Here is a 57,671-nt window from a genome sequence, read left to right as displayed (position 1 = left end):
GTCGGTTAAATTGGCTGAATAGATGGACAAAACGACTGTAATTTCAGGGTGTGATAGCGCTCTACATATTTCCCTTTACTTGCGGGTAAAACTAGCGCACTACCGCCACTGTTAAGTTGTCAGTGCTCAGGTAAGGTCTTGTTTAAATGCTTTAAATTTTTTCAATAACCGATTGTTACCGTTTACACAATCCCGCCCTGAGCGGGCACTGAGCCGGAGAGCCTCATGCACAAATTCACTAAAGCGCTGGCCGCGATTGGCCTCGCAGCCGTTATGTCACAATCCGCTATGGCGGAAACCATGAAGCTGGGTTTCCTGGTGAAACAACCGGAAGAACCCTGGTTCCAGACTGAATGGAAATTTGCCGATAAGGCCGGTAAAGATCTCGGCTTCGAGGTGATCAAAATCGCTGTGCCGGATGGTGAAAAAACCCTGAATGCTATCGACAGTCTGGCGGCCAGCGGCGCGAAAGGGTTTGTTATCTGTACACCGGATCCTAAACTCGGCTCTGCCATTGTGGCCAAAGCACGCAGTTATGGCCTGAAAGTGATCGCGGTGGATGACCAGTTTGTGACCGCGAAAGGCAAACCGATGGACACCGTACCGCTGGTGATGATGGCTGCCACCAAAATTGGCGAACGTCAGGGTCAGGAACTGTACAAAGAGATGCAGAAACGCGGCTGGGATGTGAAAGACACCGCGGTGATGGCGATCACCGCCAATGAGCTGGACACCGCCCGCCGCCGTACCGGTGGCTCTATTGATGCCCTGAAAACAGCCGGATTCCCGGAAAAACAGATTTACCAGATCCCCACCAAATCTAACGATATTCCCGGCGCCTTTGATGCCGGTAACTCCCTGCTGGTTCAGCATCCTGAAGTGAAGAACTGGCTGATTGTTGGCATGAACGATAACACCGTACTGGGTGGCGTCCGTGCGACCGAAGGTCAGGGCTTTAAAGCGCCGAATGTGATTGGGATTGGCATTAACGGTGTGGATGCAGTGAGTGAACTGTCGAAAGGCCAGGCGACCGGATTCTATGGTTCGCTGCTGCCAAGCCCGGATGTCCACGGTTATCGCAGTATCCAGATGCTGCATGACTGGGTGACGAAAGATATCGAGCCTGCCAAATTTACCGAAGTGACCGATGTGGTGCTGATCACCCGCGACAACTTCAAAGCAGAACTGGCGAAAAAAGGCCTGATGTAATCCGTGGCAGCGGGTCGGGCATGCCCGACCCCTACATAACACATGACCGCTGGGGTAAGGGATGCCCGCCCCTGCAAAACACATGACCGCAGGGGTGAGGGATGCCCGCCCCTGCATAACACACGACCGCAGGGGTGAGGGATGCCCGCCCCTGCATAACACACGACCGCAGGGGTGAGGGATGCCTCGCCCGGATGCCTCCACCCAAAAATGCAGGAGACACCATGACTTCGCAACCACCGTACCTCAGCTTTCACGGCATCAGCAAAACCTTCCCGGGCGTGAAGGCGCTACAGGACATCAGTTTTGACTGTTATGCAGGACAAGTGCATGCCCTGATGGGGGAAAACGGCGCCGGGAAATCAACGCTGCTCAAAATTCTCAGCGGAAGCTATCAGGCCAGCGGCGGTGAGATTCGCCTGCAGGGCCAGCCAGTTAATTTTCAAAACACCACCGATGCGCTCAATGCCGGGGTGGCGATTATTTATCAGGAACTCCATCTGGTGCCGGAAATGTCGGTGGCAGAAAATATCTTTTTAGGCCAGTTGCCACAACGTGCCGGGCTGGTCAATCGCTCCCGCCTGCGCTCAGAAGCCGCGCGTCAACTCAAAATCCTCGGTATGGATATTGACCCGGATATGCCGCTGAAATACCTCTCTCTCGGGCAGTGGCAGATGGTGGAAATTGCCAAAGCGTTAACGCGTAATGCGCAGGTTATCGCCTTTGATGAGCCGACCAGCTCGCTCTCGGCGCGTGAAATTGATCAGCTGTTCCGCGTGATCCGCCAGCTGCGTGCCGACGGCCGCGTGGTGCTGTATGTCTCCCATCGCATGGAGGAGATTTTTGCCCTCAGCGATGCCATCACGGTGTTTAAAGATGGCCGCTACGTACGTACCTTTACCGATATGGCCACCACCGGAAACGACGAACTGGTGCAGGCGATGGTGGGGCGTGAAATTGGTGATATCTACGGTTACCGACCACGCGCGCAGGGCGATGTGAGACTGAAGCTGGACAATGTGCATGCCAAAGGCGTGCGCAGTCCGGTATCGTTCAGCGTGCGTGCAGGGGAAATTGTCGGGCTGTTTGGCCTGGTGGGGGCCGGGCGCAGTGAGTTGATGAAAGGGCTGTTTGGTGCCACGCGTCTGACCAGCGGTGAACTGTGGCTGGATGGTAAAAAACTCCAGATTAATGAGCCGATTGAAGCCATTCGCGCCGGTATTATGCTCTGCCCGGAGGACCGCAAGGCCGATGGCATCATCCCGGTACATTCCGTGCGCGACAACATCAATATCAGCGCCAGGCGTAATAACCTCAAGGCAGGTTGTCTGATCAACAACAGCTGGGAAGCCAGTAATGCCGGAGTGCATATCCGCTCGCTCAATATCAAAACCCCGTCGGCAGACCAGCTGATTATGAATCTGTCCGGGGGCAATCAACAGAAGGCGATCCTCGGTCGCTGGCTGTCCGAAGAGATGAAAGTCATCCTGCTGGATGAACCCACGCGCGGCATTGACGTCGGCGCGAAAAACGAAATTTATCAGCTGATTTACGCCCTGGCCGACCAGGGTATTGCGGTGCTGTTTGCCTCCAGTGACCTGCCCGAAGTGATGGGGCTGGCTGACCGTATTCTGGTGATGCGCGAAGGCGAAATCGCCGGAGAGCTGGACCATAACGACGCCACTGAAGCCCTGACGCTGAGTCTGGCGATGCCAAAAACCGCCAAACCTGCCACACACGTGGCCTGAATATGCAGGAGAAACCTATGTCAACGACCTCATCTGTTACACCCGCTGCCCCATCGCGCTTCAGTCTGAGCCGTGTGTGGGACAACTTCGGCATGCTGGTGGTGTTTGCCGCGCTGTTTATTGCCTGCATGGTGTTTGTGCCGAATTTTGGTTCCCTTATCAATATGAAAGGCTTAGGGCTGGCGATGTCGATGTCCGGCATGGTGGCCTGCGGTATGCTGTTCTGCCTGGCGTCCGGCGACTTTGACCTGTCGGTGGCCTCGGTGATTGCCTGTGCCGGTGTCGTCTGCGCGGTGGTCATCAACATGACCGAAAGCCTGTGGATCGGCGTGATTGCCGGGCTGTTACTCGGCGTGGCCTGCGGCTTTGTGAACGGTTTCGTGATTGCCAAACTGAAAATCAACGCCTTGATCACCACGCTTGCCACGATGCAGATCGTGCGCGGGCTGGCGTATATCTTCTCCGACGGTAAAGCCGTGGGTATCGAAGACGAGCGCTTCTTCGCCCTGGGTTATGCCAGCTGGCTGGGCGTGCCGGCCCCGGTATGGTTGACCATTATTACCCTGGTATTGTTTGCTTTCCTGCTGAACAAAACCACCTTTGGGCGCAACACGCTGGCGATTGGTGGCAATGAAGAAGCCGCCCGTCTGGCCGGTGTGCCGGTGGTACGCACCCGTATCATCATCTTTATTCTTTCCGGCCTGGTGTCGGCAGCGGCGGGAATTATTCTGGCATCGCGTATGACCAGCGGCCAGCCGATGACCTCGCTGGGTTATGAACTGATTGTTATCTCAGCCTGTGTGCTCGGCGGCGTCTCCCTGAAGGGCGGTATTGGGAAAATTTCTTATGTGGTGGCCGGGGTTTTGATCCTCGGAACGGTGGAAAATGCGATGAATTTACTCAATATATCGCCTTTCTCACAGTACGTGGTACGTGGTCTGATATTGTTAGCAGCGGTTATTTTCGACCGTTACAAACAAAAAGCGAAAGCGGTCTGACAGGAGGCGTTATGTATCATCGTCTGGCGCCCGTGGCGCAATCCAACCCGTTACTGCCCGGCTATCCGTTTAGCGCCTGGCTGGTGGCGGGGCTGACGCCCATTAATGCGATGGGGCCGCTCGATTTCTTTATCGACCGTCCCCACGGCATGAAAGGCTACATTCTCAACCTGACGATCAAAGGGCGCGGGCGGGTGTTTGACGGTGAAGCGGCCTTCGATTGTGAACCCGGTGACCTGCTGCTGTTTCAGCCTAAAACACCGCATTATTACGGGCGTCTGCCGGACAGCGATTGCTGGTATCACCGCTGGGTTTATTTTCGTCCGCGCGCCTACTGGAGCGACTGGCTGGAGTGGCAGGATGAGGCGCAGGGCGTGGGGCGACTGCGGCTGCCGGAGTCATTACGCGGTGAGTTTGACCGTCTGTTTGCCAATATCGAACATACCCATAACTCCGGGCGTCCGTTTGCAGAAGAGCTGGCAATGAACCTGCTGGAGCGTTTGCTGTTGCGGGCGGTACAGGAAGATCCGCGCAGCCAGCAGCAGGTGCGCGATGCGCGTGTGGTAGAAGCCTGCCAGTATGTGACCAACAACCTGGCCGCAGAGGTGAAAATCGAAGAGGTGGCCAAACATGTCTGTCTGTCACCGTCACGGCTGGCGCATCTGTTCCGTGAGCAAATGGGCGTGAATCTGCTGCGCTGGCGTGAAGACCAGCGGGTGATCCGGGCCAAACTGCTGTTGCAGACCACTCAGGAGCCGATAGCCAGCATTGGCCGTGAAGTGGGCTATGACGATCAGCTCTACTTCTCGCGCGTGTTCCGCAAGCGGGCGGGCGTCAGCCCCAGCGACTTCCGTCGCCGCAGCCTGGATGCCCATGATGCGCTGGTTGCTCAGGAAACCTGGCATTTACCCCGACGTGCCCAGGAGGCGTAATTCAGCCAAATCCTTCTTGTGGTTAGTGAGTTGATCGTCTTAAATCAACGGGTAACCACGAGAGGGATTAATATGAGTGACAAGATTCGAGTTGGCCTGGTCGGCTACGGCTTTGCCAGTAAAACCTTCCATGCACCGCTGATTGCCGGCACATCAGAAATGGAACTGGCCGCCATTTCCAGCAGCGATGCGACCAAAGTCCATACTGACTGGCCGTCGGTGCAGGTTGTGTCCGATCCCCAGACGCTGTTTGACGATCCCACCCTAGACCTGATCGTTATTCCTACCCCCAATGAAACCCACTTTCCGTTAGCCAAAGCCGCGCTCACCGCGGGTAAGCATGTGGTGGTGGATAAGCCGTTTACCGTGACGTTGTCACAGGCGCGGGAGCTGGATGCGCTGGCGAAGGCTAAAGGCCTGTTGCTGTCGGTGTTCCATAACCGCCGCTGGGACAGTGATTTCCTGACGGTTAAAGCGCTGCTGGCTGAAGGGACGCTGGGGGATGTACGTTATTTCGAATCACACTTTGACCGTTTCCGTCCTCAGGTGCAGCAGCGCTGGCGCGAGCAGCAGGTGCCGGGCAGCGGCATCTGGTACGATTTGGGTCCACATCTTATCGACCAGGCATTACAGCTGTTCGGTTCTCCGGTGGCGATTAATGTTGATACCGCCGAGTTGCGTGCGGGTTCAGTGACGACCGACTATTTCCACGCCACGCTGATTTACCCACAGCGCCGGGTGGTGCTACACGGTAGTTTACTGGTGGCCGCCGAATCTGCGCGTTATCTGGTGCATGGCACCAAAGGCAGCTATGTCAAATTTGGCCTCGATCCGCAGGAAGACAGCCTGAAGTCCGGTGCACGTCCGCCGCAGGAAGACTGGGGCTACGATATGCGTGACGGCGTACTGACTCTGGCGGATGGGGATGTGATGATAGAGAAAGCGCTGCTGACCATTCCCGGTAACTATCCGGCGTACTATGCCGCGATCCGTGATGCGGTGAACGGCACAGGCGAAAATCCGGTGAAAGCGGAAGAGGCGATTCAGGTGATGGAACTGATCGAGCTTGGCCTGCAATCGGCTGAGAAACGCCAGACGATGTCACTCAAATAGCAGACGGGCTGATGCCCCGGTAGGGGCGGGTCATGACCCGCCCTTGTTAGCGTTACGCCGCAACGCGAGCGCGAACCGCTGCTTTCTCAGCATCGCTGAGGAATGCAATCTTCAATCCGTTCTCCTGCGCCGTACGCATTTGTGCCTGGCTCAAACCGGCTGCCGGGGCTGCCACATGGTACTCGTGACCAATCTCAATCCCCTGGACTGCCGGGTCATCCGTGTTGATCGTGGCCAGGATACCGTGCTCCAGGAACGCTTTCAGCGGATGACGGTCCAGTGAAGCTACGGTGCTGGTCTGAATATTGGAGGTCAGGCAGGATTCCACACCAATGCTGTGTTTCACCATAAAGTCCATCAGTGCCGGGTCTTCCACCGCTTTCACGCCGTGACCAATACGTTCTGCCCCCAACTCACGAATCGCTTGCCAGATGCTTTCCGGCCCTGCGGCTTCTCCGGCGTGGACGGTAATGCGCAGTCCGGCATCACGGGCGCGCGTAAAATGGCTGAGGAACTGGCTGCCAGGGAAGCCAAGCTCATCTCCGGCAAGATCCAGTGCGGTAATGCTGTCACGATGAGCCAGCAGGCCGTTCAGCTCATCCAGACAGGCTTCTTCACCAAAGGTACGGCTCATAATGCCAATCAGACGCACATCAATATTATTTGCGCTGCAACCCGCTTTAATCCCGTCGATAACGGCTTCAACCACACCCGCAATCGGCAGGTTGTGGGTCATTGCCATATAGCCCGGGGAGAAACGCAGTTCAGCATAATGAATACCGGCACGTGCCGCATCCTGCACGTTTTCCAGCGCCACACGGCGGCAGGCATCCAGAGAGCCCAGCACTTTTACGCCCCAGTCCAGCTTATTGAGGAAACTCACCAGGTCAGGCTCGGTTTCAATCACCTGCACATGCGGGCGCAGGGTTTCCAGCGTGCTGGCAGGCAGCGTCAGATTAAACTCACGGCCTAAATCGAGGATGGTTTGTGCGCGAATATTGCCGTCAAGGTGGCGGTGAATGTCGGTGAGGGGAAGCTGGGAATCGATCATATCGGCACTCTCTGTTTTTTTAATAAAGTGCGGAGCATTATAAAAACTTATTGCGCAACAGCGCCAGTTAATTGCGCATCAGGTTAAAGGTTTTAGTTTTTTTGCCGAAAATAGCATCAGAAGTACCACATTTACTGTGACGCTACGGCGTAAGACCAAGGGACTGAACGCAATGACTGTTATTTCTTCTGTTGGAAACCTGTCAGTGAACACGTTGCCGGGCGCAACGAAACTGGCCACTACCGCTGCGGCGGTAGACACGTTACAAACGCCGCCCCTCTCCTCAACCACGGTGTCTCTCGGCCAGTCTGCGGGCGCGCCCCCCGTTTATTCTCTGCCACGTGTTTCAACAGCTGCGACGCAAACCGACAATCAGGGGACTCTGAGCGTAAAAACCGCCAGTGGCGCAGAGGTTGAACTGACCCAGGCCAGTGACGGGTCGGGTGTTCAGATCAAAGTGAACAAGGGAACCTTGAGTGAAGCTGAACGCAGCGCGCTTGAGAAGCTGTCGGACGGTTTTAAGAAGGCGATGGAAGGGCTGACAGGTCAGCCACCGCGTCTTGACCTGAGCGGCTTGACCAGATTTAACAGTGCAGTACTGACGTCAGTCGATCTGCAGGCGAAAGTGACAGGCGAAAATAAGCTGACGCTGGCTTTTCATGCTGACACTAACACGCGTTCGGTAAAATCCACCGGCACCCTCGGCACCGTAGATATCAGCGTGGATATGAGTAAGCGGGCGATCCTGGGTAATGAGAGTCAGCAGCAGCGGGCGCTGAGCCAGTATCTGAAGCAGTTCGACCGGGCGCAAAGCCGGGGTGAGGGTAACAGTACGCTGATGACCATGTTCAAGGATGCCTTTACGGCGCTAAACAGTCACTACGACAGCAGTACGCCCGCCCAAAGTCGTCCGCAAACCCTTTATCTCTCCCTGACGCGGACGGACAAAAACATGCTGACCGGACTGGCCGATTTTACGGCTTCTGTCACGCAAACCCCGCAGTCGCCAAATCCGATACGTCTAAGTGAGGGTGATACCTTCTCGTATCAGGTATCGCAAACCAGCACGCTTTCCGGCACCAGCGACCAGAATCGTCATATCACCCAGAAGCAGCAGTCGCATCTGACCGCCAGCTACCATAAAGCGCTGACCTCCGGGCTGCAACTCGCGCTGACCGCGGACAGAAACGCGCAGAATTATTTCTACACGCAGATTGATGATAAGGCGGAAAGCACCACAGAAGTGCAGTATCGCAAAGGGGCGCTGGTGTCGGCGACGTTTGACCAGTCGGCGAGTACCTCAACGCGAGTGCAAAAGTATGTGAAAGGGGAGCTGATGTCTGATGTGACAACCCCTGAGCAGAAATCAACGTCAACCGACCTGCTCGGAAAGTTGCAGTCAGCCTGGAAAGCGGAGAATCCACGGGCATCCTTTGCGGATTATCTGCGCCAGCATACACTGCCAGATTTCGGGGAAGAGGTGCTGTTAAATTCAGATCCTTCCAGTCTATAAAGCCAACGGGCCGCTGTCGCGGCCCGTTGGTTAACACATCTTACTGTGGCATACCTTCCGGTATGGCATAACTACCCAGCATATTTTGTTGCGAAACGCCGAGTCGGGGCAACAGTTTTCGGACTTTCTGATATACCGTGCCCGCTGGACTCACGCTGAGTCCGTCCGTAAGTGGATCGTCCAGCGGACAGTAAAGACGGATTTATTGTATTCCAGGAAAATCACTACTGACGCAGTCTCATACGACTGGTACAGTATCAACCTTTATTACCGAACCCTAATCGGACACGTAATAAAATAGGAGAGTGATGGTTTATAATATGAAAAGGACTGCTGCAATTTAACATCATGTAAAGGAATACACTATGTACGTAGATGAAGACGGTTATATTTTTGACGTCCGAATTGAAAGGAAAATATTTAAAGGGATAGAACGGGGTAACCTGGATAACGTTAATGGCATTGTAGTCCATCAAACTGACAGCACGTCGGCTCAGAGTACATTTAATAGCTATCATAATACGTCCGCGAATGGGGCGCATTTTTTAATTGATAAAGATGGAGCGGTCTATCAAACAGCCTCTCTATTAAAAATGACATGGCATGTTGGATTGATGCAATCCCGATGTATTTTAAAGAAAGCATGTAACCCTACTGAAACCACATTAATAACGTTGCATAATGGCCACTGGAACTCTACAAAACCTAAAAAGATATCAGATTTAGAAAAGGAGAAATGTTTCCCCGATCGCTTTCCGAACAACACTGACAGTATCGGCATTGAAATAGTGGGTAAAGCTCTTGGTCCCAAAGATAAAGCAGTTTATGAGACCGTTACAGATAAACAGAATGAGTCTCTTAAATGGCTGATCGCCGAGCTTACATCTAAATTCAATGTCCCTATGACTGAGATTTACAGGCATCCTGATGTAGGTAGAAAAAACGAAACTGAGGCCAGTACAGCGATATGGGAATAAAAAATCTCTTACTAAGCGCTATGCTCTTATTATCTTTGTATGCACAGGCCGGTAGGGAAGTAGTGCAACTTGAAATATTACAAAGCGGTCATTATGGGGGGGCTTCTAAGGAAGATCCCTACAACTACACTGCGGAATGTAAAGGCTGGAATCCCACCAAAGAACAATTGATGGACTACTTTGTCAATGCTAAAGAAGCGGATTCTAGCGAGGGTTGGCTACACGAATACTACTCTCCCTGCATTGCGACTGGGAAAGTAACCTTTAAAGATGAATCCTTTGGGGAGTGGGGGATTTACGATACCGGTTATGGGGTGGTGGATTTTAAGGACAAGGCGAATAAAACCGTAAAGCAAAAATATTTCCTTAACTTAAAGAATGGATGGGATAGCGAATAAGTAAACGTCTTACTGGATTATCTGCGCCAGCATACACTGCCAGATTTCGGGGAAGAGGTGCTGTTAAATTCAGATCCTTACAGTCTATAAATTAAACGGGCCGCTGTTGCGGCCCGTTGGTTAACACATCTTACTGCGGCATACCTTCCGGTACCGCTCCGCCACCCAGCATATAGCGGGAGAGGAACTGTTCCAGCGGCATCTTCTCACCGTTCATGGTGATCTGACCGGCGCCATATTGCAGGCTGATGGTGATGTTATTATCCTGCTGCGTGGTCAGTTTGAACATCTGGCCCATCGCCGCCAGGCCTTTCACCTGCTGGTCAGCCAGTTTCACCGCATCTTCCTGCTTGTAGCCTTCACCCATGGCGACGTGAGTCATCATTTCGGTCGCCATTGGCATCGAAACAGCCAGTTTGGTATCCAGCGTTTTCAACACACTGTCCACTTGCTGACCCAGATTCTGCACAGGGGCAGTGGCAGTAGACGGATCTTTGAACTGTGCATTCAGGGTATAGGTGCTTTCCCCTTTGTCATTTTTCCAGCTAAATGGCGCAATGCTGATGGACGGATCGCCCTTCAACAGCAACGACAGGTTAGCCGTCAGCAGTTCACTGGCGCGCTGCTGATAAAGCTCAGGGTTTTCCTGCATCGCTGGATCGTTGGTCAGCGCCTGCACCTGGCGATTATAGTTTTCAGAGAAGGTCTTGACGGCTTTGCCATCGAAGCCATCCAGTTTAATCGTCAGCTTGCCCTGGCCAAAAGGCTGACCCTGCAATTTCAGGCTGTCTAAACTGTAGTCAATCAGGCCGGAAACGCGGTTGTTGGTGGAGTCAAAACTGGACTTACCGTTCAGTCCTTCAGCCACCATCGCTTCTTTACCTTCCACCGCCGCGCTCAGTTTTTTCAGATTGATGGTCTGATCGCCAATGCGCAGTCCTTCCGGGCTGAGATGGGTATTGGCATCAATTTTCAGGCCGTTGACGGTAAACAGCACCGGCATATCCAGCTCATTTTTGGTGGTCATCACCAGGCTGTCGATATCACCGCTAAAGTCGACCTTATCGCCTTTGTCATCGGCGCTCACCTTCAGGGTGCCGCCATTGAAGGCAAAGCGCTCACCGGTTTGCGCATTGCTGTAATCGGCCGGCAACAGGCGAATGTCTGAATCGGTGCTGCCGCCGTAGCCGATACGGGTTTCTGCCTGCACGATGGACTGACCTTTGGTGATTTCAAACAGCTTTTTCACCACATCGGTATTCTCCAGTTCACTATGAACGGAGGCCATGCTCGGCATCAGGTTGAATTTTTTCAGCTGGGCCAGCGGGAAAGGGCCATGATCGATATTTTCACTGAAAATGATGCTCTGGCCTGGCTTCAGAATAGAGTTATCTTCGGTTTGTGAACTCGACTGTAAGACAAAGCGCGCATGGCTGCTGAATACGCCACGCTGGAAATCCTGGTAGCTCAACTTCAGCCGGCTTTCCGGTGCCGTGTTCTGGATTTGCGCGTTAGCCTGCTGAACCATCTGGTCCATGTTTTTTTCCAACTGCTTGCCAGTAAACCAGGCTCCCGCAGTCCAGGCCACGCCAAGAGCAATCACTACACCCACGGCAATCTTTGTTTTTTTCATCTGTAATATCGTCCTTTTCTGTTCACGAAGACGGGCGTACCCGTTCAGGTCCTGCAGGTAACCCTTTGGCGATAAAAAACGCCATAACGGCGTTTTTGATAATTCCTGGATAATCTTAGCAATTCTGGCCGCTGACGTCAGCCGCAATTCGGCAGATCGTTATAGACTCGCGCCACGCGGCCGGTACCGCTAAGCGTCAGAGGAGACTCGCTGGCGGTAATCCATGCTGACTCGCCTGCTGTTAACGACAACATCTGTTCATCCCATTTCAGCAGCGCGTCACCTTCAATACAAAAGAGGATCGCCGCGCTTTGCTGGCTAACGGTTACCGGATCGGTGGTCAGCGAGTGGATCGCAAAGGCGAAATCGTCCACCGGAATCGGGAAGTTGAGCGTTTTTCCCTGCTCCACGGGTGTGGTCAGCAGACTCTCTGCGGGACGGGAATCAAAGCGCAGATTGGCCAGCAACTCCGGGACATCGATGTATTTCGGCGTCAACCCGGCACGCAGCACATTATCTGAATTTGCCATCACCTCCAGCGCCACACCGTGCAGGTAGGCATGCGGTGTTTCGGCGAACAGAAACATCGCATCAGACGGCTGTAAGGTGATGACGTTCAGCAATAGCGGGGCAAACAGGCCGCTGTCATCAGGATAAACGTCAGCGATCTCAGCGATGGTCTGCCAGGGTTCAACAGACTGACTGGCAACGGTGGTGCGCAGGATATCCAGCGCGAGGGATTTCTCTTCATCCTGCATAGAGAGCAGGCTGGCAAACAGCGAAGCGAGAGACGTGGTATCTGGCGTATTTAGAAAATGGGCAATGGCCGGATGAGCGCCTGCGACCGGCTGTAGCAGCGAGACGATTTCAGACAGCGGACGGAAGCCGTTAATTGCTTTAAACGGCGTCAGCGCGTACACCAGCTCCGGTTTATGATTGGCATCTTTATAGTTTCGCGTGGCCGCATCCAGCGGAACGCCGCTGGCGTTTTCGCGTGCATAGCCAACTTCGGCCGCCGCTTTACTCGGATGCACCTGAATCGACAGCGGCTGTGCAGCGCACAGCACTTTAAATAAAAACGGCAACTCGCCAAAACGCTGCGCCACACCGGCACCTAACTGCGCAGGCGGGTCAGCATCGATCACATCGCGTAGCGAGCGAGATTTGCCATCGACGACGATGTGCGATGGGCTTTTCGGGTGGGCCCCCATCCATAATTCGGCCATCGGCTGCTGCGACGGATTAGCGATCCCATACAGTTCAGTGAGCGCGGTTTTACTGCCCCATGCGTAATTTTGCAGCGAATTGATTAATTTTTGCATCATATCTCCCTGGTCATTCACTGGTTACTGGATGTATTAAAGCAGAAAAGCACCGCTGAAAGACAATCGGGATGCAATAAACGCGAATGAGTCGCATAATCGTAACCTGGTGTATGTCAGACTACCGCCGCGCTTTTTAACCGCAAAACGGCTAATCAGCGTCAATAATATTCATATGTTTGTGCTCAAGGAGACAGAAATGGCTGCGAACCGCGTTGAAAAAGACTCAATGGGACCGATTGATGTACCTGCCGACAAACTCTGGGGGGCGCAAACGCAGCGTTCTCTGGAACATTTCCGTATCTCCACGGAGAAAATGCCTGCTGAACTGGTGTATGCGCTGGCGCTGACTAAGCGTGCGGCGGCAAAAGTGAACAATGACCTTGGTCTGTTACCGGATGACCGCGCGGGCGCGATCATCAAGGCGGCTGATGAAGTGCTGGCCGACAAGCATCAGGGTGAGTTCCCGCTGGCTATCTGGCAGACCGGTTCGGGTACACAGACCAATATGAATATGAACGAGGTGCTGGCGAACCGCGCCAGCGAGATCCTCGGTGGCGAACGCGGCATGTCACGCCTTGTGCATCCCAATGATGATGTGAACAAGAGCCAGAGTTCCAACGATGTCTTCCCAACCGCGATGCATGTGGCGGCGGTGGTGGCCGTGCAGGAACACCTGATCCCTGAGCTGAAAGTGCTGCAACAGACGCTGCATGAAAAAGCTGAAGCTTATAAAGACATTGTCAAAATTGGCCGTACTCACTTGCAGGATGCCACACCGCTGACGCTGGGCCAGGAGATCTCCGGGTGGGTGGCGATGTTAAGCCACAGCCTGAAGCATATTGAACAGAGCATTCCACATGTTGCCGAGCTGGCACTGGGTGGTACAGCGGTCGGTACCGGGCTGAATACTCACCCTGAATATGCTGTGCGCGTTGCCCAGGAGCTTGCTGAGCTGACTAAACAGCCTTTTGTCACCGCGCCGAACAAGTTCGAAGCCTTAGCCACCTGTGATTCGCTGGTTCATGCCCACGGTGCGCTAAAAGGCCTGGCGGCATCACTGATGAAAATCGCCAACGACGTGCGCTGGTTATCATCCGGCCCGCGCTGTGGCATCGGTGAAATCGCTATCCCGGAAAACGAGCCGGGTAGCTCCATCATGCCGGGTAAAGTGAACCCGACGCAGTGTGAAGCCATGACCATGCTGTGTTGTCAGGTGATGGGCAATGATGTGGCGGTAAACATCGGTGGCGCATCCGGTAACTTCGAGCTGAACGTTTACCGTCCGATGGTGATCCATAACTTCCTGCAATCTGTTCGTCTGCTGGCGGATGGAATGGACAGCTTTAATCACCACTGCGCTATCGGTATTGAGCCAAACCGCGATCGTATTACTCAATTGCTGAATGAATCTCTGATGCTGGTTACCGCGCTGAATACGCATATTGGCTACGATAAAGCGGCTGAAATTGCCAAGAAAGCGCATAAAGAAGGGCTGACCTTGAAAGGGTCTGCGCTAAAGCTGGGTTATCTGACGGAAGAAGAGTTTGATGCCTGGGTGCGTCCGGAAGAGATGGTCGGCAGTATGAAGGTATAAGCTGCTGCCAAAAGCCAGGTCTTAGACCTGGCTTTTTTTATGCCGGCACCAGACGATCGGTATAAAGATGTAAGCGCGGGATCAGTAAATAGAGCGGCTGAGCATCAGGTTTGTAACGATGGGTCACGTTAGCGGCATCATAATTCAGCAGCTCTCCCAGTTTTGGCACGCTATTGGCGTCCTGGCACAGTACCAGCAACGGAGAAGGGCAGGCCAGCTGGGTTTGTTTCCGATCGCTGCTGCTCCAGACGCGGGCAATCGGTTGTACTTTCACCGGGCGTTTAATTTTCAATGCCGCGCCTGCAGGCAGTGACTTTACCGCTTCAATTTCGCTCTGGACGCGTTCGGCCCATTGCTCACGTGTCCAGGGGGCCACGGCACGCCCGGCCTTCAGGCTTTTTTCCAGCGTTGCCAGCATCTCATCGCGACTGATATTTTTAATAATATGCTTATTCGCCCAGCCAAAGCGCACGGAATCGGGCGCTTCAAGCAACGTCAGCGAACGGTAAGCGTTCAGGGTAATCAACCCGCGCAGATGGCGGTGGACAAACTCGAACCGCTCCTCGCTCGGCAGGCCCGATTCCACGGTAATAATCTGCTCCAGCCGTTGTTTCAGTTGATTGATTGAGGCGACCTGCTGGTGGAGCAGGGCAGACTGCGTATTATCGGCTTCTAAGCACACCGCACCAGGAAGACGTACTGCCGCCTTAGTGCTCAGTTTTTCTGACTGGTGCTGCATAAACAGACGCGCAAAATGCGTCAGGGAGCGCTGCAGGGCTGCCTGGCCGGTTAGCTGCTCGACCTTAACCTGCGTCAGCGGATCGTGTTCCTTACCTTTTTCCACCTCAGGCAGTTCAAACACCCTGGCGGTCAGCAGACGCATACTCAGGATCTGCTGCTGTAATACCTCCAGTTCCTGCTCGAGATCGGCCACACAGCGGTGAAGCTCCTCAACAGTATCGTAATGACGCATGACACCTCCATTAGTTACAACATACTGATGACTATAGCAGTGGAAAACAGAGATGAACATCAACAACGGTGTTTTTTGCGTCGGGCAGGGGAAAATTGTGCCATTGATCAGAGGGATTCATTTTTTGTAGGGGCGGACCTTCTTTTTCGGTCCGCCTGTGACAACACATTGTGCCCGGAAGTTAGAGTTTTCGTCCGTGTAGACGGCTTCCTACCAGTAACGCCAGCACCAGCATGGCAGCAATAAACGCTGTAATTCCGTACCAGCCAAAATGATGCCAGAACACACCGCCGAGCGTACCGGCAACGCTTGACCCCAGATAATAACTGAACAGGTATAGCGATGATGCCTGGCCTTTAGCGCGGCGCGCACGATGGCCAATCCAGCCGCTGGCAACAGCATGTGCAGCAAAAAATCCGGCTGTAAACAACATCATACCTGGCAGAATAAACCAGATATTGCTGGCGAGAGTGATCAGAAGACCGCTCAGCATCAGTGCGGTGGAGAACAGCAGCACCGGTGCGCGTCCATATTTTGCCGTCATCGCACCCGCTTTAGGCGAACTCCATGACCCCGTGAGATAGACCACCGACAGCAGGCCGACAATCGCCTGATTCATTGAATAAGGCGGCGAAAGCAGACGGTAGCCGATGTAGTTAAACAGGGTGACAAAGGCCCCCATCAACAGAAAACCTTCGGCAAACAACAGCGGCAAACCGTTATCGCGCCAGTGCAGCCGGAAGTTAATCATCAGACTACGCGATTTAAGCGAAGCAGGGCGGAAATGGCGCGAGGCAGGCAGAATTTTCCAGAACATCAGCGCAGCGGCCAGTGCACAGCAGCCGATGGCCATCACGGCAATGCGCCAGCTGCTGAAATCGGTGATCACCCCGCTGAGTAAACGGCCGCTCATACCGCCAATCGAGTTCCCGCTGATATACAACCCCATTGAAAACGCCACCATACTGGGATGAATTTCTTCACTCAGGTAAGTCATCCCCACGGCCGCAACACCGCTCAGCGACAGGCCGGTCAGCGCACGCATCAGTAAAATCCCGTGCCAGCTGGTCATGGTCGCGGACAGCAGGGTACAAATTGCGGCCAGCATCAGCGCGGTCACCATCACCGATTTACGCCCGATGGCATCAGATAACGGACCGGTTACCAGCAGCCCAAGCGCCAGCATCCCGGTGGAAATCGACAGGGAAATACTGCTGGTCGCCGGGGAAACGCCAAACTCCTGCGACAGAACCGGAAGGATCGGCTGTACGCAATAGAGCAGGGCAAACGTCGCCAGCCCGGCTGAAAATAGCGCCAGCGTGACGCGCATAAATTGAGGAGTACCACGTTTGATATAGAGATTTTTATCGACAGCAGGTGAGTCGGTGATGGCAAGAGATGCACGGTCAGCAGAATACGGCGGTCTGACGGCATGGGATGAGCGGTTCACAACAGATCCTTAGAGATATTCAGGGAGTTCACGTTGTAAAGGGTAAGAAAGTCAGATTATGATGTCTAATATATTAATAATCTCGAATGATACTTTTAACATATGAATATCGAGTTGCGTCACCTGCGTTACTTTATCGCCGTGGCAGAAGAGCTACATTTTGGCCGTGCGGCACTGCGCCTGAATATTTCCCAGCCGCCGCTCAGCCAGCAAATTCAGATCCTCGAGCATGAAATAGGCGCACGCCTTTTCGCCCGTACCAACCGCAGCGTCCAACTGACGGCGGCCGGGCAGCAGTTCCTGCAGGATGCTCGTCTGGTACTGCAACAGGTCGATCAGGCTGCCGACAAAGCTGCGCGCCTGCATCGCGGTGACGAAGGCGAAATACGTATTGGTTTTACGTCATCCGCCCCGTTTATCACCGTCGTATCAGACGCATTGTTCACCTTTCGTCAGCGCTTCCCGGCGGTCCATATCCAGATGCAGGAGATCAATACCCGCCAGCAACTGGCGCCGCTGGGTGACGGGCGGCTTGATTTAGGCGTGATGCGCAATACCCTTCTGCCGGAAACCCTCGATCATCAGCTGCTGCTTCGTGAACCCATGTATGCGCTGGTGCATCGTGCCCATCGCCTGGCAGGCAGGCCGCAAATTGCACTGAGCGATTTGGCGCAGGAGCCCTTTGTCTTCTTTGACCCGCAGGTGGGAACAGCGCTGTACGGTGAAATTCTGGGGTTACTTGGCCGTTACGATATTCAACCTAATATTGCTCAGGAAGTGGGGGAAGCAATGACGATTATCGGCCTGGTGTCTACCGGACTGGGCGTCTCTATTCTTCCGGCATCTTTCCGACGCGTGCGCCTGAGCGATGTGGTGTGGATCCCGCTGGTGGAGCAGGACGCGCGTTCGGAAGTGTGGCTGGTGTGGTCGAAGCAACGTGAGATTCCTGCCGTGGTTGCCGCGATGATGACGTTGTTATTGCCGAAATGATCTGGCAATCGCGGAAAACATGAGCGTTCAGCAACGGTTTATGTGCGGCAAATCACATATCGAATCAAATATTTGACGCCATCTGATAAGTGTTTCACCATGAGCGAAATGCTTTATTTTGAAGCGTGAAAATAACAGACAGCAGCGCCTTTTAAGACAGGTGATAAGTGGGAGTGGGGTGTGATTGCGGATAGTCAGCCTGGTCATATTGACCAGATTAAACAGACTAATGCCGGAGCGGTGTACCGACTGATTGATCGGTTTGGTCCCATCTCGCGTATAGAGCTGTCCAAAAAAGCGCAACTGGCCCCGGCCAGCATCACGAAAATTGTGCGTGAAATGTTGGAAGCGCATCTGGTGCAGGAAACGGAATTTCAGGACCCAGGCAGTCGTGGTCGTCCGGCTGTCGGACTGGTGCTGGACACCCAGGCCTGGCACTTCCTGTCTGCCCGTATCGGTAATGGCGAAATCACCCTCGCGCTGCGCGATCTCAGCAGCAAAATGGTCGTTGAAGAGCAATTCCCCCTTCCCGCAGAGGCCGATTTGCCGTTGTTGACGCGTATCGTCCAGCAAGTCGACCAGTTCTTTATTCACCACCAGCACAAACTCGAGCGTCTGACGGCCATTGCCATCACACTGCCGGGCATCATGAACAGCCAGTCAGGTATTGTTCACCGCATGCCGTTTTACGAGGTTGATGATATGCCGCTGGGCCCGGTTCTTGCCGAGCGCACCGGATTGCCAGTGTATATTCAGCATGATATCTGCGCCTGGACGATGGCAGAATCGCTGTTTGGTGCTTCACGCGATGCCAGCGATGTGCTTCAGGTGGTGATTGATCACCATGTGGGCGCCGGGGTGATTACCGGTGGGCGCTTGCTGCACGGTGGTAGCAGTTCGCTGGTTGAGATCGGTCATACTCAGGTCGATCCGTGGGGAAAACGCTGCTATTGCGGGAATCATGGCTGTCTGGAAACCGTGGCCAGCATCGACAATATGCTTGAACTGGCGGCGCAGCGGATGCAGGCGTCGATGAGTTCGGCATTGCATAATCAGGCGCTGACCATCAATGCCCTGTGTGAGGCTGCACTGGCGGGAGATCATATCGCCTGCGATGTCATTGCCGGCGTTGGCAACAGCGTAGGGCGTATTCTCGCCATCATGGTCAATCTTTTCCATCCACAAAAAATTCTGATTGGTTCTCCGCTTAATCAGGCGCAACATATTCTGTTCCCTGCCATCGTTAACTGTATTCGCCAGCAGGCATTACCCCGCTACAGTGCTGACCTTAAGGTAGAATCCACTGAGTTTGCGAATCTGGGCACTATGCCGGGTGCCGCACTGGTAAAAGATGCTCTCTACAACGGCTCCTTATTAATCAAACTGCTACAAGGCTGATAAATTCACTAAACATTGCGCTAACGCAATCCCCGACATCCGGCACTACCCTACAATTTTCGTTCATTCATCAAGTACGAAAATTATCAATGAGGCCAGGCAGTGCCTGTCGGAGTCATCCCATGTTAAAACGTTTATTTGTCACCGGCACAGATACGGAAGTCGGTAAAACCGTGGTGTCGCGCGCGTTATTACAAAAGCTGGCAACGGGCAGTAAACAGGCCGTAGGATATAAACCCGTCGCGAAAAGTAGCCAGCAAACGGAAGAAGGGCCACGCAATAAAGATGCTCTGGTTCTACAGGAATCCTCCTCAGTGCCGTTGCCTTACCACGCCATTAATCCGGTCACCTTACTGGAAGATGAAATTAGCACCAGTTGCACACCCATCAGCTATGCCGCGCTCAGTCGCGGCCTGCAAGCGCTGGATCAACATGCAGACTATATCGTGGTGGAAGGGACGGGCGGCTGGCGAAGCCTGATGAATGATCTGCGCCCGTTGTCTGACTGGGCCGTGCAGGAGCAACTTCCGGTCGTACTGGTGGTTGGCATCAAACTGGGGTGCATCAGCCACGCATTGCTGACAGCGCAGGCGGTGATTAACGATGGACTGCCGCTGTTAGGCTGGGTGGCGAATCGCATCAATCCGGGATTGGCCCATTACGCGGAGATTATTGATGTGCTGCGCGACAAAATTCCGGCACCGCTGCTTGGCGAACTGCCGTATCTGCCACGTGCGGAAAGCCGCGATCTGGCGCATTATTTGGATTTGACTGCGCTGAATTTATAGCAGGGCGGGATTTTGTAGAGGCGGACCTTTTTTTTCTGTCCGCCTAATCACCTTAGGCCCGGCAAAAGTCGCATCCCTGCGGGACGCGTGATCTCAACGTTTACATCACTCTTCTTATCTCTGCCTCAACACCTGAGTTTATTATTTTTTTGAAAAGATAAAAATTCGGCCATAGTCGATTTCAGAATAAAGTGTTCGCTTTTTTCATGTGCTCAAAAAATTAAAATAGTCAAGAAGATTGCATTGAAAACAATCCACACTTCTCTTAAAATGCATCGATATGAAACATGTAATTTCAAAGAGGTTTTCGGTGAAAAATACTCACGCTCAAGAATTTTTGGAATATTACCTTTCACTCAAAGCTGAGCCTCGTTATGCTGTTCTTATTAATGGTGAATGGGGGGCAGGCAAGACCTGGTTTGTTGATAGTTTCCTGGAGGACTATAAAAAAAACCATCCAGATTTTAAAATGCTTAAGGTAAGCCTGTATGGGGTCAACTCTCTGGAGCAAATTGAGAATGAATTTTTTAAACAAATGCACCCTATACTCTCGAGCAAAAAGTTTGTCGCGGGTTCCAGAATAATTAAGTCATTTCTGAAGGGCACTATAAAAATCGATCTTGATGGAGATGGTAAGGATGATGCGAGTCTTAATGTTGAAATGCCGACGATAGATTTGAAAGACTTCATAGCTGATAGTAATAAATTCGCCCTTGTTTTTGATGATGTTGAAAGAACAACGTTAACATTACCTGTGCTTCTGGGGTATATTAATCATTTTGTTGAACTAGGGGGCGTGAAGGCAATTCTGGTGGCGGATGAGATGCATATCAATGCGATGGATCCCGACTATAGCAAAGCAAAGGAGAAACTCATCGGAAAGACGTTATTAATAGAACCTGATGTTGAAAGTTCCGTTCACAAGTTTATCACTCTGATTGATAACACCACGTTAATGAATATATTTAAATGTAATATAGATTTGCTTGTGACAGTCCATTCTCAATCTGGCTTTAACAATGTCAGGATCTTGCGACAGGCTTTTTTTGATTTTGAGCGCCTTTACAACAGTCTCGATCAGGCACACAGGAACCATAAAAGTTTTATCAGAGATTTATTATGCCAGTTCCTCATATATGCTTTTGAGCATAAAAGTGGGGGTTTTACACAACCCTGTTTTGAAACGATAGACACACAAATGAAAGACCTCATTATAAATACCTCTGAGGAACATAGTAGTGCTTTCTTACGTATAAGCAGGAAGTATACGGTTGGATTGCTATCGAATACCATTTTTCATGGCAGCTTGTGGGGCAATATAATCTGTCATGGGATTATTGAAAAAAAAGTTATTCATCATGCTGTAAACATATCATCCTATTTCAGGAGTGAATGCTCAGCGCCATGGGAACGCTTATGGAATTACCATGACTTAACCGACGACGATTTAGAGTATAACCACAGTAAACTCAAGGAGAGACTCGAAAGTGATGAGGTTGAATGTTTAGGGGAGATTTTAATGTCCGCCAGTATTCTTATTGAATTAGTCGAGAGTGAGCTGAGTGGTGATACTTATAACGATGTTAAAGAAAATATCAAGGGGAGAGTTGATGGTTTTTTGAGGAGAAATGAGATTGCGGAGTTACATAAAGCTGGTGAGTTTTTTGGTGGTTATTCACTCACTGCCTGGCAGGGAATGGGGTACCTTGCAAGGGATAATCATAACTTTAAAGAAATCGTTGAATATGTAAAAAAAAGAAAGGTTGAATACAGTAGTGAAACCTTGCCAGAAATGGCGAGAAAACTCATTGAAGATATAAAATCCTCTAAAATGGATCTGATTGTTGAGTTATCTTCTACAAATAATAATAAGTATATGTTATATGAAAAATCTTTCCTAAATTATATAAGATGTGATGATTTTGTTGAGGCTTTTATTGATACTGATGCAAAAACAAAACGTGAAATAATCACCAGGGTAAAATATCGTTACGATAATAATTATTATCCTGCAAACCTAAAGGATGAATTTCAGTGGCTCAATGAACTCAGAAGTGCATGTAATGAAAAAATTGAAGGGTTAGGAAAAACTATTCTAAGATTTTATCTGAGAAATTTTGTTAAATATGCATTGGATCCTTCAATCGAAAACCAGTCTAAACTTTATTGTCATGATTAATCGCATTTTTATGGAATAATCATCACGCAAAATTATAATTAACCGATGAGATATAATCCCGTACTTGAGCATACCATGACGTTAGCGCCGGCGCTGGCCGAGTAGATTCTGGAAAAGCTCAACATAAATTATTTTCCGGCGATAACTGCGGCCAGCTTGGCGAATTTATATCAGGCGTAGTGCCAGTCGGTTCCTTTCGATAATATACGCAAACGTATCGATTCTATCTCTGCGCAACCTCAGTCCTTACTGGTGCTACACCCGACGACTTCTTTGTTCACTAGCTAAAGTATGGTACCGGCGGCACCTGCTGGGCAGGTCACGTTGCGCTGTATGCAATGCTGAATTTCCTTGGTTTTCCTGTCTACTTTGGATTGTGTACCATGCTCTCTCAGCAGCCTGTACCAGCGGGGTCACCAGGTCACGGCACACTCTTCGTTGAGGTTGAGCAAGACACGTTTATCATTGATGCTACCATGCTGCACGGTCAGCCGCCCCCCTTAAGAGAAGGGCACTTATCCCATCCCGTCTGGGGAACACACACCCATCAGTGCGACGGTAACTGGTACTTCAACTGGAAACCGCTAGGGCGCCCACGGCTGGATTCCCAGATCCTATACAGGGATGCCTCGGCTGCTGAGTACGCAGGGCGTCATGAAATGAGCCGATACAACAGCCGGTTTGATGGTGCATTACTGATCCGTCTGGCTCAACCGGAGGGGATTAACGGGATCATCAAAGGGGGAGAACGTGATGAGAGATGCCGCAGGCATTGGATCTAAAACCAGAGTCTCTCACGATCAACAGCGTAAGCTGTTAATTGAACAGTTTGGTATTGCAGAGGAAATTGCGATGCGCCTTCCTGAAAATATGACAGAAACCCGCTGAAGATATTCGGGCCCCGGTATCCGTCCAGGGCCTGATGTTAGCGCAGCGCTATTAGCCCGGATTCAGCACCCGTCGCGTACGCCCTGAACTGAGGTAATCTGCAATATAATCCTGCGAAATCTCCCCGCTGTAACGACCCTCTTCATCGACAATCGGCATCCATACCATATTGTGTTCGTACAGTTTCGACAGCACCACGCGCAGGTTCTCTTCGGCCCGGCCCGTCACCGTAAAGTGGTGTAACAGGTCAGCACACTGACCGCTGGCACCACGCGCTTCCCGGCGCTTCACAAAGCCCAGTGGTTTACCGTCTTCGTCCACCACGGTAATCGAGCGCAGATCGTTATCATCCATGATGCCGAATGCATCAGACAGCGGCGTGGATTTACGCACGGTGAGGGTCGGTTGCTGGTCGGTCACATCACCGGCCTGCACCAGAAGCAGACGTTTTAACGTGCGGTCCTGGCCGACAAAGGAGCCGACAAACTCATTGGCGGGTTTCGCCAGCAGCTCGTCCGGGCTGGCACACTGCACGATTTTACCCTGGCCAAACACGGCAATACGGTCACCCAGCTTCAGCGCCTCATCAATATCATGACTGACCAGCATCACGGTTTTTTTCAACTGACGCTGCATATCCAGAAACTCATTCTGGATCACTTCACGGTTGATCGGGTCGACCGCGCCGAAGGGTTCATCCATCAGCAACACCGGTGGATCCGCTGCCAGCGCACGGATAACGCCAATACGCTGCTGCTGTCCGCCGGACATTTCACGCGGATAACGATGCAGGAATTTTTTCGCATCCAGCGCCATCATGCTCATCAAATCGCTGGCGCGTTCTTTACAACGCTGCTTGTCCCAGCCCAGCATCCGCGGCACCACGGTAATATTCTCTTCAATGGTCATATTCGGGAACAGACCAATCTGCTGAATGACATAGCCAATATTACGGCGCAACGTCACGGTATCCAGCCCGCTGGTGTCTTCTCCGTTGATCAGGATCTTACCGCTGCTGGCAGGGATCAAACGGTTAATCATTTTCAGCGTGGTGGTTTTGCCGCAGCCGGAAGGGCCGAGCAGCACGCACATTTCACCCTCCGGGACGTTCAGGCTGACATTGTCCACCGCATTGACGCTGGACCCATTTTTCTGTTTGAAGGTTTTGGTGAGATTTTCCAGTTTTATCATTATCGGATCCCCTTAGGTGTCAGTGCGACCTGCAAACGGTGCAGCAGCCAGTCAAGAACGACGGCCAGTAAACAAATCATCAGTGCGCCAGCGACCAGCATGCGGACGTCACTTCCGCTAATACCATCCAGCAGCAGCAGGCCCAGACCGCCAGCACCAATCACTGCCGCGATAGCCATCACGCCAACATTCATCACAACGGCGGTGCGAATACCGCCAAAAATCACCGGTAACGCCATCGGAATTTCTACCCAGCGCAGACGTTGCCAGAAGGTCATGCCAATCCCCCGTCCTGCTTCGCGCAGCCCGCCGGGCAGATTCTCCAGCGCGGTGTGGGTGTTGCGCACAATCGGCAGCAGGGAGTAGAGAAACACTGCCGTGACGGCGGGCAGCACGCCAATACCCTGACCGATCAGCGAAAATAGCGGGATCATCAGACCAAACAAGGCGATAGAGGGAATGGTCAGTACAATGGTAGCCAGGCCGAGTACCGGGGTGGCCAGCCACTTAAAACGCACAATCAGAATACCGACGGGGACGCCAATCACGATAGCGAAACCCACCGCCAGCGCCACCAGCCACAGATGCTGGAAGGTGAGGCTCGCCAGGTAACCGCTGTTGTCCATGATGTAATGAATCGTTTCCACCTGGCCTCCTTAAAGCATGTTATGGGATGTCAGGAAATCACGTGCCACCTGTTGCGGTGACTGATGATCGATATCCACTCGTTTGTTCATTTCAGTAATCGCCTCATCGGTGATTAACGGTGACAGCTTGTTCAGTGCGGCATCCAGACCCGGATGGTCCTTCAGCGCTTTTGCCGTGACCACGGGCGTTACGGCGTAGCTGGGGAAAAATCCTTTATCATCTTTCAGCACTTTCAGGTCGAAGCCTTTTACGCGGCCATCGGTGGTGTAGACCAGCCCGGCATCGACAAAACCGTCGCGAATGGCGTTATACAGCAGCCCCGGATCCATCTGGCGGATCTGCGGACGATCCAGCGGCATGTTGTAGGCTTTTTGCAGCGGTTTCAGGCCATCTGAGCGCCCGGCGAATTCCAGATCCAGTCCCAGCATCCAGTTGTTATCCGGGTCGGTTTGACGCACGTGCTCCAGCTTCGCCACCATCTGTGAAATCGTCTCAATATGCTCGGCTTCGGCCCGTTTGGCCGACATGGCAAAAGCATAGGTATTGTTCATCGGTGCCGGGTTAAGCCATACCAGACCCAGCTTCGCATCCAGTTTTTTCACCGTCTGCCAGGTCTCATCGGGTGACATCCGCTGCGTGATATGGTTGAAGATAATCAGTGAGGTCCCGGTGTACTCCCAGGTCATATCAACCTGCTTATTGATCATCGCATTACGACCAATTACCGTGGCAATATTGGTTTTGGGTTCGATCTCGAAGCCCTGTTTGCGCAGATACTGTGTGGTCAGCGCAGACAAAATATGCTGCTCGGTAAAGCTTTTGGTGGTCATCACAATCGGGGCTGCCGTTGCCATACTGCTCAGTGTCAACGAGGCGGCAAGGGCGAGGGTGGCGGTACGTAGCCAGCGGGTCAGTACAGTAGCATCAGCCATCATCCGTTCCTTATTCTTCAGGCAGTGTGTGGGCTGAGGAGACGGCCAAGGCCGGCCAGCAACAGATCGAGGATCAGGGCAAACAGCGCAGTTGCCGCAGCACCCAGGATCAACGTCGGGAAGTCATTGAGGTAAATACCGGGAAAAATCAGCTCGCCGTAGCTGCTGGCCCCAATCAGAAACGCCAGTGGGGCGGTGCCAACGTTGATGGCCATTGCCACGCGGATACCGGAGAGCATGACCGGCATCGCGTTCGGAATTTCCACCTGACGCAGGCGCTGACCTTTGGTCATGCCGATGCCATTGGCAGCCTCAAGCAGGGAGTCCGGCACTGAACACAAGCCGGAATAGGTGTTGCGCACGATGGGCAGAAGTGAGGCCAGGAACAGTGCGATGATCGCCGGGCGATCGCCAATGCCGATCACCACCATTGCCAGCGCCAGCACCGCCAGCGGGGGTAACGTATTACCGACGTTAAAAATCTGCATCACGTACTCGGCCCAGCGACGGGCGCCGGGACGGCTGAGAATGATACCGCTGGGAATACCGATTAACAGGGCAAACAGCATAGACCAGAACACCAGCGTCATGTGTTGTTGCCCGAGGTAGATCAGATCGACGCGTTTCGCCTTAATGGTCTCAATCCCCAGCCCCCAGACCAGCAGGGCGATGATCGCAGCGACAAACAGCGTCGCCAGTAAGGCACGCCGTAACAGCGTGGAATGTGGCATATCAGTGTTCTCCCTGGGGGGCAAATAAGCATTAAAAGTGTTTATCTCGTGGGCGATTATCACTTTACCCGGTAAACTTGCTTTCAAAGCTATAGCAGCGTAACGGCAGATTTGCCAAATTTCTGGCCGAAAATCAGCAGGATACTTTTTCGGCAAAAAAGGCGTCAGCCGTTGATAGCGCTGGGAAAATCGTCGATGAAAAAAATTCATCGATGTTAAGTGACACCGTCACAGATGGCATAGAGCACAATCCGAAAACTGTTGTGTGGAATATCATGCACACTTTCAGGACGTACAACAGAAAGGGGATATATGACGGAACAGACTGCGACACAAGTGACACACCGTCACTGGGTCTTGATCGCTTCGATGCTGGCGATGTTTATGGCCGCCATTGAAGTCACGATTGTGGCCACCGCCATGCCAACGATTATTGCCGAGCTGGGGGGCTTCTCTCAGTTTGGCTGGGTGTTTTCAATCTACCTGCTCACTCAGGCGGTCAGCGTGCCGATCTACGGTCGTCTGGCAGATCTCTGGGGCAGAAAGCGGATGTTTTTTATCGGCACCGGGCTGTTCCTCATCGGGTCGGTGTTATGTGGGTTCGCCACCAATATGGGCTGGTTGATCCTGTTCCGCGCCTTCCAGGGGCTGGGGGCCGGGGCGATTATGCCGCTGACCTCCACGATTATTGCCGATGTCTATCCGCCGAAAGAGCGCGCGGGCGTGCAGGGCTGGCTGTCGAGCGTGTGGGGTATCGCGGCGATTGTCGGGCCGCTGACCGGGGCCTGGCTGGTGCAGCACTTTAACTGGGCGTTGATCTTCTGGGTCAATGTCCCCATTGGCATTGTGTCGATGCTGTTGCTGGCGCGGTTTTTCCCTGAGTCGAAGGAACGTAGCCCGCATCGGCTCAATCTGGCAGGCAGCGCCTGGCTGATGCTGACCGTCAGTGCATTGCTGGTGGCCCTGCTGCAGGCAGAAGCACTTGGCACCCTGTTTGTTGTTGCACTACTGGTCCTGGCCGTGCTGGCGGGTACCGCGCTTCTGCGGCATGAACGTCGGGCCAGCGAACCGCTGTTTCCACTGGCGATCTGGCGCAGTCGCACACTGCTGGCGGGTAACGCGGGAAATCTGCTGATTGGTGCGGCGATGATGGGGATCAGTGCGTTTCTGCCCACCTGGATCCAGGGCGTCAATGGCGGAACGCCACTTCAGGCGGGCAGCGCACTGGCGATGATGTCGATCGGCTGGCCGCTGGCCAGTACGCTCAGCGGGCGTCTGATGCAGCGTACCTCTTACCGGTTTACCGCGCTGCTGGGTTCCGCCTTGCTGATCGCCGGCACCGCATTGTTACTGACGCTGCACCGGGAAAGCCCGGTATGGCACGCCGGGCTATTTGCTTTTGTCATCGGCACCGGCATGGGCATGACCAGCACCACTTTCCTGATCGCGGTACAGAACACGGCCGACTTTGCCATCCGGGGCATTTGCACTGCCTCGATTATGTTCAGCCGTATGCTGGGATCGGCACTGGGAACAGCGTTAATGGGCGCGGTACTGAATTACAATTTACTGCTGCGTTTGCCTGGCGATAATGATCCGGTACAGCAGGTGATGTCACACGCTCAGCGACAGCAGATTGATGCCCCCAGTCTGGAGGTGATGTTGAGTGAAATTGCGCATTCGCTGCACTGGGTGTTTGCGGTATCGACGGTGATTGCGGTGATGAGCCTGGTGATTGCACGCTTTGTTCCGGCAGAGAAGCCACACTAGCGGTAAGGCAGGGCGGCCCTGAAGGGTCGCCCTAAAGAAGACTACTGCGCAGGGGCATCCTGAGAGGTGCCTGCACTGGCGGGAACGCTGTTGTCACCGTCGTTACCCGTACGTTTGTAGACGATTTTCTGCGTGTCATTTTCGCAATGCCCGACAACCTGTCCGCCAGCCTGATCGGCCTGGTCGTTAGGGACAATATCGAGCGTAAAACCGGAAGCCGGCACGCCATTGTTAATGATTTTCTGATTAATATCGGCTTTGACCGTTTCGCACGACGCCTGAACGGCCAGCGGCATCGCGACAATCAGCCCGGTTAACATCCACTTAAACCCTTTCATCATTTCATCCTTATTTGTGTGAAAATCCCGCTAACTATAGCAGTTAAATCCACTTATGGCGCAACCGGACGGCCGGTGCGACGGTCGAGGCAACGCAGCGTATTGGGTTCCCAATAGGCATTCACATTCAGGCTATGTTCGCAGCCGTCTCGGGTATCAAATGCGCGGTCAGTTTTATCAAACTCTTTCTCCACGCGGGTGTTCACTTTGTTACGCAGACTGCGGGTCGCATCCCACTGCTCTTTCTGTTCGCGTGCCTGCTCGGTGGTGAGGGCATTATCGCCGTCTGAAATAATCAGACGGTCAGTACGCGCCTGAGCGCTGTGCTGAACAGAAAACAGCGCGGTCAGTAGCAGCAACGGGACAGTGGCTTTTGTCAGCCGGCTTTTCAGGGTATTCATCATCGGTTCCTTTATATAGGCAGCCACGGCAACGGCGACTGAACAGGTCATGTGGTGTAGTATATCACCAGCTTTCAGGCCCTCACCAGTCTGCCCGATACTGCCGTTTACCATCGAGAGAGAAAAGAAAACGTGCTGACCACGACACTGCTGTTTTTTGCCACGGCATTAGCCGAAATTATCGGTTGTTTTCTCCCCTGGTTGTGGCTGAAGAAAAATGCGTCTGCCTGGCTGTTACTGCCCGCGGGCGTCAGCCTGATGGTGTTTGTCTGGTTGCTCACGCTGCATCCGGCAGCCAGTGGGCGCGTTTACGCGGCTTACGGCGGGGTTTATGTGGTCACGGCGCTGTTGTGGTTGCGTATTGTCGATGGGGTAAAACTGAGCACCTATGACTGGGTGGGGGCCGCCGTGGCGTTCTGCGGAATGTTGATTATCGTGGCAGGATGGGGACGGGCCTGAAGACAGGCCCGAACAAGGTTGATTACGCCTTGTGGACGCGCAGGCCCGCCTGGCTCTGACCCACAGGCATCATCTCCAGTGCGCTGATATTGACATGCTTCGGCAGGGTGGCAACCCACCATACGGCTTCGGTCACATCTTCCGGCGTCAGCGGTTCCGTACCGTCATACACGCTGCCCGCACGGGAGTCATCACCTTTAAAACGCACGTTAGAAAACTCGGTGCCGCCGACCAGACCCGGTTCGATATCGGTCACACGTAGCGCCGTACCGTGCAGGTCGGTACGCAGGTTGAAGCTGAACTGGCGTACAAAGGCTTTGGTGGCACCGTAAACATTCCCACCGGGATAAGGCCAGCTTCCGGCAATTGAACCGATGTTAATAATGTGGCCAACATTTCGTTCGACCATCGCGGGCAGCAGGGCGCGCGTCATGTACACCAGGCCTTTATTGTTGGTGTCGATCATATCTTCCCAGTCTTCCAGGCTGGCGCGCTGCGCAGGCTCAATACCCAGCGCCAGACCGGCGTTATTGACCAGCACATCAATGTTGCGCCACTCAGCAGGCAGGCTGGCCACGGCGGCATCAATGCCCGCGCGGTCCCGCACATCCAGTACCAGCGTATAAATACTCTCACCAAACTCCTGTTGTAAGGCCTCGAGACGCTCCTGACGGCGACCGGTCGCAATGACTTTATGGCCCTGGGCGATAAAGCGACGGGTAATGCTCTGACCAAAACCGGCGGTGGCACCGGTAACAAATACGATCATCTCACTGTTCCTCAACACATTTTGGATTTTTATCACCTTACCATCTGATGGCCGAGGTGATAAGAAGCGAATTGTTATGATGAATGAGAAAGAATGGATAACACCCCCTGGCAATAAAAACTGCACAAATTTCACGCACCCCCTGGCTGCTTCTATGCATGATCAGAACTGTGGTGAGTTATCGACTTGCACCATCACCACATTAATTTTTGAAACTGAACTAACAGTGACAGTTTCAGCAGGATCACTGCCTTTCCAGCAATATCCCTCCACTGAACAGAAATTTTGCTTAGTGTAGCCAAGAGATGCCAGATAAGCGTTAACCCTACTGGCATCAATTGTATTGTAAAACGTAACCGAATAGACAAGTGATCCGGGACCCGCCACGTTATAAAAATCAAACTCATAGCGGTCAGATATTCTTGGTATTTTTTTCAGGATGTCCGGGGTGTAAAATTCATATTCCCGCTTATCTTGTTCAGTGTAGTGTGCGCTACCCGCCAGCTCTATTTTTATCGTTGGCCAGCAGTAAAAAAACACGCCTGCTATCACAACGATAATGAACAGTGTTGCTTTAAGTGAACTTTTCATACAATTAAATCCTTCCTCTTGCCATCTTGTATGAAAGAGCCATCCATGGTTGCAATAGCAACGTTTCCTGATTTCCAGTCATTGTAGGGTTTTATGGCCTGCATGAAATTAGGCAACTGGCCTAAGCGTGGTTTAGCGTTTGGGAATCGCTCTGGGTTCGGGAATAATAATGGTCGGAAGGTTTCATTTTTCCAGGAACCGATTTTTCCGTAATAATCCCATCTTTTCAGTGCCTCTGCTTTGCTGACTGGACGCAGCATTGCGAAAGGATTCTGAACGGAAACAACACGGTAAAAGCCCAGCAAGTCTGACACCAGGTCTTCTCCACTAAATCCACTGTCAGTCACCATATTGTTAGGAAATGAACCCTGAAATGCTTCAAACTTTCGCGCCATTGTCATCATCATAGCGAGTGCGATGCTTTTGCGTTCTTGATAAGGACGTCCCTTTCGTATACGCCATTGGATAAACTTTCCTACCCGAATTATCCGGTACGGAGATACCATAGACTGGGCATAGGTGGCATCGTAGCGACTTGCACTCATTGCTTCACCAGCGTCGAATTTGCTCATCAATATTCTGATGTCATCTCCTCTCGCATGACCAAGATCAATCCAGCCCAGCACTTCCGTGTAGATCAGGCCACCTCTGGCACTTGCCGCTTGTGAGCCATCAATGATTTCATTCCGTGTACTCATTCCTCAAAATTCCCTTTCTGTTAAAAAATACAATTTAATTATTACGGCATAGCAAGTCTGGGCTCCAGGCTTACGCTTAGCAGGGATGGCATTGGTTAAATCTGACAATCAGGGTTATATCTCTCTGTTTTCTTTGATATTCCATCCTGACGAGAATTCAGCGCCACGGGAACCTTCCTGTGTTTGCTCAAAATAATGATTACTGACCTCTGCTGCTCTGAAGCAATAGGTGACGCCAAATAAATCCTGTTCCGATGCACCATTAAATATTACATCCGTTACCATGACCTGCTTTAGTGTTATCCTAAAAAATTCTAGTTGTTCGCCACCAGCCTTACATGAAGAAAGCTGTACCGAATTAATATGTTTCCCATTCGATACATAGCGCACAAGACCAGATGTTGCTTTATCGATAAACGCATTCACCGTTAAATCACGATATATGACTTTCCCGGAGCCTCCGCCGCTTCCTGTTTCCATGCCAGATGGTTGCGTAGCACCCCAGCTGAATGATTCTATCTGTATCCATCCCTGATGGCGGGCATCTCTTGACTCCCCTGTGACACCATCAATTTTTAAGAAAATGTCCGTACTCATATCGTTCTCCCTTAGTTATATATTATGTGGACATTACCTTAAAAAGGGAATTATGGGAAGTGGACATAAACATTGAATTACATATTAAAAGCACAAAGGATATTTCTTAAATAAAGCCAGTAATTTATAAATGAAAGTGTTTTTTATTATTATTTTTTTAAAATTAGTTTTTAATATCAGGTTGATATAATAATTCTTCTGCCCATGAAATTATATAGATGTTTTTGTTTATCTTTTGTTGTTATTTGTCCAGGCCGGTATATCTCTGTGTTTCTATAAAAATTGTCACAAGGCATATTGCACCGTCAGCGCGCAACGGCGGGAGATTCTGCGTTAGCGCGGTGCAACGCCATCAGGATGATGAGGTAAAACCGGATAAAAGCTGGGTAAGCAATCGGTTGCTTTTCAGGCAACCGATTGCGTGGGCATTTTCCGAAAAAGAGAAGATAACGCGCAATTAAAATATATAACTAATTGTTTTTTAATGTTAATTAACAGGAGTTCTTTCATGGCATAACTCTTGCATTATTGCTTTCATCTGCCAGCCCGCCATGACGCACCATGAGCAGGCCGCTTAATGAAAGGAATTGTTATGTCTCAGAATGCAACCCAGGCTATCCGCGCCAGTTTTTTTGATATCACCCAAACGGTGGACGATCCGCAGCTGTTGCCGGAGGCCGCTCGCTATATTGCCGACGGGCTGCTGTTGCTCAATCAGGGCGTTATCGTCGGGTTGTCAGACTGGGAAGAGGGGCAGCACCGGCTGACGCCGGAGGTGGATCTGCTGGACTGCCGTGGTCGGTTAATTGTTCCGGGTTTTATCGATACGCATATCCACTACCCGCAAACCGAAATGATCGGCGCATTTGGTGAACAGCTGCTGGAGTGGCTAAATCAGTACACGTTCCCGGTTGAAAGCCAGTATCACTGTCCGCAGCATGCGGCACGCATGTCGGCATTTTTCCTGCAACAGCTGCTGAGTAACGGTACCACCACTGCTCTGGTGTTTGGCACCGTCCATCCGCAGTCGGTGGATGCGCTGTTTACCGCGGCATCGGCCCTCGAAATGCGGCTGATTGCGGGCAAAGTGATGATGGACCGTAATGGTCCGGATGCGCTGATGGAGACGCCGGAGCAGAGCTACCAACAGACCCGTGAACTGATTGAGCGCTGGCATAATAAAGGGCGCCTGAGCTATGCCCTGACACCGCGCTTTGCCCCGACCTCATCGCCCGAACTGCTGGCGAAAGTGCAGCAGCTGCGTCATGAGTTCCCGGATACCTGGGTACACACGCACCTCAGCGAAAACCCGCAGGAGATCGCCTGGGTGAAAACACTTTTCCCGCAGCATAACGGCTACCTGGATGTGTATCACCAGTATCAGTTGACCGGGAAGCGCAGTCTGTTTGCGCACTGCCTGCATCTGGACCGACACGAATGGGACTGCCTCCACCACACCGATTCTGCCGTCGCATTCTGCCCGACCTCCAATCTGTTCCTGGGCAGCGGCCTGTTTGACCTGAAAACCTGCTGGCACAAAGGGGTGAAGATGGGCATTGGTACGGATGTCGGCGCGGGCACGACCTTTAACATGCTGCAAACAATGGGAGAAGCTTACAAAGTGGGGCAGCTCCAGCGCTATACACTTTCAGCCTGTGAAGCCTTCTACCATGCCACGCTGGGCGGGGCGAAAGCGCTGGATCTCGATGACCGCATTGGCAACTTTATGCCGGGTAAAGAGGCCGATTTTGTGATCCTCGATCCGGCAGTCTCCCCGCTGCAACAGATGCGCCACGCCAACAGCCGTGATATCTGGGAGAAACTGTTTGTACTGATGACGCTGGGTGACGATCGCAATATCGCCGCCACCTGGGTCAATGGTCGCTGCGTCTGGCAGCGTGAAGAGAAGGAGCAGGCCGCATGATCCAGTTTTTACTTAACCAGCGCCTGGTCAGTGAGCAGGACCTTGACCCCAATACCACGATCCTGAACTACCTGCGCCAGAACCACCGGCGTTGCGGCACCAAAGAGGGGTGTGCCTCCGGGGATTGCGGTGCCTGCACCGTCACGCTGGGCCATGTGGATCAAGGGAAAATGCGCTATCAGACGGTGAACAGCTGTCTGACGTTTGTCAGCCATTTACAGGGAAAACAGCTGATCAGCGTGGAAGATCTGCGCCAGCCGGAGGGCTTGCATGGCGTACAGCAGGCGATGGTGGACTGCCATGCTTCACAGTGTGGTTTCTGCACGCCGGGCTTTGTGATGTCGATTTTCACCCTGCAAAAAAATGGCGGCGGTCATTACCAGCAGATCGAACAGGCGCTGGCCGGCAATCTTTGCCGCTGCACCGGCTACCGTCCGATTGTCGATGCCGCCCGCCAGGCCTGCGCGCTGGCACAGCAGGACAGCTTTGATCGGCAGGAAGCGGCGACTGTGGCGCAGTTGCTGACGTTGCAAACCCCGGAGATGCAGGAAATTAACCACCGGGGCAACCGCTGCCTGCTGCCGAAAACAGTGAAGCAGCTGTCCGATGCGCTGCTTGCCCATCCGCAGGCGAAACTGCTGGCCGGGGGAACTGACCTGGCGCTGCAGGTGACCCAGCGCGGCGAAGCGTTACCGCTGTTGGTCGCCCTTGATCAGATCGATGAGCTGAAGCACTGCACGCTCAGTGACGATGAGATGGTGCTGGGCGCCGGGACGTCCCTGAGCGACTGCTGGCAATGGCTGGAGGAGGGTATCCCCGCGCTGACGCAGATTCTGGCGCGTTTTGCCTCGCAGCAGATCCGCAACCTCGGCACGCTGGGGGGGAATATTGGCAACGCCTCGCCGATTGGCGATATGCCGCCTATGCTGCTGGCGCTGGATGCATCGCTGATTTTACAACAGGGCGACAGCCAGCGCCGTCTGCCGTTAGACGACTTCTTCCTCAGTTACCGTAAAACGGCGCTGCGTGAGGGCGAATTTATCCGCGCTGTGGTGATACCACGGGCCATGATCGCGCAGCATTTCCGCGCCTGGAAAGTGTCTAAACGGCGGGAGGATGATATTTCCGCTGTGTTTGCCGCCTTCACGCTGGCGACGGATGACGCGGGCCGCATCAGCAGCGTGCGCATCGCGTTTGGCGGGATGGCCGAAACACCACGCCGTGCCCATCACTGTGAGCAACAATTACTGGGACAAATGCTGACGACGACCGCGGTAGAAAGCGCCTGTCGTGCACTGGAACAGGATTTTCAGCCGCTGAGCGATTTCCGCGCCAGCGCTGCGTATCGCCTGCAACTGGCGAAAAACCTGCTGCGGCGTTACCACGCCACGCTGAGTGGCGAACTGACCGTGACGGAGGTATCAGACTATGTCTTATAAACCCCCGGCGTTAAGCCCGGACGCGCTGGCCCGCCAGTTTCAACAGCACAATGCGGGGGGCGTGGGTAAAAGCACGCGACATGACAGCGCAGCGATGCATGTCGCCGGAGAAGCCCTCTACATTGACGACCGTCTGGAACTGCCGGGCATGTTGCATCTCTCTCCGCGCCTTAGCGAACATGCCCATGCGCGTATTCTCAGCATCGACGTTGAACCGTGCTACCGCGTACCCGGCGTGGTGCAGGTGCTGACCTGGGAAAACGTTCCCGGTGAGCTGGATATTGGTCCGCTGGAGCCGGGCGATCCGCTGATGGCGAAAGCGATCGTGGAATACGTCGGGCAGATGGTGTTGGTGGTGGCCGCAGAAAGTGAGCAGGCGGCGCGTCAGGCGGCCGCGCTGGCGGTGATTGAATATCAGCCGCTGACCCCGTTGCTGGACGTGAAGCAGGCGCTGGAGCAGGGCAGTTTTGTCCAGCAGCCGCATGTTCACCAGCGCGGGGATGCTGATGCAGCGCTGGAGAAGGCACCCCATCGCCTGAAGGGCGAGTTTCATATTGGCGGTCAGGAGCATTTCTATCTGGAAACCCAAGTGGCGCTGGTGGTGCCGGGCGAAGATCGCGCGTTGCAGGTTTACTCCTCTACCCAGAACCCCACCGAAGTGCAGAAGCTGGTGGCATCGGTGATGGGGCTGACGATGAATAAAGTGACCATCGATATGCGCCGCATGGGAGGCGGTTTCGGCGGTAAAGAAACGCAGGCGGCAGGCGTCGCCTGCCTCTGTGCACTGGCGGCACGTCTGACCGGAAGGCCTGCTAAAATGCGTCTGTCGCGGCGTGACGATATGCTGACGACCGGAAAACGGCATCCGTTTTTCGTGCGCTATGACGCGGGTGTGGAGGCTGACGGGCGTTTCAGCGGGGTGAAGATCGATCTGGCGGGGAACTGCGGCTACTCGCTGGATCTGTCCGGTTCGATCGTCGATCGCGCCATGTTCCACGCCGACAACGCCTACTATCTCGGTGATGTGCTGATCACCGGCTACCGCTGCCGCACGAACACCGCGTCCAATACCGCCTATCGCGGTTTTGGCGGCCCGCAGGGCATGGTGGCGATTGAGCAGATCATGGATCATATCGCCCGTGAGCTGGGCCTTGACCCGCTGGAGGTGCGCAAACGTAACTACTACGGCAAACAGACGCGCAACGTCACCCACTATTATCAGACGGTCGAGGATAATCTGCTGGATGAGATCACCGCACAGCTGGAACAGAGCGCGGACTATGCCGCACGCCGTGCGCAGATCACCGCCTTTAATGCTGCCAGCCCGGTGATGAAACGCGGCCTGGCCCTGACACCCGTGAAGTTTGGCATCTCCTTTACTTCCAGCTTTCTCAACCAGGCGGGAGCACTGATCCTGATTTACACCGATGGTACGGTGCAGTTGAATCATGGTGGCACCGAAATGGGCCAGGGGCTGAACACCAAAGTGGCGCAGATTGTCGCTGAGGTGCTGCAAATCGATATTAACTGCATTCAGATCACCGCTACCGATACCGGGAAAGTGCCTAACACCTCGCCCACGGCGGCCTCCAGCGGCACAGACCTTAACGGTAAGGCGGCGCAGAATGCGGCTGAAATCCTGCGTGAAAGACTGGTCAGCATGCTGTGTAAGCTGCATGACTGTCGCGCAGAACAGGTAACGTTCAGCAACGGCATTGTTCACGTCGGCGATAAATACTTTACCTTTGCCGATGTTGCCCAACTGGCATGGCTGAATCAGGTTCCGCTTTCTGCCACCGGCTACTACCGTGTGCCGGGCATCCACTACAACCGCCTGGCCGGGCGGGGGCAGCCTTTTTATTACTTTGCCTATGGCGCTGCCTGTGCCGAAGTGCTGATCGACAGCCTGACCGGGGAATACCGCCTGCTGCGTGCCGATATTCTGCATGACGTGGGGGCTTCGCTGAACCCGGCCATTGATATCGGTCAGGTAGAGGGCGGTTTCGTACAGGGTATGGGCTGGCTGACCAGCGAAGAGCTGGTGTGGAACGACAAAGGTCGTCTGCTGACCGATGGCCCGGCCAGCTACAAAATTCCTGCGATTGGCGACGTGCCGCACGATCTGCGGGTGACGCTGGTCGAAAATCGCAAAAATCCGCAGGACACCGTGTTCCATTCTAAAGCGGTGGGAGAACCGCCGTTTATGCTGGGGATCGCCGTCTGGTGCGCCTTGCAGGATGCGGTATCCAGCGTGGGCGGCTACCGCCAGCATCCGCTGCTGGATGCACCCGCCACGCCAGAGCGCGTGTTCTGGGGCGCGGAGAAACAGCGTTCAGGAGGTGAAGATGCGTAGCGATGACTGGATTACTGTTCTGGCAAACCTGCGCGATCGTGCAGAGCCCTGTGTGCTGCTGACGGTACTGGATGATAAAGGGTCTGTCCCACGCGATCGCGGTAGTAAAATGGTGGTGACCGCCGATAAAACCTGGCTGACCATCGGCGGCGGCCATCTTGAGTTTCAGTCGGTTGCCATTGCACGCGAGATGCTGCTTGCCGGGCAGACGCAGGCGCGCTACGAGCAGTTTAACCTCGGGGCGCGTCTTGGGCAGTGCTGTGGCGGCATCAGCAGCGTGCTGTTCGAACCGCTGATCCAGGCGCAGCCGCAGATAGCGGTCTTCGGTGCCGGGCATGTTGGTCAGGCACTGGTGACGTTACTGGCAACGTTACCCTGTCACGTTCACTGGGTGGATGAACGGGCGGAACAGTTTACCCAGGTGCCACCCGGCGTCACCGTTTGCTGCCTTGAAGACCCGACAGAGCAGGTAAAACGTATGCCTGCGGGCAGCTACTACGTGGTGATGACCCATCATCATCCACGCGATCTTGAACTCTGTGAAGCGATCCTCCGCCGTGATGATGTCGCTTATTTCGGCATGATCGGCTCAGACACCAAACGCCAGCGCTTTGACTATCGGCTGGAGGGCAAAGGCTTCAGCCGTGACCAGCTCAATCGTCTGCGCTGCCCGATTGGCTTGCCGGATGTGAAAGGTAAACTCCCTGCGGAAATCGCGGTGGCCGTGGCGGCGGAGATTATTGCCTGCTATCAACGACGGGAATGATTTTGCGCCACGGCGCGCGGGCGATTATGCTGGAGGTTCAGCCAAAGGGAATGGGAGCAAGGAAATGAGGATCGCACCGTTAGTCTGGGCCATTAGTCTGGCACTGACCGCCAGCGCACAGAGCGCACTGGCGGCAGAGCCGCAAAAGGAGAGTCGTCACATGTCGTCGCAGCACAACAACCCCTTCAGTCAGGCCAGTTCACTGCCTTTCCAGGCACCGCCTTTTGACCGTATCACTATCGATGACTACCGTCCGGCGCTGATAGCGGCGGTAGCGGAAAAGCGCGATGAGATTGCACGCATTGCAGATAATCCCGCCACGCCGACGTTTGAAAATACCTTCCAGGCACTGGAACAGAGTGGGCAACGCCTGCGACGCGTCAACAATGTGTTCAGCGCCATGACCTCGGGAAACACCAGCGATGAACTTCAGGCGCTGGATGAGGAGATGTCACCGACGCTGGCCGCACTGGATGATGATATCAAGCTGAACGGTAAGCTGTTTGCCCGGCTGGATGCGGTTTACCAGCAGCGGCAGCAACTGGCGCTGGACCCGGAGTCACTGCGCCTGGTCGAGGTCATCTGGCAGGCGTATGTGCTGGCGGGCGCACGCCTGACGGAGAGCGACAAAACGGCGCTGAAAGCTCTGAATCAGGAGTCAGCCACACTCAGTACGCGCTTTACCAACCGTCTGCTGGCCGCCACCAAAGCGGGAGGCGTGGTATTTGACGATGCGCAGGCACTGGCAGGGCTGAGTGATGCAGAAAAGGCGGCGGCGGCGGAAGCAGCAGGGGCGCGCGGATTAAACCATCAGTGGCTGCTGGCTCTGCACAACACCACACAGCAGCCCGATCTGCAAACCCTGACGGATCGCGCTACCCGTGAGACGCTTTTCACCGCCAGCTGGACGCGCGCCGAAAAAGGCGATGCCAATGATACCCGCGAGGTGATCGTGCGTCTGGCGCAGGTGCGCGCACAGCAGGCAAAACTGCTGGGTTTTGACAGCTACGCTGCCTGGAAATTACAGGATCAGATGGCGAAAACCCCGCAGGCGGCTTTTGACTTTATGCGTCAAATTGTGCCGGCCGCCACTGCGCGGGCGCAGCGTGAAGCGGACGATATTCAGGCAGTCATTGACCAGCAGAAAGGCGGCTTTACTCTGGCCCCCTGGGACTGGCAGTTCTATGCCGAGCAGGTCCGTCGTGCGAAATACGACCTCGATGAAACGCAGATTAAACCGTATTTTGAACTGAACAACGTGCTGGAAAATGGCGTATTTTATGCGGCCACCCAGCTGTACGGCATCACCTTTAAACCGCGCCCGGATATCCCGGTTTATCACCCGGATGTGAAAGTCTATGAAGTGCTGGATAAAGACGGCAGTTCGCTGGCGCTGTTCTACGCCGACTGGTTCAAACGCGACAACAAGGGCGGTGGCGCATGGATGGGCAATTTTGTTGAGCAGTCGACGCTGTTAGGGACAAAACCGGTGATTTACAACGTGGCTAACTACAGCAAGCCCGTAGTCGGGCAGCCTGCGCTGTTGTCATGGGATGATGTGATCACCATGTTCCACGAGTTCGGCCATGCGCTGCACGGCATGTTTGCTGAACAGCGCTACCCGAGCCTATCCGGTACCGAAACGCCACGAGATTTTGTCGAGTTCCCGTCGCAGTTTAACGAGCACTGGGCCAGCAACACTCAGGTTTTTAACCACTTTGCCCGTCATTACCAGAGCGGGGAGCCGATGCCTGCGGCATTGCGTGAAAAGATGCTGCGCGCCAGCACCTTTAATAAAGGTTATGACATGAGTGAACTGCTGGCTGCCGCGCTGCTGGACCTGCACTGGCACAGCCTGAGTAACGGGCAGCCCTTGCAACAGGCCGATCGCTTTGAACAGGCGGCGCTGGAGAAAGAACATATCCATCTGGCTGCCGTACCGCCGCGCTACCGTTCCAGTTATTTCCAGCATATCTGGGGCAATGGTTATGCCGCCGGCTATTACGCCTATCTGTGGACCGAAATGCTGGCCGATGATGGATTTGCCTGGTTTGAAGAGCACGGCGGGCTGACGCGGGAAAATGGTCAGCGTTTTCGCGATAATGTGCTGTCGCGCGGTAACAGTGAAGACCTCAAGCAGCTCTATCATGACTGGCGGGGACAGGAACCGGCCATTGAACCGATGCTGCATCACCGTGGGTTGAAATAACGTTATCTAAAACGGGCAGGCCGGTAAAGGCCTGCCCCTGACGCTTACTGACCGTAGGCCAGCTGTAATTTGGCGTAAAAATCTTCCAGCACAAAGCGCGCATCAATTGCGTTATAGACACGAATTTCGCGATGGCTTTCATCGATACTGTATGTCAGATCATCATTCAGCTTCGGTGCTTTCACCATCGTATAGTGATACTCGTGATCGTCCAGCAGCAGGGCAATCGCCGGGTTGTCGCCCAGCACCCAGACCTCACTTTTTGGCCAGGGAATGCCTTTCAGATTAGCCGATGCCCAGTCGTTAAATTCCAGCATCTGCTGCCAGAGATACTCCCCGGTTTTCCCCTGCGGTTTGACTTTCACGGCCAGCTCGGCCAGTGACACACGCATCGACATATAAACGTTGTGCGGTACCTGCCACAGCGGGGCTTTTGATGCGAACAGAATGCGTCCGGCCTGCGGGTCGTTATACAGGTTGTATTCCCAGCCGCCTTTTGGATACGGATTGCCGCCAATCCATACCAGGGTTAAGCGACTGGCAATCTCAGGCCGCGCCTGCAAGGCCAGCGCCACATCGGTGGCCGGGCCGAGCACCAGCACAAACAGCGGGCGTGTGTCGTTGCTCAACGCTTCCCGAATAATGCCCTCAGCACCTTCACTTAGCGGCTGGGTCTGTTGATTGATTTCATGCTGTGCACCGTGCCAGACCGGGGTGGAGGCTTGCATCAGCGAGGTCAGATGCTGCAACTCCTGATAGCTTTTCGGTTCGGTCGGGTCAAATTTCTTCATCATTTTTGCCGTGCGCTGGTAGTGGGCAGCAATCAGCCCGCGCACATCAAAGGTCGGTGTCAGCAGGGCGTGTGCCACGGCAAAGTCATCATCCGCTTCATTTTTGGCGTCGCTGCTGATAATCACCCGCACCTGTTTCGCCACATCGGGTTTGAAAGGCAGTGGATGCCCGGGCGTGGTGGCCAGCAGCGGGGCAGAAAACGACAATGCCAGCACCATCAATAACGGTTTGAACATGATCTCTCCAGAGGATGTCACATAAAACAACGCCCTGCGCGATAGTGCGCATCGTCGCAGGGCGTGGAGTAAAGAGCAGTCAGACTGCCAGGGAGGCGTTACTTCAGTGATTCGCCGTGCGTTTTAATCACGTTCTGATACCAGAAGAAACTCTTCTTACGGCTGCGGGCGAGGGTGCCGTTGCCCTGATCGTCACGATCAACGTAGATGAAGCCGTAACGCTTAGAGAACTCCGCTTTTGACGCACTCACCAGGTCAATCGGGCCCCAGCAGGTGTAACCGAGCACTTCAACGCCATCGTCAATCGCTTCACGCACCTGCACAAGGTGGTCGTTCAGGTAGGCGATACGATAGTCATCATTAATGGATCCGTCGGCTTCCACGGTATCGCGTGCACCCAGACCGTTTTCCACAATAAACAGCGGCTTCTGATAACGATCGTACAGCTCGTTCATCAGATAACGCAGCCCTTCAGGGTCGATCTGCCAGCCCCACTCAGAGCTTGCCAGATGCGGGTTAGGCACCATATTGAGAATATTGGCGCGGGCTTTGTTGTTTTGCTCTTCGTTGGTGGTCACGCACCCGGTCATGTAATAGCTGAACGAGATAAAATCGATAGGTTCGCGCAGATCCTGCTTGTCCTGTTCGGTGATCTCAAGTGTGATGCCATTCTCTTTAAAGTAGCGCGTCATGTAGGCCGGGTAGTATCCACGCGTCTGCACATCACCAAAGAACAGCCAGTCGCGGTTCTGCTTCTGGGTTTCAAGCAGGTCAGCAGGCAGCGGGCTGAGGGGGTACAGCATGGCACCCAGCAGCATATTGCCGATTTTGGCATCCGGGATGATCTGGTGGCAGGCTTTCACCGCACGAGCACTGCCGACCAGTTGATGGTGGATGGCCTGATACACGGCCTGCTTATCACTCTCTTCCGGCAGGCCTACGCCAGTGAAAGGCGCATGCAACGACATATTAATTTCGTTGAAAGTCAGCCAGTGCTTGACCTTATCTTTATAGCGAGCGAACACCGTTTCGGCATAGTTCACGAAGCAGTCGATGGTTTTACGGTTGCCCCAGCCGCCATACTTTTTAATTAAACCGTAAGGCATTTCATAATGGGAAAGGGTGACCAGCGGGGCGATATTGTATTTCGCCATCTCGTCGAACAGACGATCGTAGAACGCCAGGCCTGCTTCGTTCGGCTGTGTTTCATCCCCTTCCGGGAAGATGCGCGTCCAGGCAATTGAGGTACGCAGAACCGTAAAGCCCATTTCGGCAAACAGCTTAATGTCTTCCGGGTAGCGGTGATAGAAATCAATGGCCACATCCTTGATACCAAAATCACCTTCCTGACGTTCCACGCGCTCACCAAAAATGCCGTGTGGCTGTAAATCCGAGGTGGAAATGCCTTTACCCTCGGTCTGCCATGCGCCTTCGACCTGGTTTGCGGCAACGGCACCGCCCCAGAGGAAATGTTGTGGGAAACGTTGTGTCATGTTGATCTCCTTATGAAAGATTATTTAATCAGCGTCAGCAGTGGCTCACCTGCGGCCACCTCGCGTTGCTGGCTGGCAGCCAGCACGTCGATATAGTCATCGCTGTTACTGATTAGCACCGGAGTGGTGAGGTCATATCCCGCCGCACGAATCGCCGGGATATCGAATTCCAGCAGCAGGTCACCGACACGTACTTTGTCGTCCTGGCTGACATGAGCAGTAAAATGCAGTCCATCAAGTTTTACGGTATCAATGCCCACGTGGATCAGCACTTCTGAACCGTCTTCTGCTTCCAGGCCAATAGCGTGGCGGGTGCGGAACAGCGAGGCAACGGTGCCGTTAACCGGCGAGACTACCCGGCCAACACTGGGCTGAATACCGATGCCTTTGCCCAGCAGACCGCTGGCAAAGGTCTCATCAGGCACCTGGTCCAGCGCAACGACCGCACCGCTCATTGGGCTGACCAGCGTCTCTTTATGCAGCAGGTCAGGATTGACGACCGCCATCGGGGCAGCGGGTGCCGCTTCTTCTTTTGCTGCTGCTTTCACCGCAGGCAGACCGAACAGCGAAGTGGTTATGGCGGCAAAAATAAAGGCAATCAACGCCCCGGCAATCGCGGCAACCACGCTGGCATCAAAGCCAGTTTTTGGTACCACCTGGCTGAAGGTAAACACTGACGGTAAACCGAAGGAGTAACTGGTGGTGTGATAGAAACCGAGCACCGCAGCACCCAGTGCACCGCCAATACAACCGAAGATAAACGGACGTCGGTTCGGCAGCGTGACGCCGTAGACCGCAGGCTCAGTGATACCAAACAGGCTGGCACTGAAGGCCGACGCAGCAATCCCTTTGAGTTTTACGTCACGGGTACGCAGCAGCACGCCCAGCGTTGCCCCGGCCTGGCCGAGAACGGCAGGCATCAGCAGCGGGAGCAGGGTGTCCGCGCCATGTACCGCGAGGTTGTTCAGCATGATAGGGACAAGGCCCCAGTGCAGACCGAAGATCACGCAGACCTGCCAGAATGCGCCCATAAAGGCACCTGCAAAGGTCGGGCTGAAGCTATAGGCATGAAGGTAGCCCGCTGCCAGCAGTTCACTGACCCAGGTGGCGACCGGGCCAATTAGCATAAAGGTGACCGGAACTACAATGGCCAGACAGATCAGCGGGGTGGTGAAGTTACGAACCGCGCCCGGCAGGCGGTTATGCACCACGCGCTCAATCAGGCATGAGAACCAGGCCGCGAAGATAATCGGGATCACGGATGAGCTGTAGTTAATCAGGATCATCGGAATGCCGAAGAAGTGCAGCGGCGGGCTACCCGCCTGTGAAGCCGTAAAGGCCGCCATCATCATCGGGTGGACCAGCGCCGCACCGATAATCATTGTCGTAAAGGCGTTACCGCCAAATTTTTTGCCCGCGCTGAAGCCCAGCAAAATCGGCAGGAAGTAGAAGACGGCATCACCGGCCGCAGAGAGCGTAATGTAGGTGCCGGTGGTTTCCGTGGTCAGGCCGCAGGCCAGCGCCAGAGAGAGCAATCCTTTAAGAATACCGGAGGCGGCCATGATGCCGACAAACGGGGTGAAAATACCGGAAACAATGTCAATAAAGCGGGCAAACAACGAACCTTTATCCTCGTCCGCGTTATTGCTGCTGTCGTCTGCCAATCCCGCTGTGGTGAGCAGGTCCTGATAGACCTCGCTGACGTGGTTACCAATCACCACCTGATACTGCCCCCCGCTTTCCACCACCATAATCACGCCAGCGTTGGCCTTCAGCGTTGCGGTGTCGGCTTTACGGCTGTCTTTAAGTTTGAAACGCAGACGCGTAGCGCAATGCATCACCGAATTGATGTTCTCTTTGCCGCCTACACCTTGCAGGATCTCTTCTGATAAAACCTGGTACTTCATCTTATGCTCCTGGTTTCGACATCTGTAACCTTCATATTTCACGGTGCAGGTGTGTTGGCTGCCTTCCTGCACCTTGAATTATGTTGGGTCTATGTTTTCGGGCCGTTGCTGAATTCAGGCCAAAAAAAAACCTAAACTGCTTCAACATCGCCGAACGGGCGTGAAAAGCAGTTTAGGTTTTGCCTGAAAATCAGTAGCAATCCTGTTTTTGTTGCAGCGATATTTCCTTACTCGCTGCGGGTTAGCAATAGGCAGGGGGTAGAATAAGTGGTTTTCGTGACCGGGATCGACTTTTATCCCGCGCTTTGTTTGCAGATTGTCACGATTTTTAACGTTCAGGAAGTGGGTCAGATTAGGCAACCGCTTCAGCACAGGCTAGACTGTATCGCATTGATTCTGTTGAGGGCGACGCAAACGTGGATGTTATTGCTGGTAAATCATTGCAGGTGTCTGACGCGATTATTTCCTGTCAGTTAGATGGAAAGGGCGGGTTAATCCCGATCGACGACAGCGATGTGCTGACGTGTGACAAGCCGTGCTGGCTGCACCTGAATTATACCCACCGTGAGAGCGCAGACTGGCTGGTGTCGACCCCGCTGCTGCCTGACGCGGTTCGTGATGCGCTGGGCGGCGACAGTATGCGTCCACGCGTTAACCGGCTGGGTGATGGCACCATGATCACCCTGCGTAGCATCAATCTCAACAGCGAATCACGCCCGGAACAACTGGTAGTGATCCGCGTTTTTATCAACGAGAAGCTGATTGTTTCAACCCGGCAGCGCAAAGTGTTTGCCATCGATGAAGTACTGACCGACCTGAAAAATGGCAATGGCCCGGTGGACGGTGGCAGCTGGCTGGTGGATGTCTGCGATGCGCTTACCGATCACACCAGCGAGTTTATTGAAGAGTTGCACGATAAGATCATCGACCTGGAAGATGCGGTGGTTGATCAACAGGTGCCGCCACGCGGTGAGCTGGCATTGATTCGTAAGCAACTGATTATCATGCGGCGCTACATGGCACCGCAGCGCGATGTCTTTTCACGTATTGCCAGTGAACGTCTTCCCTGGATGAGTGATGACGATCGTCGTCGTATGCAGGATATTTCTGACCGCTTAGGGCGGGGGCTGGACGACCTTGATGCCAGCGTGGCACGTACTGGCGTGCTGGCGGATGAGATCAGCACGGTGATGGCAGAAGCGATGAACCGCCGCACTTATACCATGTCGCTGCTGGCAATGGTTTTCCTGCCGACGACCTTCCTGACGGGGTTGTTTGGCGTCAATCTGGGTGGGATACCGGGGGGGGAATGGCATTATGGTTTTGCGACCTTCTGCCTGCTGTTGACGCTTCTGGTTATCGGGGTTGCCTGGTGGTTACGGAAACGTAAATGGTTGTGATAAATGATAATTATTGCGGAAGAGACGCAACAAACGGCCCGAAAGCTGATCGACATCAATAAATCCCCCCGTGGTTCAGGGCAAACTCTTTCCCGCAGGTGAATGCAACGTCAAGCGATGGGCGTTGCGCTCCATATTGTCTTACTTCCTTTTTTGAATTAATGCATAGCACATTTGATTCGTACGACGCCGGCTATCCGCCGGCTTTTTTTTTGCGCGTTTGCCAGCGCGGTCAGATGTCCTACGCTTAAGGTTCATGCAATGTTTGAGGAGGAAGGTATGCCTGTTGACCGTATTATGGCGATTCGCTCATCTGAACCACTCAGCGACCCGGCGCCCGTTCCTGGTCCCATTCCCACACCACAGCCGTTACCCGATCCACCGCCGATTGACCCCGACCCGATTATTGATCCGCCACCGCATGTGCATCTTCAATAAAATCTCTGGTCAGGAAAAATTGATGGCAGGGCCCTGGGAAACTTCCGTATAATATCCCTTTAAAGAGTCAGCTGATATACATCGCTATAAAGCTCCCAGGGCCCAGAGAAGTATTTATGAATCAAGTGGATGTAAGAAAAGAAACCCTGGAGATTAATAAACTCCAGAAACGCCTCAGAAGAAATGTTGGCACTGCCATTACCGATTACAACATGATTGAAGACAACGATGTGGTAATGGTCTGCATGAGCGGGGGCAAAGATTCATTCGCCATGCTGGATATTCTTCTCGGCCTGCAAAAGGTGGCACCGATCAAATTTGAGATTATTGCCGTCAATCTGGACCAGAAGCAGCCAGGGTTTCCTGAACACATTCTGCCCGCCTATCTCGATAGCTTAAATATCCCTTATTACATTGTGGATAAAGACACTTATTCAGTGGTTAAAGAGAAAGTCCCGGAAGGAAAAACGACCTGTGGCTTATGTTCGCGCCTGCGTCGCGGCACGCTTTATTCCTTTGCCGAGAAGATTGGCGCAACGAAAATCGCGCTGGGCCACCATATGGATGACATCGTTGAGACGTTGTTCCTTAATATGTTCCATGGTGCAAAAATGAAGGCGATGCCCCCTAAGCTGCGTTCTGATGACGGGCGTAACGTGGTTATCAGGCCGTTGACGTACTGCCGGGAAAAAGATCTGATCGCCTGGGCAGAATATAAAGCATTCCCGATCATCCCCTGTAATCTGTGCGGTTCGCAGGAAAATCTCCAGCGTCAGGCCATCAAGGCGATGCTGATGGAGTGGGATAAAAAGACGCCGGGCCGTGTCGACAGCGTTTTCAAGTCCATCCAGAATATCAGTCCAAGCCAGTTAGCGGACAAGAACCTGTTCGATTTTGAGGCGTTACCTCTGGATCGTAGCGGTGACAGAGCGGAATATGCCTTTACCGAGGCCACCGTTTCGTCAACCAACATTGATAAATCGCTCTATATTGACGTTGCCAATCTCTGATTCTGACACAGGCAACACCTGCCTGCGCCGATGCCCCTGACATGACTTAGGAAGAGTGAAAGATGGGGCGTCATCAACTACGCTTAGTGTAAACAAGCGAGAGGAGGGCGTAATGTCGAAAGAAAAACCAAAACCCGATCAACATCCGGCCAAAGATAATCCTAACGAGCATGGTGAGATCCCACGTACACGCGACGACAGTGATGATGACAAAAAAGATCCTTATCAAGATCAATAGCCTGGTTCGACTGTCGCCCCGTTATCAGGGGCGGCAGATAGCCTCACATCACTAAGAATATTCTGGATTTCCTAAAGCCCCTTAAGTTTTCGCTTTTCCCGCCGTTAATTCCTTCAGTACTTACATCAAATTTTTATTGCTCATTTTCCCCCCTGTTTTGCTCAGGGCCGGTTCCTGGCGCGGGTATCCTCATAATAAACAGGCGACACCCGGGGCCTGGCTTGACTATAATGACCACCGAGAATTTCGGATTAATCCCACCTTTTACATGCGTGGTGGCGTTAAGATCGAAAGTAAGGAGAAGGACTATCTATGAAATGGACCCGGAGAAATACCTGGATTGCGATGGTGGCGGCCTGCCTGATTTTCTGGCTGTTAATCGCGTTGGTTTTATCTTAGTCAGATGACACAACACACAGCGCTGCGTGGCACTATCGCCAGCGCTTTTCTCCCCGCCCCGGGTGGTTTTCTGCTACACTCTGCGCCAATAATCCTGTCCGTTTTACCAGAGAACTCTTCCGTGACTGCTTTTTCTACCCTGACACAACTCCCTGCCAGCCAGATCGAAAACCTGAATGAACTCGGCTACCTTGACATGACGCCGGTTCAGGCGGAATCGCTGCCTGCTATTCTTGAAGGGCGGGATGTTCGCGCTCAGGCAAAAACGGGCAGTGGCAAAACAGCTGCTTTTGGTCTGGGTGTGATGCATCGCGTGGATGCCAGCCAGTACGTTACCCAGGCGCTGGTGCTGTGCCCAACGCGCGAGCTGGCAGACCAGGTTGCCAAAGAACTGCGCCGTCTGGCGCGTTTCACCGCCAACATTAAAATTCTCACCCTGTGTGGCGGGCAACCGCTGAGCGCACAGCGTGATTCACTGGTGCATGCGCCGCAAATCGTGGTGGGCACGCCGGGCCGTATTCTTGATCATCTGAAACGCGAAACCCTGAAGCTGGACGGGATCAATACGCTGGTGCTGGATGAAGCAGACCGTATGCTGGAGATGGGTTTCCGCGAAGACATCGACAGTATTATTCGCCACTGTCCACCAACGCGTCAGACGCTGCTGTTCTCGGCCACCTGGCCGCAGGGCATCGCTCAGATCAGCCAAAGTATTCAGCGTGACCCGCTGACGGTGGAAACGGGCGATGTGTCCGATCTGCCGAAGATTGAACAGACATTCTACGAAGCTGGTCCACGTGAGAAACTGACGGCGCTGATTGGCCTGCTCAGCGAGCGCCAGCCGTCATCCTGCGTGGTGTTCTGCAACACCAAACGTGAATGCGATGACATTGCCTATGCGCTGACAGCCGGTAACATCAGTGCGCTGGCATTGCATGGTGATCTTGAGCAGCGTGACCGTGACCAGGTGCTGATTCGTTTCGCGAACGGCAGCTGCCGTGTGCTGGTGGCGACCGATGTTGCCGCCCGTGGTCTGGATATCAAATCGCTGGCGATGGTGGTTAACTATCAGCTGTCGTTTGATCCTGAAGTCCATGTTCACCGCATCGGCCGTACGGCCCGAGCCGGAGAGGAGGGCTGTGCTGTCAGCTTCGTGGCGCAGGATGAGATGATCCGTGCGCATGCGCTGGAAGATTATCTGCAACAGAAACTGGCCTGGCGCAATGTGTCCGAGCTGAAATCTGTTGCCGCGAAGCCATTACCGGCAGAGATGGTAACCGTGAGCCTGGACGGCGGGCGTAAAGCAAAGATCCGCCCGGGCGATATTCTCGGGGCATTGACGGGTGACGGTGGACTGAGCGGCGATCAGGTCGGGAAAATTGATATTGGTCCAACGCAGGCGTACGTTGCTATCCGCCAGACGCAGGCGCGTCAGGTGATGGGGCAACTGAAAGACGTGAAGATCAAAGGGAAGTCGTGCCGGGCACGTTTAGTGAAATAACGATTTTTATCTCTGATGTAGGGGCTGGCCTTCTGTTTCGGTCAGCCCGCTAAAACACCCTTTAGATCTTCGTAATCACCGGGGGTTCTGCCAGCAGACCTTCAACGCCCGCCAGCAGCGCTTTAAAGTGGGGCTGTGTTTCATGCAGTTCGATAGCCGCCGCGCTTTTCCAGGTTTCGTGGAACAGGAACAGATCGCTGTTCTCGACGCTGCGATACAGATCGTAATGTACGTTTCCTTCCTCAAGACGGCTCGGCGCCACACAGCGGTTCAGCACTTCATACAGCGCATTGCCTTTCCCTGTCGCAGCAGCAAAAGTAGCAACGATCAAAATCGGTGTATCAGACATCTGTCTCTCCTTTAGAAACGTCAAACGACGGCGTTGATAACGGAATGCCATCCCGCCGCCAGAATTTAACAGCCTGTAAGCCTGGCATGATTACACCCATTTGACATGATCTTTTCAGGCTTCATTGCATTTCGCCCGACTCGACAATAAATTAAGACGTTGTGCTATTGATATTTCCAGTGGAATGATTTTGTAAGAATCCGTGACAGCTATCGACCTGATGCGCAACGTAGCTTATGCTGGCAAACGCATTCCAGCCTACATCCCGGAGCCTGACCTCATGAAAGCAGCGACATTTTTGCTGGCGGCAGCCACGTTATTCCTGTCAGCCTGTAGTAGCGACAGTGATAATGAGCCACCGCAACAGGCCACGGCAGCCCATGTCCCGGCCCGGGTAGTGATGGCCGACATGGCTGAAAGCGCCTGTTCCAACGCGGGAGGCACGCTGGCGTTATCGCGTCAGCTGGACGGCAGCTCAGTAGGTATGTGCCAGATGGCCAATGGCCGTCGCTGTGGTGAAAGTGCGTTGATGAATGGAAGCTGTGCACGCTAAGTCAGCCGTGTGTTTCCACTACCCTCGTCAGTTTACATGCATGCAGTTGATGAACCCGAGAGTCAGGGTTTAGCGGCCTGAAACTGACGATGTTGTTTTTTTACCCCTGTAACTTCTGACCTTGCACCGCCTCCTGGCCCCATCTTGCCGTAACGCCCCCTCTGCCGATCACAATAATTCCTCATAGCTTAACTGTGCATTTGCCCGCGTCGCAGGTAGAATGCATGCCGTTTATCGTTTGCGCCATGCGGTGCTCCACTCAAAGAGGGTAAATCCATGCTTTCACCTCAGGTTACCGGCTCACCGATTGTGGTGGCGTTAGATTATGCGGACCGCAATCGCGCTCTGGCGTTTATCGATCAGATTGAACCGGGCAGTTGTCGCCTTAAAGTCGGCAAAGAGATGTTTACCCTGTTTGGCCCACAGTGGGTGCGCGATCTGCAACAGCGCGGATTTGACGTTTTCCTCGACCTGAAATTCCATGATATCCCTAATACAACTGCCCATGCGGTGGCGGCGGCGGCTGACCTCGGCGTATGGATGGTGAATGTCCATGCCAGCGGCGGTGCGCGGATGATGAGCGCTGCGCGTGAAGCGTTGCTGCCATTTGGTAACGATGCGCCTCTGCTGATTGCGGTCACGGTGCTGACCAGCATGGATGCCGATGATTTACGCGGCCTGGGGATTGAACTCTCCCCGGCAGAGCAGGCCGAGCGTCTGGCGCGTCTGACACATCAGTGTGGTCTGGACGGAGTGGTCTGTTCCGCGCAGGAAGCCCGTCATTTCAAGCAGGCGATAGGCCAGGACTTCCGTCTGGTGACACCGGGGATTCGCCCGGCAGGCAGCGATGTTGGCGATCAGCGCCGCATCATGACGCCACAGGAAGCGAAGCAAGCCGGGGTGGATTATATGGTGATCGGGCGTCCGATTACCCAATCAGCCGATCCGGCGGCAACGCTGCGTGACATCCTTCATTCCCTGCAAGAGGCATAATCATGGCCGATGACAACAGCCGCCTGGTCTATTCCACTGAAACCGGGCGCATTGATGAACCCAAAACGACTGTGCAACGTCCGAAAGGTGATGGCATTGTTCGCATTCAGCGGCAGACCAGCGGGCGTAAAGGCAAAGGGGTTTGTCTGATTAGCGGTATCGATCTGGATGATGCCGGACTGAACAAGCTGACGGCCGAACTGAAGAAAAAATGTGGCTGCGGCGGGGCGTTAAAAGACGGGGTGATTGAGATTCAGGGCGATAAACGCGACCTGTTAAAAACCCTGCTCGAAGCGAAAGGCTTTAAGGTCAAACTGGCCGGAGGCTGAGCAATAACAGGGGCCTGAACAACGTCAGGCCCCCAACAAGCTGCTTTTTATTTGTCGATCTGATGTCCGATGATCCCGCCAACTGCGGCGCCACCCACGGTGCCTAAACCACTTCCATTTGTCAGAATAGAACCGCCAATTGCGCCAGCACCTGCGCCGATGGCCGTGTTTCGATCGCGTTTAGACCAGTTTGAGCAAGCGCTCAGAGAAAGAACTAAGGTTGCGGCCAGCACGGCGGCGGTGATGCGTTTTGCAGTGATAGACATAATGACTCTCCTTAAAGAACAGCGACGAGATACCTCTACAGTATAGAGGACGCTCTGTAATCCCGACCCGATTCCATCGTTTTTTCAAGTGACTTCTGTCACTGAACAGGCAAAAAGCAGTATAAAAAATCGCCTTCAGGATTTAGGGCTGAATCCGGGGTCGGCAACGGTACATCTGGATGGTTAGACATCTTACTATCACCCAGGTTAATTTCTGTGAACTATTTTGAATTATTACCGGATATCTTAACAGGTAAAAACTCTTAATTTACCTTGTGTCTTAAGCGAGTGTGATCACTCAAAACCACGGGAACAGTCGGATTCTGCCGTTGATACAGCAGATGCCTCCATACCCCGATCATCAAGTGGCGCTGACAATAAATCAGCAGCCATAACGGGGACAACAACATGCTGGAACAACTGAAGCAGCAAGTACTGGAAGCAAATCTGGCGTTACCGCGCTACGGACTGGTGACGTTCACCTGGGGAAACGTCAGTGCTATCGATCGCCAGCAGGGGCTGATGGTGATAAAGCCTTCAGGTGTCAGTTATGACGACATGAAGCGGGACGACATGGTCGTCGTGGCGCTGGCGTCCGGGGAAGTGATAGAAGGGGACAAACGTCCGTCATCGGATACGGACACTCACCGTGCACTCTATCTTGCCTGGCCTGATATTGGCGGCATCGTCCATACTCACTCGCGCCATGCCACCATCTGGGCGCAGGCAGGAAAAGATATTCCCGCCTGGGGCACAACGCACGCGGATGATTTCTATGGTGCCATTCCCTGCACGCGCCAGATGCGCGATGAGGAGATCCTTGAACGCTACGAGTGGCAAACCGGGCAGGTAATCATTGAAACGCTGCAACAGCGCAATATTGACCCACTGGCGATCCCAGCCGTGCTGGTGAACTCGCACGGGCCGTTTGCGTGGGGCCGCAGCGCGGAGGATGCGGTCCACAGTGCCGTTGTACTGGAAGAGGTGGCTTACATGGGTATTTTCAGTCAGCAATTGACGCCGCAGCTGCCGGCAGTGCAGCAGGTATTACTGGATAAACACTATCTGCGAAAACATGGCAAAAATGCCTATTACGGGCAGAAATAGCCGCTAACATCATCAGCTGGCGTCGGGTTATAACGGCGCCAAATTAAGATTATCCTTACCTATTGTTCGACCACGCTTGAGTATTTTATCCTTATCCTGCCGCAAGTCTCTCCTGTTATCCCGTCAATTCAGCGGTTCTGATTGCATTTCGTCGTGCACATATGGCGTGAGGAATTTCTTTATTTTATCTTAAAAATCAAACACCCATTTAGCATGATGACACTCTGGATTAGGCTGGAGCTGCGAAGAACGCATAATGAAACAGAGGATAATGCTATGACCGTTATAAATCAGACTACTTGCCGCTTGTTCAACGAAGCTGGACAAATGACGCAGCTCTCTGCCTACTATGAAGAAGAACGTCGCACCATGTGGATGATGCTGCGCGCCCAACCTCGCCCAAGTTTTAATCATCAGCTGATCGAGGAGATCATGAACCTCAGCTACGCTGCTCAGCGTTCCGGTTTGAAGATTGATTTTTGGGTCACGGGTTCGCTGGTACCGACCATGTTTAATGCCGGCGGCGATCTGCGTTTCTTTGTCGAAACGATTAAAAATGGCCGCCGCGAAGCCCTGCGTGCCTATGCCCGTGCCTGCGTGGACTGCATTCATGCGGCGGCGCGTGGCTTCGACACGGGTGCTGTTACCATCGCGATGGTGGAAGGGAGCGCGCTGGGCGGTGGATTTGAAGCCGCGCTGGCGCATCACTTCATCCTGGCACAAAATACCGCCCGTATGGGGTTCCCGGAAATTGCCTTTAACCTGTTCCCTGGCATGGGCGGTTACTCACTGGTGGCACGCCGTTCCGGCATGAAACTGGCCGAAGAGTTGATCTGTGAAGGGGAGTCGCATACTGCAGAATGGTTTGAAACGCGCGGCCTGGTGGATCGCCTGTTCCAGCCGGGAGAGGGCTATCGCTGCACGCGTACGTTTATTGATACGCTGCAACCGAAGCTGAACGGTGTCAGAGCGATGCTGAAAGCCCGTCAGCGGGTGCTTCAGCTGACGCGTGCAGAACTGATGGATATTACGGAAGACTGGGTTGATTTTGCCTTTACTATGGAGCCGAAAGATATCGCCTATATGGAGCGTTTAGTCCAGTTGCAAAACCGCCACAGTGCGCAGTCATTGCTGAAAGCGGGCTAATTTATCGTTCTCAGGAAGCCGTAATGGCATGATGCCGCGTAAGCCAGTGCTCGAGTTCTTCAGCGGGCATTGGCTTCGCATACAGGAACCCCTGACGGGTATCCACACCGTTTGCCATCACAAACTCCGCTTCTTCTTCCGTCTCAATCCCTTCCGCGATCACCTGCAAGTTCAGCGCCTTAGCAACGGCAACAATCGCCCTGACCAGTGACTGAGAGACTACCTGCTGGTTTACGCCACGGATAAAGCTCTGGTCGAGCTTAATCGCATCAATCGGCACGCGTGCCAGCTGTGACAACGACGAGTAACCCGTACCGAAATCATCCAGATGCACGGCGGCACCCAGTTTCTGAAACTGTTTCATTAATGCCAGCGCCTGCTCCTCATTCTCAATCAGGCAGCTTTCGGTCAGCTCAATATCAATCGGGCAGACCTCCAGTCCGGCTTGATCCAGGGCGAGTTTCAGGTCGGTATAGATACTTTGGTCAATCAGCTGACGCGGCGACACATTTACCGCCACCCGCAGGTCAATGCCCTGTTTGCGCCAGCGCAGGATTTGCTCCAGCACGCTCAGCATCACCCAGCGACCGAGTGGGATAATCAATCCTGACTCTTCGGCATAGGCAATAAAACTGTCCGGCGGCACCAGCCCACGCTCTGGGGACATCCACCGCACCAGCGCTTCCACACTGGTGACCGTGCCATCGGCATTCACTTTCGGCTGATAGTGGAGCACCAGCTGATGATGTTCCAGCGCCTTGCGCAGGTTGGTGTCGAGCCAGAGATATTCAAACACCCGCTGATTCATTTCCGCTGAGAAAATGCAGAATTTACCGCGTCCGTTCTCTTTCGCTGTGTACATCGCCGTATCAGCATTGCGGATCAGGCTTTCACGATCTTCGCCATGCTGCGGAGCAAGGGCAATGCCCACGGAGCATCCGGAGTAAACCTCAATCAGCCCGATACGGAACGGCTGCTTCAGGCGCTCAAGAATACGCGACGACATCGCTTCTAATGCGGCCTGGCTGGTGTCTTCGGCCAGCACAATAAACTCATCGCCACCCAGGCGCGCCAGCGTCTGATCTTTATCAAGGCAGCTCAAAATCGCCAGAGAAACCGCCTGTAACAGCTGGTCGCCGAACATGTGCCCGTAGGCATCATTCACTTTTTTGAAATTGTCGAGATCAAGGTAGACCACGCCAATCTGCTGGTTAGCACGTTTTTCCAGTGCTTCAGTGATTTCGTGATTGATGGCATTGCGATTCGGCAGCCCGGTAATGGTATCGGTATTGGCCAGCACGCGCAGACGCTCCTGGGCTCGGCGCTCTTCGGTAATATCCGTGCCAGAGCAAATCAGGTAGATCTCATTTTTTCCGCTGCCGCTATGTACGAATTTATTGCGGAACAGGAACAAACGCTGACCTTTCTTCGTCTTGATCCAACGCTCGACTTCATAGGAGCTGCCTTCACGGAAAAACATGCTGATATTACGCCGTGAGGCCGCCGCTTCCTGGCGTGACATAAACAGCTGAAACACATTACGGCCGATCACTTCCTGTTCTTTGAGGCCGGTGTACTCTTCACTCAGGCGGTTAAAGCGCTGGATATGACCTTGCTGATCGACGATGACAATGACGGAATTGGCTTCAGATACCACCTGTTCTGCAAATGACAGACCCAGCACCAGATCGCGCGCGACCGAGGAAGTATCTCCCCATGCTGACGCGGTCCCCGCCCAGGCAATCTGGGAGACTTTCCTGCCGACCAGATGCATGGAAAGTGCATTACCGTACAACGTGATGGTGAGATTCACGCTGGTGGTGATCACCGTCATGCTGCGCAACAGGCTGGCTTGCGGGGGAGTGAGCGGGACGGCAATGTTGGTTTCGCCCCCTTCGTCTTCGGCAAAATGCAGCGCATCGCTGTCGGAGGATAAACGCCAATGAGGGCTGCTGGTGCCAAAATATGCATACAGTAGCGTCTGCCCTTGTTCATCGGTCATTTTTATCTCCCTTGGTGCTACTTTGCAGGTGGTATCTTCTTATTTTAGCAACAGTATTCGGCAAGCAGCAGAATCACAAGCTACGAAGACAATATATTTTTTTGGTGAGAATTGATATGCAGCATAAAATCCCCCGACATGGCGGTCGGGGGAGCATATTAGCAGGATAATTTGACTAAGGTGACCCCTTTGTCGGGAAAATATCCTTCAAGATAATTGCGTTTAAAACCCTTTACTGTCAGCCGCTTACTCATCAGATATTGACTTTTTCATCGCGCAGTACGACCGGACTTTCACGAACGGTAGGTAGATCGCTGTGCAATGCGCGTCGGATGGCAAAGCATGCCGCCACCAGCATAGTGATGGCCACCAGCATAAAGAAGGCACACAGCCCGGCATTGATCTGGTTACTGATCACGATAGTCTGCATATCCGCCACGGTTTTCGCCGGGGCAATAACGATCCCCTGGTCGATACCCTTGCTGAACTTTTTCGCCTGGGCCAGGAACCCAATGGCGGGTTTTTCATGGAAAATCTTC

53 protein-coding genes (1 of these 53 only partly in view) are annotated in these 57,671 nt (G+C 53.5%); 31 read left to right on the top strand and 22 right to left on the bottom strand.

Going from position 1 to position 57,671, the window contains the following annotated elements:
* The first annotated feature begins 225 nt into the window (after positions 1-225).
* The 5 genes from FY046_RS13535 to FY046_RS13515 all read left to right on the top strand — a co-directional run bounded on the left by FY046_RS13535 (position 226) and on the right by FY046_RS13515 (position 6,000).
* A complete protein-coding gene (locus FY046_RS13535) occupies positions 226-1,209 on the top strand; it encodes an arabinose ABC transporter substrate-binding protein (RefSeq protein WP_133845170.1) in 984 nt (327 codons plus the stop codon).
* A 224-nt stretch (positions 1,210-1,433) separates the two neighbouring features.
* Entirely contained in the window at positions 1,434-2,957 is a 1,524-nt protein-coding gene (araG, locus tag FY046_RS13530) for an L-arabinose ABC transporter ATP-binding protein AraG (RefSeq protein WP_133845168.1), read from the top strand.
* A gap of 17 nt (positions 2,958-2,974) precedes the next feature.
* Positions 2,975-3,955 (top strand): L-arabinose ABC transporter permease AraH, encoded by a 981-nt coding sequence (araH, locus tag FY046_RS13525; RefSeq protein WP_133845166.1) that lies wholly within the window; start codon positions 2,975-2,977, stop codon positions 3,953-3,955.
* 11 nt (positions 3,956-3,966) lie between these two features.
* The gene (gene araC / locus FY046_RS13520; RefSeq protein ID WP_133845164.1) at positions 3,967-4,887 is read left to right on the top strand and encodes an arabinose operon transcriptional regulator AraC; all 921 of its coding nucleotides are present in this window, start codon (positions 3,967-3,969) and stop codon (positions 4,885-4,887) included.
* Positions 4,888-4,959: 72 nt separating this feature from the next.
* Complete coding sequence (locus FY046_RS13515; protein ID WP_446186163.1) at positions 4,960-6,000, top strand: oxidoreductase; 1,041 nt, start codon at positions 4,960-4,962, stop codon at positions 5,998-6,000.
* Between the two features lie 52 nt (positions 6,001-6,052).
* On the opposite strand, the gene add is transcribed toward FY046_RS13515, so the two are convergent.
* Positions 6,053-7,051: an adenosine deaminase gene (gene add / locus FY046_RS13510; RefSeq protein WP_167864617.1), complete on the bottom strand. Its 999-nt coding sequence runs from the start codon at positions 7,049-7,051 to the stop codon at positions 6,053-6,055.
* 172 nt (positions 7,052-7,223) lie between these two features.
* Here add and FY046_RS13505 point away from each other — a divergent pair, with 172 nt between their 5' ends.
* The 3 genes from FY046_RS13505 to FY046_RS13495 all read left to right on the top strand — a co-directional run bounded on the left by FY046_RS13505 (position 7,224) and on the right by FY046_RS13495 (position 9,939).
* The gene (locus tag FY046_RS13505) at positions 7,224-8,564 is read left to right on the top strand and encodes a hypothetical protein (protein ID WP_446186162.1); all 1,341 of its coding nucleotides are present in this window, start codon (positions 7,224-7,226) and stop codon (positions 8,562-8,564) included.
* A 365-nt stretch (positions 8,565-8,929) separates the two neighbouring features.
* The gene (locus FY046_RS13500) at positions 8,930-9,541 is read left to right on the top strand and encodes a peptidoglycan recognition protein family protein (protein ID WP_446186161.1); all 612 of its coding nucleotides are present in this window, start codon (positions 8,930-8,932) and stop codon (positions 9,539-9,541) included.
* On the top strand, positions 9,532-9,939 hold the full coding sequence (locus FY046_RS13495; RefSeq protein ID WP_159337193.1) for a hypothetical protein: 408 nt from the start codon (positions 9,532-9,534) through the stop codon (positions 9,937-9,939). Before FY046_RS13500 ends, FY046_RS13495 begins: the two co-directional genes overlap by 10 nt.
* A gap of 130 nt (positions 9,940-10,069) precedes the next feature.
* Here FY046_RS13495 and FY046_RS13490 read toward each other — a convergent pair whose 3' ends face one another.
* Both FY046_RS13490 and manA read right to left on the bottom strand, forming a co-directional pair.
* Positions 10,070-11,572 (bottom strand): YdgA family protein, encoded by a 1,503-nt coding sequence (locus FY046_RS13490; RefSeq protein ID WP_133845152.1) that lies wholly within the window; start codon positions 11,570-11,572, stop codon positions 10,070-10,072.
* A 137-nt stretch (positions 11,573-11,709) separates the two neighbouring features.
* Complete coding sequence (manA, locus tag FY046_RS13485) at positions 11,710-12,894, bottom strand: mannose-6-phosphate isomerase (RefSeq protein ID WP_446186202.1); 1,185 nt, start codon at positions 12,892-12,894, stop codon at positions 11,710-11,712.
* Between the two features lie 199 nt (positions 12,895-13,093).
* Here manA and fumC point away from each other — a divergent pair, with 199 nt between their 5' ends.
* A complete protein-coding gene (fumC, locus tag FY046_RS13480; protein ID WP_159337192.1) occupies positions 13,094-14,491 on the top strand; it encodes a class II fumarate hydratase in 1,398 nt (465 codons plus the stop codon).
* A gap of 37 nt (positions 14,492-14,528) precedes the next feature.
* Here fumC and tus read toward each other — a convergent pair whose 3' ends face one another.
* Together tus and FY046_RS13470 are read right to left on the bottom strand one after the other, a co-directional pair.
* Positions 14,529-15,464 (bottom strand): DNA replication terminus site-binding protein, encoded by a 936-nt coding sequence (tus, locus tag FY046_RS13475; RefSeq protein ID WP_446186160.1) that lies wholly within the window; start codon positions 15,462-15,464, stop codon positions 14,529-14,531.
* Positions 15,465-15,645: 181 nt separating this feature from the next.
* Positions 15,646-16,854, bottom strand: coding sequence for an MFS transporter (locus tag FY046_RS13470; RefSeq protein ID WP_446186201.1), 1,209 nt, complete (start codon positions 16,852-16,854; stop codon positions 15,646-15,648).
* 162 nt (positions 16,855-17,016) lie between these two features.
* Between FY046_RS13470 and FY046_RS13465 the strand changes: the two genes are divergently transcribed.
* From FY046_RS13465 to FY046_RS13445, 5 genes are all read left to right on the top strand, one after another.
* Complete coding sequence (locus tag FY046_RS13465) at positions 17,017-17,904, top strand: LysR family transcriptional regulator (protein ID WP_133845146.1); 888 nt, start codon at positions 17,017-17,019, stop codon at positions 17,902-17,904.
* Positions 17,905-18,084: 180 nt separating this feature from the next.
* Positions 18,085-19,302, top strand: coding sequence for a sugar metabolism global transcriptional regulator Mlc (gene mlc / locus FY046_RS13460; protein ID WP_446186159.1), 1,218 nt, complete (start codon positions 18,085-18,087; stop codon positions 19,300-19,302).
* Positions 19,303-19,424: 122 nt separating this feature from the next.
* Positions 19,425-20,090 (top strand): dethiobiotin synthase, encoded by a 666-nt coding sequence (gene bioD / locus FY046_RS13455; RefSeq protein ID WP_446186158.1) that lies wholly within the window; start codon positions 19,425-19,427, stop codon positions 20,088-20,090.
* Positions 20,091-20,400: 310 nt separating this feature from the next.
* On the top strand, positions 20,401-22,269 hold the full coding sequence (locus FY046_RS13450) for a P-loop NTPase fold protein (RefSeq protein WP_446186157.1): 1,869 nt from the start codon (positions 20,401-20,403) through the stop codon (positions 22,267-22,269).
* A gap of 753 nt (positions 22,270-23,022) precedes the next feature.
* Positions 23,023-23,157 (top strand): hypothetical protein, encoded by a 135-nt coding sequence (locus FY046_RS13445; protein ID WP_446186156.1) that lies wholly within the window; start codon positions 23,023-23,025, stop codon positions 23,155-23,157.
* A 51-nt stretch (positions 23,158-23,208) separates the two neighbouring features.
* Here FY046_RS13445 and osmV read toward each other — a convergent pair whose 3' ends face one another.
* From osmV to FY046_RS13425, 4 genes are read right to left on the bottom strand one after another with little or no spacing between them, the layout of a single operon-like run.
* Entirely contained in the window at positions 23,209-24,348 is a 1,140-nt protein-coding gene (osmV, locus tag FY046_RS13440; protein ID WP_200642134.1) for an osmoprotectant ABC transporter ATP-binding protein OsmV, read from the bottom strand.
* Positions 24,348-24,995 (bottom strand): osmoprotectant ABC transporter permease OsmW, encoded by a 648-nt coding sequence (gene osmW / locus FY046_RS13435; protein WP_159337188.1) that lies wholly within the window; start codon positions 24,993-24,995, stop codon positions 24,348-24,350. The genes osmV and osmW overlap by 1 nt, the downstream gene beginning before the upstream one ends.
* A gap of 9 nt (positions 24,996-25,004) precedes the next feature.
* A complete protein-coding gene (locus FY046_RS13430) occupies positions 25,005-25,928 on the bottom strand; it encodes a glycine betaine ABC transporter substrate-binding protein (RefSeq protein WP_200642133.1) in 924 nt (307 codons plus the stop codon).
* Between the two features lie 17 nt (positions 25,929-25,945).
* Complete coding sequence (locus FY046_RS13425) at positions 25,946-26,659, bottom strand: ABC transporter permease (RefSeq protein WP_133845130.1); 714 nt, start codon at positions 26,657-26,659, stop codon at positions 25,946-25,948.
* 312 nt (positions 26,660-26,971) lie between these two features.
* Here FY046_RS13425 and FY046_RS13420 point away from each other — a divergent pair, with 312 nt between their 5' ends.
* Positions 26,972-28,429, top strand: a complete 1,458-nt coding sequence (locus tag FY046_RS13420) for an MDR family MFS transporter (RefSeq protein ID WP_133845128.1) — start codon at positions 26,972-26,974, stop codon at positions 28,427-28,429.
* Positions 28,430-28,470: 41 nt separating this feature from the next.
* Here the strand turns inward: FY046_RS13420 and FY046_RS13415 are convergent, their stop codons facing one another.
* Positions 28,471-28,770: a DUF1161 domain-containing protein gene (locus FY046_RS13415; RefSeq protein WP_407647794.1), complete on the bottom strand. Its 300-nt coding sequence runs from the start codon at positions 28,768-28,770 to the stop codon at positions 28,471-28,473.
* A gap of 50 nt (positions 28,771-28,820) precedes the next feature.
* Positions 28,821-29,168, bottom strand: coding sequence for a DUF1283 family protein (locus FY046_RS13410; protein WP_200642130.1), 348 nt, complete (start codon positions 29,166-29,168; stop codon positions 28,821-28,823).
* Between the two features lie 132 nt (positions 29,169-29,300).
* On the opposite strand from FY046_RS13410, the gene FY046_RS13405 reads away from it, so the two are divergent.
* The gene (locus FY046_RS13405; protein WP_133845126.1) at positions 29,301-29,627 is read left to right on the top strand and encodes a YnfA family protein; all 327 of its coding nucleotides are present in this window, start codon (positions 29,301-29,303) and stop codon (positions 29,625-29,627) included.
* A gap of 22 nt (positions 29,628-29,649) precedes the next feature.
* Here FY046_RS13405 and ydfG read toward each other — a convergent pair whose 3' ends face one another.
* The 4 genes from ydfG to FY046_RS13385 form a co-directional block, all read right to left on the bottom strand.
* Positions 29,650-30,396: a bifunctional NADP-dependent 3-hydroxy acid dehydrogenase/3-hydroxypropionate dehydrogenase YdfG gene (ydfG, locus tag FY046_RS13400; protein ID WP_446186155.1), complete on the bottom strand. Its 747-nt coding sequence runs from the start codon at positions 30,394-30,396 to the stop codon at positions 29,650-29,652.
* Between the two features lie 162 nt (positions 30,397-30,558).
* A complete protein-coding gene (locus tag FY046_RS13395; RefSeq protein ID WP_133845122.1) occupies positions 30,559-30,987 on the bottom strand; it encodes a hypothetical protein in 429 nt (142 codons plus the stop codon).
* On the bottom strand, positions 30,984-31,685 hold the full coding sequence (locus FY046_RS13390; RefSeq protein WP_446186154.1) for a hypothetical protein: 702 nt from the start codon (positions 31,683-31,685) through the stop codon (positions 30,984-30,986). The genes FY046_RS13395 and FY046_RS13390 overlap by 4 nt, the downstream gene beginning before the upstream one ends.
* 114 nt (positions 31,686-31,799) lie before the next feature.
* Positions 31,800-32,282: an Hcp family type VI secretion system effector gene (locus FY046_RS13385; protein ID WP_133845118.1), complete on the bottom strand. Its 483-nt coding sequence runs from the start codon at positions 32,280-32,282 to the stop codon at positions 31,800-31,802.
* A 592-nt stretch (positions 32,283-32,874) separates the two neighbouring features.
* Between FY046_RS13385 and guaD the strand changes: the two genes are divergently transcribed.
* The 5 genes from guaD (at position 32,875) to dcp (ending at position 40,973) form a co-directional block, all read left to right on the top strand.
* Positions 32,875-34,206 (top strand): guanine deaminase, encoded by a 1,332-nt coding sequence (gene guaD, locus FY046_RS13380; RefSeq protein WP_446186153.1) that lies wholly within the window; start codon positions 32,875-32,877, stop codon positions 34,204-34,206.
* Positions 34,203-35,645: a xanthine dehydrogenase small subunit gene (xdhA, locus tag FY046_RS13375; protein WP_259149935.1), complete on the top strand. Its 1,443-nt coding sequence runs from the start codon at positions 34,203-34,205 to the stop codon at positions 35,643-35,645. The genes guaD and xdhA overlap by 4 nt, the downstream gene beginning before the upstream one ends.
* The gene (gene xdhB / locus FY046_RS13370) at positions 35,635-37,998 is read left to right on the top strand and encodes a xanthine dehydrogenase molybdopterin binding subunit (RefSeq protein ID WP_446186152.1); all 2,364 of its coding nucleotides are present in this window, start codon (positions 35,635-35,637) and stop codon (positions 37,996-37,998) included. Before xdhA ends, xdhB begins: the two co-directional genes overlap by 11 nt.
* Positions 37,991-38,764, top strand: a complete 774-nt coding sequence (gene xdhC, locus FY046_RS13365) for a xanthine dehydrogenase accessory protein XdhC (protein ID WP_133845111.1) — start codon at positions 37,991-37,993, stop codon at positions 38,762-38,764. Before xdhB ends, xdhC begins: the two co-directional genes overlap by 8 nt.
* A 64-nt stretch (positions 38,765-38,828) precedes the next feature.
* A complete protein-coding gene (dcp, locus tag FY046_RS13360; RefSeq protein WP_167864629.1) occupies positions 38,829-40,973 on the top strand; it encodes a peptidyl-dipeptidase Dcp in 2,145 nt (714 codons plus the stop codon).
* Between the two features lie 44 nt (positions 40,974-41,017).
* Here the strand turns inward: dcp and FY046_RS13355 are convergent, their stop codons facing one another.
* From FY046_RS13355 to bglF, 3 genes are all read right to left on the bottom strand, one after another.
* On the bottom strand, positions 41,018-42,001 hold the full coding sequence (locus tag FY046_RS13355) for a nucleoside hydrolase (RefSeq protein ID WP_197931308.1): 984 nt from the start codon (positions 41,999-42,001) through the stop codon (positions 41,018-41,020).
* A 98-nt stretch (positions 42,002-42,099) separates the two neighbouring features.
* The gene (locus FY046_RS13350) at positions 42,100-43,494 is read right to left on the bottom strand and encodes a glycoside hydrolase family 1 protein (RefSeq protein ID WP_133845105.1); all 1,395 of its coding nucleotides are present in this window, start codon (positions 43,492-43,494) and stop codon (positions 42,100-42,102) included.
* Between the two features lie 20 nt (positions 43,495-43,514).
* Positions 43,515-45,401, bottom strand: a complete 1,887-nt coding sequence (gene bglF / locus FY046_RS13345) for a PTS beta-glucoside transporter subunit IIABC (protein WP_446186151.1) — start codon at positions 45,399-45,401, stop codon at positions 43,515-43,517.
* A 416-nt stretch (positions 45,402-45,817) separates the two neighbouring features.
* Here bglF and zntB point away from each other — a divergent pair, with 416 nt between their 5' ends.
* From zntB to dbpA, 5 genes are all read left to right on the top strand, one after another.
* Positions 45,818-46,801: a zinc transporter ZntB gene (gene zntB, locus FY046_RS13340; RefSeq protein ID WP_133845101.1), complete on the top strand. Its 984-nt coding sequence runs from the start codon at positions 45,818-45,820 to the stop codon at positions 46,799-46,801.
* A gap of 261 nt (positions 46,802-47,062) precedes the next feature.
* On the top strand, positions 47,063-47,239 hold the full coding sequence (locus FY046_RS13335) for a hypothetical protein (RefSeq protein ID WP_159337177.1): 177 nt from the start codon (positions 47,063-47,065) through the stop codon (positions 47,237-47,239).
* Positions 47,240-47,355: 116 nt separating this feature from the next.
* A complete protein-coding gene (ttcA, locus tag FY046_RS13330) occupies positions 47,356-48,249 on the top strand; it encodes a tRNA 2-thiocytidine(32) synthetase TtcA (RefSeq protein WP_133845099.1) in 894 nt (297 codons plus the stop codon).
* Between the two features lie 112 nt (positions 48,250-48,361).
* A complete protein-coding gene (locus FY046_RS13325; RefSeq protein WP_259149943.1) occupies positions 48,362-48,487 on the top strand; it encodes a hypothetical protein in 126 nt (41 codons plus the stop codon).
* Between the two features lie 520 nt (positions 48,488-49,007).
* Positions 49,008-50,387: an ATP-dependent RNA helicase DbpA gene (gene dbpA / locus FY046_RS13320; protein WP_446186150.1), complete on the top strand. Its 1,380-nt coding sequence runs from the start codon at positions 49,008-49,010 to the stop codon at positions 50,385-50,387.
* A 61-nt stretch (positions 50,388-50,448) separates the two neighbouring features.
* On the opposite strand, the gene FY046_RS13315 is transcribed toward dbpA, so the two are convergent.
* Entirely contained in the window at positions 50,449-50,736 is a 288-nt protein-coding gene (locus tag FY046_RS13315) for a putative quinol monooxygenase (protein WP_133845095.1), read from the bottom strand.
* A 280-nt stretch (positions 50,737-51,016) separates the two neighbouring features.
* Between FY046_RS13315 and FY046_RS13310 the strand changes: the two genes are divergently transcribed.
* From FY046_RS13310 to yciH, 3 genes are all read left to right on the top strand, one after another.
* The gene (locus FY046_RS13310) at positions 51,017-51,289 is read left to right on the top strand and encodes a putative hemolysin (RefSeq protein WP_133845093.1); all 273 of its coding nucleotides are present in this window, start codon (positions 51,017-51,019) and stop codon (positions 51,287-51,289) included.
* A gap of 276 nt (positions 51,290-51,565) precedes the next feature.
* On the top strand, positions 51,566-52,282 hold the full coding sequence (pyrF, locus tag FY046_RS13305) for an orotidine-5'-phosphate decarboxylase (RefSeq protein WP_159337176.1): 717 nt from the start codon (positions 51,566-51,568) through the stop codon (positions 52,280-52,282).
* 2 nt (positions 52,283-52,284) lie between these two features.
* Positions 52,285-52,611 (top strand): stress response translation initiation inhibitor YciH, encoded by a 327-nt coding sequence (yciH, locus tag FY046_RS13300; RefSeq protein WP_133845089.1) that lies wholly within the window; start codon positions 52,285-52,287, stop codon positions 52,609-52,611.
* A gap of 47 nt (positions 52,612-52,658) precedes the next feature.
* Here the strand turns inward: yciH and osmB are convergent, their stop codons facing one another.
* On the bottom strand, positions 52,659-52,877 hold the full coding sequence (gene osmB, locus FY046_RS13295; RefSeq protein ID WP_133845087.1) for an osmotically-inducible lipoprotein OsmB: 219 nt from the start codon (positions 52,875-52,877) through the stop codon (positions 52,659-52,661).
* A gap of 408 nt (positions 52,878-53,285) precedes the next feature.
* On the opposite strand from osmB, the gene araD reads away from it, so the two are divergent.
* Positions 53,286-53,984, top strand: a complete 699-nt coding sequence (gene araD / locus FY046_RS13290; protein ID WP_159337175.1) for an L-ribulose-5-phosphate 4-epimerase — start codon at positions 53,286-53,288, stop codon at positions 53,982-53,984.
* A gap of 276 nt (positions 53,985-54,260) precedes the next feature.
* A complete protein-coding gene (locus FY046_RS13285) occupies positions 54,261-55,130 on the top strand; it encodes a crotonase/enoyl-CoA hydratase family protein (protein ID WP_133845083.1) in 870 nt (289 codons plus the stop codon).
* A 10-nt stretch (positions 55,131-55,140) separates the two neighbouring features.
* Here the strand turns inward: FY046_RS13285 and pdeR are convergent, their stop codons facing one another.
* Together pdeR and FY046_RS13275 are read right to left on the bottom strand one after the other, a co-directional pair.
* Entirely contained in the window at positions 55,141-57,132 is a 1,992-nt protein-coding gene (gene pdeR / locus FY046_RS13280) for a cyclic di-GMP phosphodiesterase (protein ID WP_133845081.1), read from the bottom strand.
* 253 nt (positions 57,133-57,385) lie between these two features.
* Positions 57,386-57,671 carry the end of a carbon starvation CstA family protein gene (locus FY046_RS13275; protein ID WP_171148561.1) on the bottom strand. 1,781 nt of this gene lie beyond the right edge of the window, so the window shows 286 of its 2,067 coding nt (coding positions 1,782-2,067); its start codon lies off the right edge, out of view — the gene reads right to left on this strand; the stop codon is at positions 57,386-57,388.

It is taken from the genome of Erwinia sp. 1181_3 (assembly GCF_052824965.1).
The sequence above is the reverse complement of the archived record's forward strand: the minus strand, read 5'-3'. Positions and strand labels throughout refer to the sequence as shown.

What these genes read in the sequence shown, in the direction of transcription:
- FY046_RS13535 (WP_133845170.1), top strand. Translation starts at nt 226, where the DNA reads ATGCACAAATTCACTAAAGCGCTGGCCGCGATTGGCCTCGCAGCCGTT.
- araG (WP_133845168.1), top strand. Translation starts at nt 1,434, where the DNA reads ATGACTTCGCAACCACCGTACCTCAGCTTTCACGGCATCAGCAAAACC.
- araH (WP_133845166.1), top strand. Translation starts at nt 2,975, where the DNA reads ATGTCAACGACCTCATCTGTTACACCCGCTGCCCCATCGCGCTTCAGT.
- araC (WP_133845164.1), top strand. Translation starts at nt 3,967, where the DNA reads ATGTATCATCGTCTGGCGCCCGTGGCGCAATCCAACCCGTTACTGCCC.
- FY046_RS13515 (WP_446186163.1), top strand. Translation starts at nt 4,960, where the DNA reads ATGAGTGACAAGATTCGAGTTGGCCTGGTCGGCTACGGCTTTGCCAGT.
- add (WP_167864617.1), bottom strand. Translation starts at nt 7,051, where the DNA reads ATGATCGATTCCCAGCTTCCCCTCACCGACATTCACCGCCACCTTGAC.
- FY046_RS13505 (WP_446186162.1), top strand. Translation starts at nt 7,224, where the DNA reads ATGACTGTTATTTCTTCTGTTGGAAACCTGTCAGTGAACACGTTGCCG.
- FY046_RS13500 (WP_446186161.1), top strand. Translation starts at nt 8,930, where the DNA reads ATGTACGTAGATGAAGACGGTTATATTTTTGACGTCCGAATTGAAAGG.
- FY046_RS13495 (WP_159337193.1), top strand. Translation starts at nt 9,532, where the DNA reads ATGGGAATAAAAAATCTCTTACTAAGCGCTATGCTCTTATTATCTTTG.
- FY046_RS13490 (WP_133845152.1), bottom strand. Translation starts at nt 11,572, where the DNA reads ATGAAAAAAACAAAGATTGCCGTGGGTGTAGTGATTGCTCTTGGCGTG.
- manA (WP_446186202.1), bottom strand. Translation starts at nt 12,894, where the DNA reads ATGCAAAAATTAATCAATTCGCTGCAAAATTACGCATGGGGCAGTAAA.
- fumC (WP_159337192.1), top strand. Translation starts at nt 13,094, where the DNA reads ATGGCTGCGAACCGCGTTGAAAAAGACTCAATGGGACCGATTGATGTA.
- tus (WP_446186160.1), bottom strand. Translation starts at nt 15,464, where the DNA reads ATGCGTCATTACGATACTGTTGAGGAGCTTCACCGCTGTGTGGCCGAT.
- FY046_RS13465 (WP_133845146.1), top strand. Translation starts at nt 17,017, where the DNA reads ATGAATATCGAGTTGCGTCACCTGCGTTACTTTATCGCCGTGGCAGAA.
- bioD (WP_446186158.1), top strand. Translation starts at nt 19,425, where the DNA reads ATGTTAAAACGTTTATTTGTCACCGGCACAGATACGGAAGTCGGTAAA.
- FY046_RS13445 (WP_446186156.1), top strand. Translation starts at nt 23,023, where the DNA reads ATGAGAGATGCCGCAGGCATTGGATCTAAAACCAGAGTCTCTCACGAT.
- osmV (WP_200642134.1), bottom strand. Translation starts at nt 24,348, where the DNA reads ATGATAAAACTGGAAAATCTCACCAAAACCTTCAAACAGAAAAATGGG.
- FY046_RS13430 (WP_200642133.1), bottom strand. Translation starts at nt 25,928, where the DNA reads ATGGCTGATGCTACTGTACTGACCCGCTGGCTACGTACCGCCACCCTC.
- FY046_RS13425 (WP_133845130.1), bottom strand. Translation starts at nt 26,659, where the DNA reads ATGCCACATTCCACGCTGTTACGGCGTGCCTTACTGGCGACGCTGTTT.
- FY046_RS13420 (WP_133845128.1), top strand. Translation starts at nt 26,972, where the DNA reads ATGACGGAACAGACTGCGACACAAGTGACACACCGTCACTGGGTCTTG.
- FY046_RS13415 (WP_407647794.1), bottom strand. Translation starts at nt 28,770, where the DNA reads ATGATGAAAGGGTTTAAGTGGATGTTAACCGGGCTGATTGTCGCGATG.
- FY046_RS13410 (WP_200642130.1), bottom strand. Translation starts at nt 29,168, where the DNA reads ATGAATACCCTGAAAAGCCGGCTGACAAAAGCCACTGTCCCGTTGCTG.
- ydfG (WP_446186155.1), bottom strand. Translation starts at nt 30,396, where the DNA reads ATGATCGTATTTGTTACCGGTGCCACCGCCGGTTTTGGTCAGAGCATT.
- FY046_RS13395 (WP_133845122.1), bottom strand. Translation starts at nt 30,987, where the DNA reads ATGAAAAGTTCACTTAAAGCAACACTGTTCATTATCGTTGTGATAGCA.
- FY046_RS13390 (WP_446186154.1), bottom strand. Translation starts at nt 31,685, where the DNA reads ATGAGTACACGGAATGAAATCATTGATGGCTCACAAGCGGCAAGTGCC.
- FY046_RS13385 (WP_133845118.1), bottom strand. Translation starts at nt 32,282, where the DNA reads ATGAGTACGGACATTTTCTTAAAAATTGATGGTGTCACAGGGGAGTCA.
- guaD (WP_446186153.1), top strand. Translation starts at nt 32,875, where the DNA reads ATGTCTCAGAATGCAACCCAGGCTATCCGCGCCAGTTTTTTTGATATC.
- xdhA (WP_259149935.1), top strand. Translation starts at nt 34,203, where the DNA reads ATGATCCAGTTTTTACTTAACCAGCGCCTGGTCAGTGAGCAGGACCTT.
- xdhB (WP_446186152.1), top strand. Translation starts at nt 35,635, where the DNA reads ATGTCTTATAAACCCCCGGCGTTAAGCCCGGACGCGCTGGCCCGCCAG.
- xdhC (WP_133845111.1), top strand. Translation starts at nt 37,991, where the DNA reads ATGCGTAGCGATGACTGGATTACTGTTCTGGCAAACCTGCGCGATCGT.
- dcp (WP_167864629.1), top strand. Translation starts at nt 38,829, where the DNA reads ATGAGGATCGCACCGTTAGTCTGGGCCATTAGTCTGGCACTGACCGCC.
- FY046_RS13355 (WP_197931308.1), bottom strand. Translation starts at nt 42,001, where the DNA reads ATGTTCAAACCGTTATTGATGGTGCTGGCATTGTCGTTTTCTGCCCCG.
- FY046_RS13350 (WP_133845105.1), bottom strand. Translation starts at nt 43,494, where the DNA reads ATGACACAACGTTTCCCACAACATTTCCTCTGGGGCGGTGCCGTTGCC.
- bglF (WP_446186151.1), bottom strand. Translation starts at nt 45,401, where the DNA reads ATGAAGTACCAGGTTTTATCAGAAGAGATCCTGCAAGGTGTAGGCGGC.
- FY046_RS13335 (WP_159337177.1), top strand. Translation starts at nt 47,063, where the DNA reads ATGTTTGAGGAGGAAGGTATGCCTGTTGACCGTATTATGGCGATTCGC.
- ttcA (WP_133845099.1), top strand. Translation starts at nt 47,356, where the DNA reads ATGAATCAAGTGGATGTAAGAAAAGAAACCCTGGAGATTAATAAACTC.
- FY046_RS13325 (WP_259149943.1), top strand. Translation starts at nt 48,362, where the DNA reads ATGTCGAAAGAAAAACCAAAACCCGATCAACATCCGGCCAAAGATAAT.
- FY046_RS13315 (WP_133845095.1), bottom strand. Translation starts at nt 50,736, where the DNA reads ATGTCTGATACACCGATTTTGATCGTTGCTACTTTTGCTGCTGCGACA.
- FY046_RS13310 (WP_133845093.1), top strand. Translation starts at nt 51,017, where the DNA reads ATGAAAGCAGCGACATTTTTGCTGGCGGCAGCCACGTTATTCCTGTCA.
- pyrF (WP_159337176.1), top strand. Translation starts at nt 51,566, where the DNA reads ATGCTTTCACCTCAGGTTACCGGCTCACCGATTGTGGTGGCGTTAGAT.
- yciH (WP_133845089.1), top strand. Translation starts at nt 52,285, where the DNA reads ATGGCCGATGACAACAGCCGCCTGGTCTATTCCACTGAAACCGGGCGC.
- osmB (WP_133845087.1), bottom strand. Translation starts at nt 52,877, where the DNA reads ATGTCTATCACTGCAAAACGCATCACCGCCGCCGTGCTGGCCGCAACC.
- araD (WP_159337175.1), top strand. Translation starts at nt 53,286, where the DNA reads ATGCTGGAACAACTGAAGCAGCAAGTACTGGAAGCAAATCTGGCGTTA.
- FY046_RS13285 (WP_133845083.1), top strand. Translation starts at nt 54,261, where the DNA reads ATGACCGTTATAAATCAGACTACTTGCCGCTTGTTCAACGAAGCTGGA.
- pdeR (WP_133845081.1), bottom strand. Translation starts at nt 57,132, where the DNA reads ATGACCGATGAACAAGGGCAGACGCTACTGTATGCATATTTTGGCACC.